The sequence below is a fragment of the Limnohabitans sp. INBF002 genome, from assembly GCF_027924905.1.
In the GTDB taxonomy this organism is placed as follows: Bacteria; Pseudomonadota; Gammaproteobacteria; order Burkholderiales; family Burkholderiaceae_C; genus Limnohabitans.
This window is the reverse complement of sequence record NZ_AP027055.1, coordinates 1715627-1770625: the sequence shown is the minus strand read 5'-3', so window position 1 is coordinate 1770625 and position 54999 is coordinate 1715627. Positions and strand designations below refer to the sequence as shown.

At 57.9% G+C, this 54999-nt stretch carries 61 protein-coding genes and 1 riboswitch (2 of these 62 only partly in view); of the genes, 22 read left to right on the top strand and 39 right to left on the bottom strand.

Going from position 1 to position 54999, the window contains the following annotated elements:
* The 8 genes from gudD to QMG15_RS08675 all read right to left on the bottom strand — a co-directional run.
* A protein-coding gene (gene gudD / locus QMG15_RS08710; protein ID WP_281788279.1) for a glucarate dehydratase crosses the window boundary here: on the bottom strand, window positions 1-648 show its 5' portion. The gene continues 684 nt to the left of window position 1, outside the view; only the first 648 of its 1332 coding nucleotides appear in the window; it begins with the start codon at window positions 646-648; its stop codon lies beyond the left edge, outside the window.
* A 25-nt stretch (window positions 649-673) separates the two neighbouring features.
* Window positions 674-1636, bottom strand: a complete 963-nt coding sequence (locus QMG15_RS08705; protein ID WP_281788278.1) for a tripartite tricarboxylate transporter substrate binding protein — start codon at window positions 1634-1636, stop codon at window positions 674-676.
* Window positions 1637-1674: 38 nt separating this feature from the next.
* Window positions 1675-2649: an SMP-30/gluconolactonase/LRE family protein gene (locus tag QMG15_RS08700; protein WP_281788277.1), complete on the bottom strand. Its 975-nt coding sequence runs from the start codon at window positions 2647-2649 to the stop codon at window positions 1675-1677.
* 4 nt (window positions 2650-2653) lie between these two features.
* A complete protein-coding gene (locus tag QMG15_RS08695) occupies window positions 2654-3937 on the bottom strand; it encodes a TRAP transporter large permease (RefSeq protein ID WP_281788276.1) in 1284 nt (427 codons plus the stop codon).
* Window positions 3928-4416 carry a TRAP transporter small permease gene (locus tag QMG15_RS08690; protein ID WP_281788275.1) on the bottom strand — a complete coding sequence of 163 codons (489 nt, stop codon included), beginning with the start codon at window positions 4414-4416 and terminating at the stop codon, window positions 3928-3930. The genes QMG15_RS08695 and QMG15_RS08690 overlap by 10 nt, the downstream gene beginning before the upstream one ends.
* A gap of 9 nt (window positions 4417-4425) precedes the next feature.
* A complete protein-coding gene (locus tag QMG15_RS08685) occupies window positions 4426-5406 on the bottom strand; it encodes a TRAP transporter substrate-binding protein (RefSeq protein ID WP_281788274.1) in 981 nt (326 codons plus the stop codon).
* Window positions 5407-5432: 26 nt separating this feature from the next.
* Window positions 5433-6242: an NAD(P)-dependent oxidoreductase gene (locus tag QMG15_RS08680; RefSeq protein WP_281788273.1), complete on the bottom strand. Its 810-nt coding sequence runs from the start codon at window positions 6240-6242 to the stop codon at window positions 5433-5435.
* Between the two features lie 111 nt (window positions 6243-6353).
* On the bottom strand, window positions 6354-7403 hold the full coding sequence (locus QMG15_RS08675; protein WP_281788272.1) for a LacI family DNA-binding transcriptional regulator: 1050 nt from the start codon (window positions 7401-7403) through the stop codon (window positions 6354-6356).
* Between the two features lie 98 nt (window positions 7404-7501).
* Here QMG15_RS08675 and garD point away from each other — a divergent pair, with 98 nt between their 5' ends.
* From garD to QMG15_RS08660, 3 genes are read left to right on the top strand one after another with little or no spacing between them, the layout of a single operon-like run.
* A complete protein-coding gene (garD, locus tag QMG15_RS08670) occupies window positions 7502-9046 on the top strand; it encodes a galactarate dehydratase (RefSeq protein WP_281788271.1) in 1545 nt (514 codons plus the stop codon).
* Window positions 9047-9070: 24 nt separating this feature from the next.
* Window positions 9071-10051, top strand: coding sequence for a tripartite tricarboxylate transporter substrate binding protein (locus tag QMG15_RS08665; protein WP_281788270.1), 981 nt, complete (start codon window positions 9071-9073; stop codon window positions 10049-10051).
* Between the two features lie 46 nt (window positions 10052-10097).
* The gene (locus QMG15_RS08660) at window positions 10098-10739 is read left to right on the top strand and encodes a glutathione S-transferase (protein WP_281788269.1); all 642 of its coding nucleotides are present in this window, start codon (window positions 10098-10100) and stop codon (window positions 10737-10739) included.
* Here the strand turns inward: QMG15_RS08660 and QMG15_RS08655 are convergent.
* The gene (locus tag QMG15_RS08655) at window positions 10736-11602 is read right to left on the bottom strand and encodes an alpha/beta hydrolase (protein ID WP_281788268.1); all 867 of its coding nucleotides are present in this window, start codon (window positions 11600-11602) and stop codon (window positions 10736-10738) included. The genes QMG15_RS08660 and QMG15_RS08655 overlap by 4 nt on opposite strands.
* 25 nt (window positions 11603-11627) lie before the next feature.
* On the opposite strand from QMG15_RS08655, the gene QMG15_RS08650 reads away from it, so the two are divergent.
* The 10 genes from QMG15_RS08650 to ntrC all read left to right on the top strand — a co-directional run bounded on the left by QMG15_RS08650 (window position 11628) and on the right by ntrC (window position 21875).
* The gene (locus tag QMG15_RS08650) at window positions 11628-12371 is read left to right on the top strand and encodes a 16S rRNA pseudouridine(516) synthase (protein WP_281788267.1); all 744 of its coding nucleotides are present in this window, start codon (window positions 11628-11630) and stop codon (window positions 12369-12371) included.
* Window positions 12372-12520: 149 nt separating this feature from the next.
* Complete coding sequence (locus QMG15_RS08645; protein ID WP_233246953.1) at window positions 12521-13480, top strand: YncE family protein; 960 nt, start codon at window positions 12521-12523, stop codon at window positions 13478-13480.
* Window positions 13481-13488: 8 nt separating this feature from the next.
* Window positions 13489-14262 carry a polysaccharide deacetylase family protein gene (locus QMG15_RS08640; protein ID WP_281788266.1) on the top strand — a complete coding sequence of 258 codons (774 nt, stop codon included), beginning with the start codon at window positions 13489-13491 and terminating at the stop codon, window positions 14260-14262.
* Window positions 14250-15263: a sterol desaturase family protein gene (locus QMG15_RS08635; RefSeq protein WP_281788265.1), complete on the top strand. Its 1014-nt coding sequence runs from the start codon at window positions 14250-14252 to the stop codon at window positions 15261-15263. Before QMG15_RS08640 ends, QMG15_RS08635 begins: the two co-directional genes overlap by 13 nt.
* 22 nt (window positions 15264-15285) lie before the next feature.
* Window positions 15286-16167 (top strand): EI24 domain-containing protein, encoded by an 882-nt coding sequence (locus tag QMG15_RS08630; RefSeq protein ID WP_281788264.1) that lies wholly within the window; start codon window positions 15286-15288, stop codon window positions 16165-16167.
* On the top strand, window positions 16133-16987 hold the full coding sequence (locus QMG15_RS08625; protein ID WP_281788263.1) for a molybdopterin-binding protein: 855 nt from the start codon (window positions 16133-16135) through the stop codon (window positions 16985-16987). Before QMG15_RS08630 ends, QMG15_RS08625 begins: the two co-directional genes overlap by 35 nt.
* A gap of 226 nt (window positions 16988-17213) precedes the next feature.
* Window positions 17214-18629 (top strand): type I glutamate--ammonia ligase, encoded by a 1416-nt coding sequence (gene glnA / locus QMG15_RS08620; protein WP_281788262.1) that lies wholly within the window; start codon window positions 17214-17216, stop codon window positions 18627-18629.
* A gap of 71 nt (window positions 18630-18700) precedes the next feature.
* Window positions 18701-19228 carry a hypothetical protein gene (locus QMG15_RS08615; RefSeq protein ID WP_281788261.1) on the top strand — a complete coding sequence of 176 codons (528 nt, stop codon included), beginning with the start codon at window positions 18701-18703 and terminating at the stop codon, window positions 19226-19228.
* Window positions 19225-20298, top strand: a complete 1074-nt coding sequence (glnL, locus tag QMG15_RS08610) for a nitrogen regulation protein NR(II) (RefSeq protein WP_108359995.1) — start codon at window positions 19225-19227, stop codon at window positions 20296-20298. The genes QMG15_RS08615 and glnL overlap by 4 nt, the downstream gene beginning before the upstream one ends.
* 41 nt (window positions 20299-20339) lie before the next feature.
* Window positions 20340-21875, top strand: coding sequence for a nitrogen regulation protein NR(I) (gene ntrC / locus QMG15_RS08605; protein WP_281788260.1), 1536 nt, complete (start codon window positions 20340-20342; stop codon window positions 21873-21875).
* Window positions 21876-21894: 19 nt separating this feature from the next.
* Here the strand turns inward: ntrC and xth are convergent, their stop codons facing one another.
* Genes xth through QMG15_RS08590 form a run of 3 tightly spaced genes read right to left on the bottom strand, consistent with a single transcriptional unit; the run spans window position 21895 to window position 24048 of the window.
* Window positions 21895-22659, bottom strand: coding sequence for an exodeoxyribonuclease III (gene xth, locus QMG15_RS08600; RefSeq protein WP_108401572.1), 765 nt, complete (start codon window positions 22657-22659; stop codon window positions 21895-21897).
* A 45-nt stretch (window positions 22660-22704) separates the two neighbouring features.
* The gene (locus tag QMG15_RS08595) at window positions 22705-23193 is read right to left on the bottom strand and encodes a dihydrofolate reductase (RefSeq protein WP_281788259.1); all 489 of its coding nucleotides are present in this window, start codon (window positions 23191-23193) and stop codon (window positions 22705-22707) included.
* Between the two features lie 15 nt (window positions 23194-23208).
* Window positions 23209-24048, bottom strand: a complete 840-nt coding sequence (locus tag QMG15_RS08590; protein WP_281790108.1) for a thymidylate synthase — start codon at window positions 24046-24048, stop codon at window positions 23209-23211.
* A gap of 147 nt (window positions 24049-24195) precedes the next feature.
* On the opposite strand from QMG15_RS08590, the gene QMG15_RS08585 reads away from it, so the two are divergent.
* The 3 genes from QMG15_RS08585 to QMG15_RS08575 are packed head-to-tail and all read left to right on the top strand — an operon-like array spanning window position 24196 to window position 26220.
* Window positions 24196-25170 (top strand): helix-turn-helix transcriptional regulator, encoded by a 975-nt coding sequence (locus tag QMG15_RS08585; protein ID WP_281788258.1) that lies wholly within the window; start codon window positions 24196-24198, stop codon window positions 25168-25170.
* A 17-nt stretch (window positions 25171-25187) separates the two neighbouring features.
* Window positions 25188-25559 (top strand): polymer-forming cytoskeletal protein, encoded by a 372-nt coding sequence (locus tag QMG15_RS08580; RefSeq protein ID WP_281788257.1) that lies wholly within the window; start codon window positions 25188-25190, stop codon window positions 25557-25559.
* A complete protein-coding gene (locus QMG15_RS08575; protein ID WP_281788256.1) occupies window positions 25543-26220 on the top strand; it encodes a response regulator in 678 nt (225 codons plus the stop codon). Before QMG15_RS08580 ends, QMG15_RS08575 begins: the two co-directional genes overlap by 17 nt.
* On the opposite strand, the gene QMG15_RS08570 is transcribed toward QMG15_RS08575, so the two are convergent.
* Together QMG15_RS08570 and QMG15_RS08565 are read right to left on the bottom strand one after the other, a co-directional pair.
* Window positions 26191-27615 carry an FAD-binding oxidoreductase gene (locus QMG15_RS08570; protein ID WP_281788255.1) on the bottom strand — a complete coding sequence of 475 codons (1425 nt, stop codon included), beginning with the start codon at window positions 27613-27615 and terminating at the stop codon, window positions 26191-26193. The genes QMG15_RS08575 and QMG15_RS08570 overlap by 30 nt on opposite strands.
* Window positions 27616-27623: 8 nt before the next feature.
* Entirely contained in the window at window positions 27624-28040 is a 417-nt protein-coding gene (locus QMG15_RS08565; RefSeq protein WP_281788254.1) for a DUF2069 domain-containing protein, read from the bottom strand.
* A 22-nt stretch (window positions 28041-28062) separates the two neighbouring features.
* On the opposite strand from QMG15_RS08565, the gene QMG15_RS08560 reads away from it, so the two are divergent.
* The gene (locus QMG15_RS08560; protein WP_281788253.1) at window positions 28063-29283 is read left to right on the top strand and encodes a YihY family inner membrane protein; all 1221 of its coding nucleotides are present in this window, start codon (window positions 28063-28065) and stop codon (window positions 29281-29283) included.
* A gap of 16 nt (window positions 29284-29299) precedes the next feature.
* On the opposite strand, the gene QMG15_RS08555 is transcribed toward QMG15_RS08560, so the two are convergent.
* Window positions 29300-30139: an alpha/beta hydrolase gene (locus QMG15_RS08555; RefSeq protein WP_281788252.1), complete on the bottom strand. Its 840-nt coding sequence runs from the start codon at window positions 30137-30139 to the stop codon at window positions 29300-29302.
* Window positions 30140-30151: 12 nt separating this feature from the next.
* The gene (locus QMG15_RS08550; RefSeq protein WP_281788251.1) at window positions 30152-31477 is read right to left on the bottom strand and encodes an O-acetylhomoserine aminocarboxypropyltransferase; all 1326 of its coding nucleotides are present in this window, start codon (window positions 31475-31477) and stop codon (window positions 30152-30154) included.
* 77 nt (window positions 31478-31554) lie between these two features.
* Between QMG15_RS08550 and QMG15_RS08545 the strand changes: the two genes are divergently transcribed.
* Genes QMG15_RS08545 through QMG15_RS08535 form a run of 3 tightly spaced genes read left to right on the top strand, consistent with a single transcriptional unit; the run spans window position 31555 to window position 34384 of the window.
* On the top strand, window positions 31555-32022 hold the full coding sequence (locus QMG15_RS08545) for a CBS domain-containing protein (protein WP_108359983.1): 468 nt from the start codon (window positions 31555-31557) through the stop codon (window positions 32020-32022).
* A gap of 37 nt (window positions 32023-32059) precedes the next feature.
* Window positions 32060-33160, top strand: coding sequence for a chorismate synthase (gene aroC, locus QMG15_RS08540; RefSeq protein ID WP_281788250.1), 1101 nt, complete (start codon window positions 32060-32062; stop codon window positions 33158-33160).
* Window positions 33161-33181: 21 nt separating this feature from the next.
* Window positions 33182-34384: an MFS transporter gene (locus QMG15_RS08535; RefSeq protein WP_281788249.1), complete on the top strand. Its 1203-nt coding sequence runs from the start codon at window positions 33182-33184 to the stop codon at window positions 34382-34384.
* 8 nt (window positions 34385-34392) lie between these two features.
* Here the strand turns inward: QMG15_RS08535 and QMG15_RS08530 are convergent, their stop codons facing one another.
* The 19 genes from QMG15_RS08530 to QMG15_RS08440 all read right to left on the bottom strand — a co-directional run bounded on the left by QMG15_RS08530 (window position 34393) and on the right by QMG15_RS08440 (window position 49155).
* Window positions 34393-35436: an acyltransferase gene (locus tag QMG15_RS08530; protein WP_281788248.1), complete on the bottom strand. Its 1044-nt coding sequence runs from the start codon at window positions 35434-35436 to the stop codon at window positions 34393-34395.
* 21 nt (window positions 35437-35457) lie between these two features.
* Window positions 35458-36426, bottom strand: a complete 969-nt coding sequence (gene tolA / locus QMG15_RS08525; protein WP_281788247.1) for a cell envelope integrity protein TolA — start codon at window positions 36424-36426, stop codon at window positions 35458-35460.
* A gap of 10 nt (window positions 36427-36436) precedes the next feature.
* The gene (locus tag QMG15_RS08520) at window positions 36437-36868 is read right to left on the bottom strand and encodes a biopolymer transporter ExbD (protein WP_281788246.1); all 432 of its coding nucleotides are present in this window, start codon (window positions 36866-36868) and stop codon (window positions 36437-36439) included.
* Window positions 36869-36883: 15 nt separating this feature from the next.
* The gene (gene tolQ / locus QMG15_RS08515; protein WP_108359977.1) at window positions 36884-37570 is read right to left on the bottom strand and encodes a protein TolQ; all 687 of its coding nucleotides are present in this window, start codon (window positions 37568-37570) and stop codon (window positions 36884-36886) included.
* Complete coding sequence (gene ybgC / locus QMG15_RS08510; RefSeq protein WP_281790107.1) at window positions 37567-37959, bottom strand: tol-pal system-associated acyl-CoA thioesterase; 393 nt, start codon at window positions 37957-37959, stop codon at window positions 37567-37569. Before ybgC ends, tolQ begins: the two co-directional genes overlap by 4 nt.
* Before the next feature lie 9 nt (window positions 37960-37968).
* A complete protein-coding gene (locus QMG15_RS08505) occupies window positions 37969-39153 on the bottom strand; it encodes a pyridoxal phosphate-dependent aminotransferase (protein WP_281790106.1) in 1185 nt (394 codons plus the stop codon).
* 2 nt (window positions 39154-39155) lie between these two features.
* Window positions 39156-39689: a transcription antitermination factor NusB gene (nusB, locus tag QMG15_RS08500; RefSeq protein ID WP_281788245.1), complete on the bottom strand. Its 534-nt coding sequence runs from the start codon at window positions 39687-39689 to the stop codon at window positions 39156-39158.
* Window positions 39686-40159: a 6,7-dimethyl-8-ribityllumazine synthase gene (ribH, locus tag QMG15_RS08495; RefSeq protein WP_281788244.1), complete on the bottom strand. Its 474-nt coding sequence runs from the start codon at window positions 40157-40159 to the stop codon at window positions 39686-39688. Before ribH ends, nusB begins: the two co-directional genes overlap by 4 nt.
* A gap of 37 nt (window positions 40160-40196) precedes the next feature.
* On the bottom strand, window positions 40197-41324 hold the full coding sequence (ribBA, locus tag QMG15_RS08490; RefSeq protein WP_281788243.1) for a bifunctional 3,4-dihydroxy-2-butanone-4-phosphate synthase/GTP cyclohydrolase II: 1128 nt from the start codon (window positions 41322-41324) through the stop codon (window positions 40197-40199).
* On the bottom strand, window positions 41321-42001 hold the full coding sequence (locus QMG15_RS08485) for a riboflavin synthase (protein WP_281788242.1): 681 nt from the start codon (window positions 41999-42001) through the stop codon (window positions 41321-41323). The genes ribBA and QMG15_RS08485 overlap by 4 nt, the downstream gene beginning before the upstream one ends.
* Before the next feature lie 30 nt (window positions 42002-42031).
* Window positions 42032-43135, bottom strand: coding sequence for a bifunctional diaminohydroxyphosphoribosylaminopyrimidine deaminase/5-amino-6-(5-phosphoribosylamino)uracil reductase RibD (gene ribD, locus QMG15_RS08480; RefSeq protein WP_281788241.1), 1104 nt, complete (start codon window positions 43133-43135; stop codon window positions 42032-42034).
* A gap of 51 nt (window positions 43136-43186) precedes the next feature.
* The gene (locus QMG15_RS08475; RefSeq protein ID WP_281788240.1) at window positions 43187-43597 is read right to left on the bottom strand and encodes a type IV pilin protein; all 411 of its coding nucleotides are present in this window, start codon (window positions 43595-43597) and stop codon (window positions 43187-43189) included.
* A gap of 7 nt (window positions 43598-43604) precedes the next feature.
* A complete protein-coding gene (locus tag QMG15_RS08470) occupies window positions 43605-44240 on the bottom strand; it encodes a hypothetical protein (RefSeq protein ID WP_281788239.1) in 636 nt (211 codons plus the stop codon).
* Window positions 44237-44986 (bottom strand): PilW family protein, encoded by a 750-nt coding sequence (locus QMG15_RS08465; protein ID WP_281788238.1) that lies wholly within the window; start codon window positions 44984-44986, stop codon window positions 44237-44239. Before QMG15_RS08465 ends, QMG15_RS08470 begins: the two co-directional genes overlap by 4 nt.
* Window positions 44983-45483 (bottom strand): hypothetical protein, encoded by a 501-nt coding sequence (locus QMG15_RS08460; protein WP_281788237.1) that lies wholly within the window; start codon window positions 45481-45483, stop codon window positions 44983-44985. Before QMG15_RS08460 ends, QMG15_RS08465 begins: the two co-directional genes overlap by 4 nt.
* On the bottom strand, window positions 45474-45995 hold the full coding sequence (locus QMG15_RS08455) for a GspH/FimT family pseudopilin (RefSeq protein WP_281788236.1): 522 nt from the start codon (window positions 45993-45995) through the stop codon (window positions 45474-45476). Before QMG15_RS08455 ends, QMG15_RS08460 begins: the two co-directional genes overlap by 10 nt.
* Before the next feature lie 53 nt (window positions 45996-46048).
* Window positions 46049-46498 carry a transcriptional regulator NrdR gene (gene nrdR, locus QMG15_RS08450; protein WP_108359966.1) on the bottom strand — a complete coding sequence of 150 codons (450 nt, stop codon included), beginning with the start codon at window positions 46496-46498 and terminating at the stop codon, window positions 46049-46051.
* A 385-nt stretch (window positions 46499-46883) separates the two neighbouring features.
* Complete coding sequence (gene glyA / locus QMG15_RS08445) at window positions 46884-48128, bottom strand: serine hydroxymethyltransferase (RefSeq protein WP_281788235.1); 1245 nt, start codon at window positions 48126-48128, stop codon at window positions 46884-46886.
* Between the two features lie 53 nt (window positions 48129-48181).
* Window positions 48182-48311, bottom strand: a riboswitch (ZMP/ZTP riboswitch).
* Between the two features lie 4 nt (window positions 48312-48315).
* Window positions 48316-49155: a lytic transglycosylase domain-containing protein gene (locus QMG15_RS08440; RefSeq protein WP_281788234.1), complete on the bottom strand. Its 840-nt coding sequence runs from the start codon at window positions 49153-49155 to the stop codon at window positions 48316-48318.
* 89 nt (window positions 49156-49244) lie between these two features.
* On the opposite strand from QMG15_RS08440, the gene QMG15_RS08435 reads away from it, so the two are divergent.
* On the top strand, window positions 49245-51983 hold the full coding sequence (locus QMG15_RS08435) for a DUF349 domain-containing protein (RefSeq protein ID WP_281788233.1): 2739 nt from the start codon (window positions 49245-49247) through the stop codon (window positions 51981-51983).
* 112 nt (window positions 51984-52095) lie between these two features.
* On the opposite strand, the gene QMG15_RS08430 is transcribed toward QMG15_RS08435, so the two are convergent.
* The 4 genes from QMG15_RS08430 to QMG15_RS08415 are packed head-to-tail and all read right to left on the bottom strand — an operon-like array spanning window position 52096 to window position 54713.
* Complete coding sequence (locus tag QMG15_RS08430; RefSeq protein WP_281788232.1) at window positions 52096-52914, bottom strand: UDP-2,3-diacylglucosamine diphosphatase; 819 nt, start codon at window positions 52912-52914, stop codon at window positions 52096-52098.
* 6 nt (window positions 52915-52920) lie between these two features.
* Complete coding sequence (locus tag QMG15_RS08425) at window positions 52921-53427, bottom strand: peptidylprolyl isomerase (RefSeq protein ID WP_281788231.1); 507 nt, start codon at window positions 53425-53427, stop codon at window positions 52921-52923.
* Between the two features lie 36 nt (window positions 53428-53463).
* Entirely contained in the window at window positions 53464-54066 is a 603-nt protein-coding gene (locus tag QMG15_RS08420) for a peptidylprolyl isomerase (RefSeq protein ID WP_281788230.1), read from the bottom strand.
* On the bottom strand, window positions 54063-54713 hold the full coding sequence (locus QMG15_RS08415) for a tetratricopeptide repeat protein (RefSeq protein ID WP_281788229.1): 651 nt from the start codon (window positions 54711-54713) through the stop codon (window positions 54063-54065). The genes QMG15_RS08420 and QMG15_RS08415 overlap by 4 nt, the downstream gene beginning before the upstream one ends.
* Before the next feature lie 102 nt (window positions 54714-54815).
* Between QMG15_RS08415 and cysS the strand changes: the two genes are divergently transcribed.
* On the top strand, window positions 54816-54999 hold the 5' end (the start) of the coding sequence (cysS, locus tag QMG15_RS08410; RefSeq protein WP_281788228.1) for a cysteine--tRNA ligase. Its footprint extends 1190 nt past the window's final position; the window shows 184 of its 1374 coding nt (coding positions 1-184); it begins with the start codon at window positions 54816-54818; the stop codon falls past the right edge of the window.

The following is a 54999-nucleotide window of genomic DNA, read 5'->3' as shown; positions in this document are numbered from 1 at the left end:
TTCAATCTCAGCCTCGCCCGCGAGCACGCCGCCTTTGAGTTTGAAGTCGTTGAAGCCATATTTCTCTCGTGCGGCTTCGGCCAAACGCACCACCGACTCGGGGGTCATGGCCTTTTCGTTGCGCAAGCGGAACCAGGCGTTGTCTGCCTCGTGTTCAGAGCGATAGGGCAGGTCGGTTTGGGTGCGGTCGCCGATGAAAAACAAATAGCCCAACATCTCCACCGAGCTGCGTTGCTGGCCTTCGCCCAAGAGCGCGGCCACAGGCACGTTCAGGTGTTGGCCAAGCAAATCGAGCAAGGCAGATTCAACAGCCGTCACGGCATGGATGGTGGTGCGCAAGTCGAAGGTTTGCAGGCCCCGCCCGCCCGCATCGCGGTCTGCGAAGCGGGTGCGTAGCGTGTTGAGCACCGCTTGCACATTGCCAATGCTTTGGCCCACCACCAACTCGGTGGCGTCTTCCAGCGTGGCGCGGATTTTTTCACCCCCTGGCACTTCGCCAATGCCGGTGCGCCCCGCGTTGTCGGTGAGGATGAGCAAGTTGCGCGTGAAGAAAGCGCCGTGTGCGCCAGAGAGGTTCATCAACATGCTGTCATGCCCCGCAACGGGGATGACGCGCAACTGTGTGATGACGGGAGAGGTGTGAGGCATGGCGTGATGTCTAAGAGTGACCGACTCAGTCGGCTTTGATGTTGCGGGTGTCGATCAGCTTTTTCCAACGTGCAAATTCAGACGCTTGGTAAGCGGTGAATTGCTCAGGTGTGTTGGCCACGATCTCGAAGCCCAAATCCAGCAACTTGGTTTTGACTTGCGGGTCATTCAAACCGGCCACGATGGCAGCATGCAACTTGGCTTTGATGTCCGCAGGCAAACCTTTGGGGGCCGCAATGGCTTGCCATGAATACACATTGGCTTCTTTGATGCCCAGCTCTTCGAGCGATGGCACATTGGGCAAGAGCGGTGAGCGCTTGGCGCTGGTGATCGACAGTGGGCGCAACTTGCCCGCCAAGATTTGCGGCATGGCGGTGTTGATGTTCATGAACGACGAGTCCACTTGGCTCCCTAGCAAATCGGTCATCACAGGGCCACCGCCTTTGTAGGGCACGTGGATGCCGGTGGTGTTGGTTTGCAACCAAAACAACTCGGCGGTGAGGTGGTCGCTGCTGCCGTTGCCCGAAGAGGCAAACGTCATTTTGTTGGGATTGGCTTTGAGGAAGGCAATCACATCGGCCATCGATTTGTGGGGTGAGCTCGCGGGTACCACCAACACATTGGGCGCTTGCACGGCGATGCTGATGTAGTCGAAATCTTTCAGCGCGTCATAGGGCACTTTGGCCAACAGATGCGGTGCAATCACATAAGGACCGAGGGACGACACCAACAGCGTGTGGCCATCAGCAGGGGCGCGTGCCACAAAGCCTGCGCCAATCGTGCCGGTGGCACCGGCTTTGTTGTCGGTGATGAAACTGCCGCCCAGTTTTTCTTGCAGCTTGGGTGCCAAGGTGCGCGCAATCAAATCGGTGGCGCCACCGGGTGGGAAGGGCACGACCAAGGTGACGGGTTTGTCAGGCCACGCGTGTGCCGCGCCCATGAACAAGGCACTGGTCAGCATGGCTAAGAGCAGATGGCGTTTTTTCATTGTGGTTCTCCGTGTCGATGGGGTATGGCTGTTGGCGCTCAAATTGCACCGCGTGTGTTGGTGTAGATGGCGTACAGCGAATGGCTGCTGGCCATGAACAGTCGGTTATTTTTTGCACCACCAAAGCACAAGTTGGCGCAGCGCTCAGGCAGATGGATGTGACCAATGGCGGTGCCGTCAGGTGCGAACACGCGCACGCCATCAAGTTCTTCGGGTTGGGCGTGTGCCGAGCCGTCGCTGCCCCAGCCACACCAAATGTTGCCGTCGATGTCGACCGCGATGCCGTCCAGCGCACCTGGGCCTTGGGCATCAATGGCCAAACGTTTGTTGGACAAGGTGCCTTGGGCACTCACGTCATACGCCCACACTTTGCGGTGTGGTTTGGCGCGGCTTTCCACCAAATACAACACCGACTCGTCGGGTGAGAAGGCCAAACCATTGGGGCCTTGCACATCGGTCAGCACTTGTTGCAGCTGACCATCGCTGGGGTGGATGCGGTACAGCGCATGGGGCAGTTCGGCCACGGCTGCATCGCCTTCCCAGTCGCCTGAAATACCAAAGGGCGGGTCTGTGAACCACACCGCACCATTGCGTTGGCACACGATGTCGTTGGGCGAGTTCAAGCGTTTGCCATCAAACGCATCGGCCAGCACGGTGATGGCCCCGTTGTATTCGGTGCGCGTGATGCGGCGTGTTTGGTGTTCACAGGTGAGCAAGCGGCCTTGCGCATCACGCGCCAAACCATTGGCGTTGTGCGAGGGCTTACGAAACTCACTCACGTGGCCCGATGCATCGTCCCAACGCAAGATGCGGTTGTTGGGAATGTCCGACACCAACAGACAGCGGCCATCGCCAAACCACACCGGACCTTCGGCCCAGCGCATGCCCGTGGCCAACTGTTCAACGCTGGCGCTGAACAAACGCAGTTTTAAAAAGCGCTCATCCAACACCTCAACGCGTGGGTCTGGATAGCGTGCGTTGACTTCAAAGGCAATGCCAGGTCTGTCAGTCATGGTGTTATTTCAAAATCAAATTGGGCAACCACATGGAGAACGCAGGCACATAGGTGACCAGCATCAAGGCGGCAATCAGGCCGCCGTAGAACGGCCAAATGGTTTTCATCACGGTACCCACCGACACTTCACCAATCGTGCAGCCCACAAACTGGGTGGTGCCGACGGGCGGGGTGTTCAAGCCCAACGCGCAGTTGATGAGCATGACGATGCCGAATTGCTCGGTGCTCATGCCCATTTGTTGACAGATGGGCAAGAAGATGGGCGTGCAAATCAAAATCGTGGCCGCCATGTCGAGAAAGGTGCCCAGCACAAACAAGATGACGTTCACGCACAAGAAGATGACCCAAGGCGTGGCACTGATGCTCGACAGCATTTGCCCGGTCAATTCAGCCACACCGTACAAGCCAATCAAGTAGCCAAACATGGAGCTGATGCCAATCAGCAGCAACACCGCGCCCGTGCTTTTGACGGCTTTGGCTGCTGCTTTCAATAACTGTTCGCGGGTGAGCTTTTTGTAAACCATCGTGGCCAAGAACAACGCCCAAATCACCGCCACAGAGGCTGACTCAGTCGCCGTGAACGCGCCCGACAAAATGCCCACGATGATGATGACCACCACCAACAGGCCTGGCAACGACTGCGCAAACGAATGTCCCACCACGGCCCAACCTGGGAAGGTGCCAGCAGGGTAGCCGCGCTTCACGGCCACGGCATAAGCCGCCACCAAGTTACAAATGGTCAACACAATGGCTGGCACGATGCCCGCCAAAATCAAGGCTGCAATGCTCACCTTGCCGCTGGCCGCCAGCGTGAAGATGATGAGGTTGTGGCTGGTGGGCATCAAGGCGCCCACCAAGGACGCATGCGTGGTCACGTTGACCGCGTAGTCGGCGTCATAGCCTTCTTTTTTCATTTGCGGAATCAACACCGCACCCATGGCTGACACGTCGGCCACGGGTGAGCCCGACACGCCACCAAACAAGGTGCATGCCAGCACGTTGCTCATGCCCAAACCACCGCGCACATGACCGGCGAGCGACTTGGCGAAATCCACAATCTTGTCGGCGATGCCGCCGTACATCATGATTTCACCGGCAAAGATGAAGAAGGGAATCGCGAGGAACGAGAACGGGTTCATGCCCGAAATCATTTGTTGAAAACCCACCGCCAAAGGCAAGCCTTCAAACAACAAGGTTGCCAAAGACGACAAACCAATCGAGAACGCCACGGGCACGCCCAGCAGCAACAGCAGCGTGAAGCTCACGCACAAAATGGTCAATGCCATGATGGCTCCACCTCTTCACCGCGAATCAAAGCAATGATGTGTTCAATAGAAAACAAGGCAATCAACACGCCGGCCATGGCAGGCGGGACGTATTTGAAAGCCTCGGACAACCCGAGGGTTGGGATTTTGTAATCCCACACGCTTTGTGCCAGCACGGCACAGTTGTAGGCCATCACCACGCCAAAGCCTAAAACGAGGACGTGGATGAGCAACTCCATCTTCAAGCGCACGGTATCGGGCACCAGCACCAACAAAGATTCCAAGCCAATGTGGCCGGCATCGCGTACGCCCACGGCCATGCCCAGCATGGTCACGTAGAGCACGAGCAACACGGCACCACTCTCCGCCCAAGTGGGCGTGTCGTTGAGCACGTAGCGGCCAATGACTTGGTAGAGCACAGCGGCAATCAGCAGCACGAGGCCGCTGACGCCCACCTTCAAACAAAGCCGCGCGAGGGCGGCACAAAAGCGTGTGTACATGGATGACTTTTATTTAACGGCGTTGATGCGTTTGACCATGTCTTGCAGCTTGGGGTCTTTCAAGAACTTGTCATACACAGGCTTCATCGCGGCTTGGAAGGGGGCTTTGTCCACATCGATGATTTCAGCGCCGCCAGCTTTGACGATGGCCAAAGATTTGGCTTCACGCTCGTCCCACAGCTTGCGCATGTAGGTCACAGACTCTTTGGCGGCTGCACGAATTTGTTTTTGCTCGTCAGCAGACAGCGTGTCCCACACCTTCTTAGAGAAGAGCAAGATTTCTGGAGCCATCGAGTGCTCGGTCTTGTTGTAGTACTTGGCGACTTCAAAGTGACGTGAGCTCTCGTAAGAGGGGTAGTTGTTTTCCGCGGCATCGACCAAACCGGTTTTCAGCGCGGTGTACACCTCGCCGTAGGGCATGGGTGTTGCGTTGGCGCCCATGGCTTCGAGCAGTGACACCCACAAATCGCTTTGTTGCACGCGCACCTTCAAACCTTTGGCATCGGCCAAGGTTTTGATGGGCTTCTTGACGGTGTAAATCGAGCGTGCGCCAGAGTCATAAAACGCCAAGCCGATAAAGCCTTGGGCTTCGCAGTCTTTCAAGATTTCTTCACCAATCGCACCGTCCAGCACTTTGCGCATGTGGTCGGTCGAGCGGAACAAGAAGGGCATGGTGGGCACCATGGTGGCGGCACAGATGTTGTTCATGGGGGCCACGTTCACGCGGGCCATGGCGATGGCACCGAGCTTGGTTTGCTCAATCGTGTCCTTCTCGTTGCCGAGAGCAGACTTCGAGAACACCTTGATGCTGTGCTTGCCATTGCTGGATTTGTTCAGTATCTCGCCCATATGACGCACGGCTTGCACGGTGGGGTAGTCGTCGGGGTGAATGTCAGACGAGCGGAATTCGGTGGCGTGTGACGCCAACGCAAACAGCGAGGTGGCCGCAGTGGCTACCAAGGTCTTGAGCAAATTCGAACGTGCGTTCATGGGTGTCTCCTGTTGTGGTTAGAAATTCAGAAAGGGCCGGCTTTGACAAAACCACCGCCTTGGTAAATCACGGCGGGGTCATTCAAATCGAGGGTGAGTTGCTTGGCTTCTACGGCGGCACGGAACGGCTCAGAGCTGTCGAGTGGGCGGTAGCCAATGTGTTTGGCGGGGGTGTTGTCCCACCACACGTGGTTGTTGTCGGACATGCCGTAAATCACGCTGTAGCCGACAACGGGGGAGTTGAGGCTGGCAATGACCAAGCGCTCCAAGTCGTCGAAGCTCATCCAAGTGGCGAGCATGCGGCGGTCTTTGGGTTCTGCGAATGAAGAGCCAATACGCAGGCACACGGTTTCAATGCCATAGCGGTCAAAGTAAAAGCGGGCGAGGTTTTCACCAAAGGCTTTGCTCAGGCCGTAATACCCATCGGGACGCACGGGCATGGTGGCATCGACCACTTCGTCTTGGCGATAAAAGCCGGTGACGTGGTTGGAGCTGGCAAACACGATGCGGCGTGTGCCGTGGGTGCGGGCGGCTTCGTACAGGTTGTAGGCGCCAATGATGTTGGCTTGCACGATGTCGTCAAACGGTTGCTCGGTCGAGATCCCGCCCAAGTGCACCACCGCATCCACGCCTTCGAGCAGCTTGAACACAGCAGGGCGGTCTTGCAAAGGGACGGGCATGATTTCTTCGCCAGCGTGGGCAGTGCCCAAATCGCCCAAGTCACTGACGCGCAGCACATCGCAGCGCGCTTTCAGACGCGGACGCAAAACACGTCCTAGGCCACCGGCGGCACCTGTTAGCAACAGGCGTGAGTACATGTGTGAGGAGGTAGCCATAAATGTGACGTCAAGTTTGGGTTGTGCGATGTTTGCGTTGAGGTTAATTTGGTAGCGCTACCAAATTGAATGAACGCATGTTAGCCACGCCAAAACGGGTCGTCAATGCTTTTACGTCAGGGTTTTCGCTAGGGCTGTGCTGTCGCGCTCGATGATGGAAAAGCCCACATCCACAATGCGCGGATCCACCGTGCGGCCCTCGGCACGGTCCATCAAAAAGCGGGCTGCGAGCGTGCCAATTTGCCCGCCATTGATGCGCACGGTGGTGAGCGCAGGCACCATGTCGGCCACAAAAGGCACATCGCCAAAGCCCATCACGGCGATGTCGTCTGGCACGGTCAAGCCACGTGCGCGGGCTTCGGTCATGACGCCCAAAGCGAGCAGGTCGGAGCTGCAAAAAACAGCTTGCGAATCTGGGGCTTCAGCCAAGATACGGGCCATGGCTTCGCGGCCACTTTTGAGTGAGCGCGAAGCGCCCACATTGGCGACAAACACAGGGGGCAAACCCAGTTGCGCCACGGTCTCTTGAAAGGCGACGGTGCGGCGGTCGGCGCGCTCATCTTCGGCGCGCACGATGGCAAATTTTGTGTAGCCTTTGCGCATCAGAAATTGGGCCACTTCACGGCCAATTTCCGAGTGAGAGAAGCCAATCAGCATGTCAATCGGTGTGGGGGTCAAGTCCCAGGTTTCGACCACCGGAATGCCCGAGGCCAGCAAGCGCGTGCGCGCCTTGCCTGGCGGCAAGATGCCGGTGATGAAAATGCCGTCGGGGCGGCGACCAATGATGGCTTCGAGCAGCAGCTCTTCGCGCTCGGCGGAGTAGCCCGATTGGCCCAGCATCAGTTGGTAGCCTGCATCAAACAAGGTGCCGTTCAAAGACTCGATGGTTTCCATGAACACCGACACTACCGTGCTGGGCACCACGGCTGCAATCAGGCGACTGCGCGAGGAGGCCAAACCACCGGCCATGCGGTTGGGCACGTAGCCGGTGCGTTGCACCGCCTCTTGCACTTTGCGCAACACATCGGGCGAGACTTGGTTGGGCGTGTTGATGGCCCGTGACGCGGTGATGGGGGCCACGCCTGCGAGCATGGCCACATCGCGCAGGGTGATGGCACCGCTGCTGCGGCGTGAGCGTTTGGGCTGTTCTTTGTCGGTCATGAAATTCTTTGGCGTGTCTACTTGCACGTTCGATTATGGTACCGCTATCATTGCGTTTGTAAAGGCTTTGAACCTGAGCCGAATGATAGGAGACCTTGATGACCCCACTCACCATCCGCATGCAGCCTCGAGACAACGTGGCGATTGTGGCCAACCACGGTGGTTTGCCCGCAGGCACCCTGTTGCCAGATGGCTTGTGCTTGCGTGACGCTGTGCCCCAAGGGCACAAGGTGGCGTTGGTCGATATTCCTGCGAATGGTGCGGTGCTGCGCTATGGCATTGCGATTGGCTACGCCTTGAAAGACATTCCTGCGGGCAGCTGGGTGCATGAGCGTTTGCTGCAAATGCCGTCCGCCCGCGAGTTGGACAACTTGCCTATAGCCACCGTGAAGCCTGAACCTTTGCCGCCGCTGGAGGGCTACACCTTCGAGGGCTACCGCAATGCCGATGGCTCTGTGGGCACGCGCAATATTCTGGCCATCACCACCACGGTGCAATGTGTGTCGGGCGTGGTTGAGTTTGCCGTGGCGCGCATCAAGGCTGAGTTGTTGCCCAAGTTTCCTCATGTGGATGACGTGGTGGGCCTTGAGCACACCTATGGTTGCGGTGTGGCCATTGATGCCGATGGTGCAGAGATTCCCATTCGCACCCTGCGCAACATCAGCCTCAACCCCAACTTTGGCGGTGAGGTGATGGTGGTCAGTTTGGGCTGCGAAAAATTGCAACCCGAACGCTTGATGCCACCTGGTGCCATCCCCATCAACGACCAACGCGGTGAAGCGCTTGATGTGGTGTGTCTGCAAGACGATGCACATGTGGGCTTCATGTCCATGATTGACGACATCATGCAAACCGCCACGCGCCACCTCGAACGCCTGAACTTGCGCCGCCGCGAAACCGTGCCTGCCAGCGAGCTGGTGGTGGGTGTGCAGTGCGGTGGCAGCGACGCGTTTTCGGGCGTGACGGCCAACCCTGCTGTGGGCTACTGCACCGATTTGTTGGTGCGCGCTGGCGCGAGCGTGATGTTCTCCGAGGTGACCGAGGTGCGCGATGGCATTGACCAACTCACCTCACGCGCGACCACGCCCGAAGTGGCCGAGGCCATGATTCGTGAAATGGCTTGGTACGACGCGTACCTGGCACGTGGCCGTGCAGACCGCAGTGCCAACACCACGCCGGGCAACAAAAAAGGTGGCTTGTCCAACATCGTGGAAAAAGCCATGGGCTCGATCGTCAAGTCGGGCTCTGCGCCGATTTCGGGCGTGTTGTCGCCGGGTGAAAAGCTCAAACAAAAAGGCCTGATTTACGCCGCCACACCAGCCAGCGATTTCATTTGCGGCACGCTGCAATTGGCCGCAGGCATGAACTTGCATGTGTTCACCACGGGGCGCGGCACGCCTTATGGTTTGGCGGAAGTGCCGGTCATCAAAGTGGCCACACGCACAGACCTGGCCCGCCGTTGGCATGACCTGATGGATGTGAACGCCGGCACCATTGCCGATGGCACCAAGACGATTGAAGAGGTGGGCACTGAGCTGTTTCAGCTCATGCTCGATGTGGCCAGTGGCCGCAAAAAAACCTGGGCTGAACATTGGAAGTTGCACAACGCCTTGGTGTTGTTCAACCCCGCGCCTGTGACCTGAAGACAAAAACGAAGGAGACAAAACATGACACACGCCACATCAAATCGTCGGCATTGGCTGGGCGCTCTGGGCTTGCTGCTTGGCAGTTGGTGCTTGGGCGTCAGTGCGCAAAGCTGGCCGAGCGGGCCCATCAAAATCATCGTGCCGTACCCGCCCGGTGGCTCGTCCGACATCATTGCGCGGGCCATCAGCCAGCCTCTGTCGGATGCGCTGAAGCAAACCGTGGTGGTTGAAAACCGTCCTGGCGCCAATGGCAACCTAGGCGCAGACGCTGTGGCCAAGTCCAAGCCCGATGGCTTGACGCTGTTGCTCTGCGACACGGGTGCTTTGGCCATCAGCCCCTCGGTGTACACCAAGCTCGCGTTTGATCCTTCCACCGACTTGCGCGGCGTCAGCATGTTGGCGTACTCACCGCACATGCTGGTGGTGCATCCGTCTGTGCCTGCGAATAATTTGCAAGAGTTGGTGGCCTTGTCCAAGAAAACGCCCATCAACTTTGCGGTGACGGCCATGGGCAGTGCGCCACATTTAGCCGGTGTGGCGGTGCAACGTGCCAGTGGTGCGTCATGGGTGTACATCCCGTACAAAGGTGGCGTGCAGGCCGTGACCGACACGATGGCGGGGCAAACCCAAGTGGTGATGAACGGCATGTTGGCCACCTTGCCGCATGTGCAAAGTGGCAAGCTCAAAGTGTTGGGTATTTCCAAAGGCACGCGCATGCCCTTGGTCGGCCATATCCCCACTTTGGCTGAGCAAGGGTTGACCGGCTTTGAGTCGGGAACTTGGCAAGGCGTGTTGGTGAATGCCGCCACCCCCAAACCGATCGTGGAGAAACTGCATGCCGAGTTGGTGAAGGTCATTCGCAGCCCCGAAATTCGCAGCCGCCTCACGGGCCAAGGCGCGGAAGTGGTGACCATGCGGCCCGACGAGCAAGATGCGTTCTTCAAACAAGAGCGTTCGCGTTGGCAAAAAGTGGTGATGGAAGAGGGCATTCGTCTCGACTAAAGCCACCCCGGTGTCCGTGCCGACGCCAAGCTGCAACAATCTTGGCGTGATTCCCGTTCTCTATTCCTTCCGCCGCTGTCCTTACGCTATGCGCGCTCGCTTGGCTTTGCGTGTGAGTGGTGTCGCTTATGAACACCGCGAAGTGGCGTTGAAAGCCAAGCCCGCCGACATGTTGGTGGCCTCGCCCAAAGGCACGGTGCCGGTGTTGTGTTTGACTACGGGCGACGTGTTAGAGCAAAGCTTAGACATCATGCGCTGGGCGTTGCAGCAAAACGATGCCGAGGCTTGGTTGCCCAACTTGCCTGACGAATGGACATTCACCAACGCGGGCATTGCTTTGAACGATGGCGAATTCAAAGCCCATTTAGACCGTTACAAATATCCGCAGCGTTTTGGCTTGATTGATGGCTTGCAGCACCGCACACAAGGTGCCGAGGTCTTGATGCGGTGGCAAGCGCACTTGCAAACCCACGCGTTTTTGTCGGGTCATCGCTGGGGTTTGTTGGATGCTTGCGTGGCGCCATTTGTGCGCCAGTTTGCACGCACAGACCGTGCGTGGTTTGATGCACAGCCTTGGCCGCAGTTGGCGCAGTGGCTGGTGACATTTGAAAACTCAGAGGCGTTTGCTGCTGTGATGCACAAGCACCCGCTGTGGGCTTCGTCGCAGCTTGAACGCTTGCCTGCTTAGCCAGCAGCTTTCAAGAAGTCCATCACCAACTGCCACTGTGCAGGCACGTTCAACGCAGGCGCATGGCCGCAGCCCGCAATCTCCTCCGAACGCAACAAGCCTTTGGCACCCGGGCCGCGCGTGTGCATGGTTTGGATGGTGTCTGGCGAAATTAAATCTGAGTTGGCCCCACGCATCACCATCACGGGGATGTTCAGCGCATCGTATTCGTTCCACATGGGGTACTCAGGCACTTCGCGGAAAAACTGTTGGGTGATGTTGGGGTCGTAGTGCGGCGTCACGCGGCCATCGGGCAGGCGGCGGGTGGAGGTTTCGGTCAAGTGCGTCCATTGCGCATCGGTTTGAAAGCCAAACGGTGCATAGGCTTGGCGGAAGAAAGCCTCTAGTTCAGGCACGGTGTCAAACGCCGGGGGCTGGCCTGCGTAGGCTTTGATACGGTCTACCGCCGTCGCCGAGATTTCAGGGGCGATGTCGTTCAGCACCAAGCTGCGAATGCGGCCTTTGAAGGCGGGCAGTTCTAACGCCGCAGCGCACACCAAACCCAAAGCGCCGCCCATCGAGGTGCCAATCCAGTGGGCTTGGGTGATGTGCAGCGCATCCATCAAGTCCAGCGTGATGCGGGCGTAGGTGGCAAAGCTGTAGTCGTTTTTGGGGGCGTGGCTCCACTGGCTCAGGCCTCGGCCAATGGTGTCGGGGCAAATCACGCGGTAGTCGTCGCTCAGCTGCTCGGCCAGCGCATCAAAATCACGGCCTGTGCGTGCCAAGCCGTGCCAGGCAATGACCACGGGCAGCGAGGTGTCGCCCCACGCGGTGTAGTGGATGTTGAAGCCGTGGCATTGCAAATAGTGTGAGCTGGGTTTCATGGTGAGTTCAGTTTACGATTGCCCCATGCAATTGCAAGATATTTTGTATTCCCAAGGTTTTGGCACGCGCCGTATTTGCGCAGGTCTCATTCAACAAGGTTATGTGCAGGTCGATTTGGGCGAGGGCTTGGTCACCTGTGACGATGCACTGGAAGACATCGACGTGCTCGAAGGCCTCCCGTATTCGGTGCAGGGCGTGCTGTGGCCGTATCACGCCAAGGCCTATGTGTTGCTGCACAAGCCTGCGGGCTACGAGTGTTCGCACAAGCCTTCGGCTTGGCCCAGTCTGTACACCTTGCTGCCCCCCGCGCTGCGCCAACGCCCGCAAAAAAGCGCGGTCCAAGGCGTGCAAGCGGTGGGGCGCTTGGACCAAGACACCACGGGCATGTTGGTGCTGACCGACGATGGCCCGCTGATTCACCGCATGAGTTCGCCTCGTCACCATGTGCCCAAGGTGTACGAGGTGACCACGGACGCCCCGCTGGATGACAAACAAGTGCAACGCCTGCTCGATGGTGTGGTGCTGGACGACTCACCCAAGCCCGTCAAAGCCGCGGCGTGTGTGGCAGTGGCCGAGCACCACATGCGCCTGACCCTGACCGAGGGCAAGTACCACCAAGTCAAACGCATGTTGGCGGCGGTGGGCAACAAGGTGGTGGGGCTGCACCGTTCGCAAATTGGCGCCATGCCATTGCCTGCCGATTTGGCGCCGGGCCAGTGGCGTTGGATCAGCGAAGATGAGCTGAAGCTGCTAGCTACAAACGCTTAATTTTTCCCCGCGTTCGTGGCTTGTTTGCGTTGGGTCAAACGGATTTCGTTTGAAATCAAGCCCTTTGCGCAGGTGTGCGTAGCTTGGCTCGTTACACTGGACGCAGATTTTTCAAGGTGTTTTTTGTGTTTTTGATTCAACGTTTGACGCTGGCTTTGGCCAGTGCGCTGCTGTTGGCAGCAGCCCCTGTCGCGCAGGCTGGCAACCCCATTTTTGTGCTGAACTCGCAAGACGCGAATGTGAGCGTGATTGACTCCGCCACATGGAAAGAGACCCGTCGCATTGCCACCGGCAAAGAGCCGCATCACATCTACCTGACCCCCGATGAAAAATCGGTCATCGTGGCCAACGCGGGTGGCGACTCACTCACTTTCATCGACCCACGCACCGCTGACGTGCAACGCGTGGTGCGTGGCACCTTGGACCCGTACCAACTCCGTTTCTCGCCGGACATGAAATGGTTTGTCACGGTGGCCAACCGTTTGAACCACATCGACATTTACCGTTGGGATGGCAAAGAACTGACGCTGGCCAAGCGCATCCCTTCGAGCAAAACGCCCAGCCACATTTGGATTGACACCAAAAGCACCACCGCTTACGCCACCATGCAAGACAGCAACGAGTTGGTGGCGGTCGATCTAGCCACGCAAACCTTGAAGTGGCGAGTCAAAACAGGCGAAATGCCTGCGGACGTGTTTGGAACGCCCGATGACAAACACCTGTTGGTCGGCCTGACGGGCGGTGACCATGTGGAGGTGTATGACGTCACCGGACCACAAGCCAAGCTGGTGAAAAACATTCCCACCGGTGAAGGCGCACATGCCTTCCGTGCCTTGGGCGATGGTCGTCACGTGTTTGTGGGTAACCGCGTGGCCAACACGGTCAACAAGATTGACTACACCAAGCTCGAATCCGTGGCGCAGTTCAAAGCCCCAGGTGGCCCCGACTGCATGGAAGTGACAGCCGATGGCAAATTGCTGTTGGTCTCTTCGCGTTGGATTAAAAAGGTCAGCGTGATTGACATCGCCACAGGCCAACTGGTGCGTCAAGTCAAAGTTGGCAAATCGCCCCACGGCATTTGGACCCTAGACCACGCCAAGCGGTATTGATGATGCACATGCGTTGCTTAAGTTTTGGTTTCCTTGCCTCACTGAGCATCGCTGTACACGTGGCCCACGCTGCTGCGCCTTGCAGCAAGCCGTTGTACCTCACGTTTGACACGGGCCACATGGGCGTGGCCCCGCTGATTGCGGAGGTGTTGAACCGTCAAAACGTCAAAGTTACCTTTTTCGCAGCCAACGAACCTACCAAAGAGGGCGACGGTTCGCTGGGAGAGCATTGGGCCCCTTGGTGGAAGGCCCGTGGCGCAGAAGGCCACGCTTTTGCTTCGCACACGTTTGACCATGTGTATTGGCGCTCTGACTTGCCGCGTGGCAGCTGGCAGATGCGCCCCACAGCTGGCGCTAGCAAGGGCCAAACCGAGGTCTGGACCAGCCAACGCTATTGCGACCAGTTGCAACTTGCCAACACGCGTCTTGAGCAAATCACGGGCGTCAAACCCCTGCCTTTGTTTCGCGCACCTGGCGGTAAAACATCCCCCTCGCTATTGACCGCGGCCAAGCAATGCGGCTTTGCCCACGTCGGATGGGCCGATGCCGGCTTTTTGGGCGATGAGTTGCCCAGTGACAAATACCCCAATGCGCTGCTGCAACACCGCGCGTTGAGCAGCATCCGTTCGGGTGACATCTTGATGGCGCACCTGGGCATTTGGTCGCGCCAAGACCCGTGGGCCCCTGCGGTGCTGGAGCCCTTGATTGAAGGCCTCAAAGCCAAAGGGTTTTGTTTCGCGACGCTCAAAGACCATCCACAATTCAAAACATGGACGCGTTAATCGACCTCTTTGCCAACACCCAAGCTGCTTTGTATGAAGACGTGATGCAGCCCATCGCGTTCGCGGTAGGCCTGGGTAACCGCTTGGAAGATGTGTTCGACGGCACAGGCTGGCTGCTGGTGGGCTTGCTTCAAATTGTCGTCATGTTGTTGGTGATTGGCCCCTTGCAACGCTGGCGTCCCGTCGAGGCGGTGACTGACAAGCGCGCCGTTTACACCGATGTGATTTACACCCTCATTCACCGTTTGGGTTTGTTCCGCATCGTTTTGTTTTTGTTGATTGAACCTGTGCTGGACACGCTCATGGGCGCGTTGCGCGTGCAAGGCGTGGGCACTTTTCACTTGGAAGATCTGTGGCCGGGCGTGACCGATGGCCCGTTCACCAGCTTTGTGATTTATTTGGTGGTGTTTGACTTTGTCAATTACTGGTTGCACCGCGCCCAACACCAATGGCACTGGTGGTGGGCCTTGCACGCGGTGCACCACTCGCAGCGCCAGATGACGCAGTGGACCGACAACCGCAACCACTTGTTAGATGACTTGATCGGCGCCGTCATCTGGGTGTGCATCGCGCAGCTCATTGGCATTGCGCCCACGCAGTTTGTGGCGGTGGTGGCCATCACGCAGCTGTTTGAAAACTTTCAACATGCCAATTTGCGTGTCACTTTTGGTAAGTGGGGTGAGCGCTTGTGGGTCAGCCCACGGTTTCATCGTCTACACCACGCGATTGGTTTAGGGCATGAATCCAAGCTGAAGTCAGTGATGAGCGCTGCAGGTGAAGCGACCCGCGTCGGGGCCGCATTAGGCGGGCACAACTTTGGCGTCCTTCTGCCTTGGTGGGATGTCATGTTTGGCACCGCCAACTTCGATATGCGCTTCGAGCCCACGGGCATCCGCGACCAAGTGGAGCAGGGTGTGGATTACGGCGAAGGTTTCTGGTCTCAGCAGCGATTGGGTATCAAACGCCTCATGCAAGCCTTAGGTTTTTCATCCGCACGTTAAATAGCTGCGGTATGCTTTTGGCATGCGTTTGTTTTTGGATTCTTTTTGGCGCGCACTGGCTTACTGCCTGATGCCGCGCGTGATCACCCTCTCTTTGCTGCCCCTTGCCATGTTGCTGGTGTTGTCAGTGAGTTGGGGGTATTTCTATTGGGCGCCCACGCAAGAGTGGGTACGCGAGATGCTGGCCTCTTGGCAAGTGCTGCAAAGCATGCTGGATTGGCTGCAGGACAACGGTGCGGGTGAATTGCAAGCGGTGATGGTGCCGTTGGTGGTGATTTTTGCCATCACGCCTGCTTTGGTGGTGGTGTCTTTGTTGGCGGTGTCTTTGATGATGACGCCCGCGTTGGTGAATTTGGTGGTCCACCGTCGCTTTGAACACCTGGCGCTCAAGCATGGCGGCACAAACCTCACCAGCTTGGCTTGGACCTTGGGTTCCACCGTCATTGCGTTGTTGGCCATGCTGATTTCCTTGCCTTTGTGGGTGGTGCCGCCTTTGATGTTCATCGTGCCGCCGCTCATTTGGGGCTGGCTCAGCTATCGCATCATGGTGTACGACGCACTGATGTCGCATGCCAGTCGTGACGAGCGTTTGGCGCTTGGTCGCAAACACAGGGTTTGGCTGCTGCTGATCGGTGTGTTGACCGGTTACATGGGCGCGCTGCCCAGCTTGGTATGGGCTTCTGGTGCTTTGTTTGCTGCTGCATTTTTGGTTCTGATTCCCTTGGCCATTTGGATTTATGCCTTGGTGTTTGCCTTTACCTCGCTGTGGTTTGCTCATTACAGCTTGGGTGCGTTAGAAGCCCTGCGGGCGGAGTCGGACACTGTGGTGATGGGGGCCTCGGTGCCGCTACCCACGGTAGCATCGGCGGATGACTCACACACACCACAACTCCCCAGTGCCTAAAGCCCGACCTGAGTTCGGGCTCATCATCGTTGGCGACGAAATTCTTTCGGGCAAGCGTGCCGACAAGCACATGCCCAAAGCCATTGAGTTGCTAAATGCCCGTGGCCTGTCGCTCGACTGGGCGGATTACGTGGGCGATTCGCCTGAGCGCATCACCCGGACCTTGGCCCGCGCGTTTGAAAGTAACAGCATTGTGTTTTCCTGCGGCGGTATTGGTGCAACGCCTGATGACCACACCCGCCAATGCGCAGGCAAAGCCCTGGGCCTTGACATCGTGCTGCACCCCGAAGCTGAAGCCCTGATTCGTGAACGCATGCAAGACACCGCCAAAGAGCAGGGCGTGCCGTATGAGCCTGATCGCCATGACAACGTGCATCGTCTCAACATGGGCGTGTTCCCCGTGGGCGCACGCATCATTCCCAATCCGTACAACAAGATCCCAGGCTTTACCTGCCAAGGTGCGGGCGGTGGCGTGGTGCACTTTGTGCCGGGCTTTCCGGTCATGGCTTGGCCCATGATGGAATGGGTGCTCGACACTTATTACCCGCATTTGTTTCAGAAGGCGGCTTGGATTGAAAAATCCATCGTCATCTACGGCTCCATGGAGGCCACGCTGACCCCACTGATGGAGACCTTGGAGCGGGACCATCCGGGCGTCAAAGTGTTCAGCTTGCCGAGCGTGGACCACCCCGAGCATGGCCGACACATCGAGTTGGGCGTGAAAGGCTCGCCAGACCATGTGGCACTGGCGTACCCAGCCATGTTGTCAGGTCTCCAAACCTTTGGTTTGAAATTCGGCCCCGAATTGGTGCGTGAGTAACGTGGAACCATTTTGGTGCAAAATTGCACCAAAATAGAGCATCCTGTTTTTCGGGGTTTAGCGCTTGGAATGCGCTTTTGCGGCCAATTTGATTCAATCTCGGTGCAAAATAGGCGCCTTGACGGTGAAGCCGGTGGCGGTCGCTGTGACGCATATGTTGGCACAGAAACTGCATCCTCAACCTCGAAACACTTTTTAACCCAACCTACCCTAGCAGGAGAACTTGATGGCCAAGACCGTCGCAGACGTAATGAAAATGGTGAAAGAGAACGAAGTTAAATTCGTTGACTTCCGTTTCACCGATACCCGTGGCAAGTGGCAGCACATCACTGCGCCCGTGTCGCAGTTCGACGAAAGCAAGTTCGAAGAAGGTCAAGCGTTTGACGGTTCTTCTATTGCTGGTTGGAAAGGCATTGAAGCCTCTGACATGTTGTTGATGCCTGATCCAAGCAGCGCCATCATCGACCCCTTCTTTGAAGAAATCACTTTGGTTTTGATCTGCGACGTGATCGAACCTACAGACGGCAAAGCCTACGAGCGTGACCCACGTTCGATCGCCAAGCGCGCTGAGTCTTTCCTCAAGCAATCTGGCGTGGGCGATACCGCTTACTTCGGTCCAGAGCCAGAATTCTTCTTGTTCGACGAAGTGCGTTGGAGCACTGAGCCCAACAACACGTTCTACGCCATCAACGAATACGAAGCCCCTTGGAACAGCGGCGAGAAAATCGAAGGCGGCAACCGTGGTCACCGCAACCGCGTCAAAGGCGGCTACTTCCCAGTGCCTCCCGTCGACAGCACACACGACATGCGTAGCGAAATGTCTTTGTTGCTCGAGTCCGTGGGCATCCCCGTCGAAGTGCACCACCACGAAGTGGCTGGCGCAGGTCAATGCGAAATCGGCACCAAGTTCTCTACTTTGGTCGAGCGCGCTGACTGGACATTGCTGCAAAAGTACGTGATCCACAACGTGGCCAACGCTTACGGCAAAACTGCCACCTTCATGCCTAAGCCATACGCTGGCGACAACGGTTCTGGCATGCACGTTCACCAGTCCATCTGGAAAGACGGCAAGAACTTGTTCGCAGGCAACGGCTACGCTGGTTTGTCTGACTTGGCTCTGTACTACATCGGCGGCATCATCAAGCACGCACGTGCTTTGAACGCCATCACCAACCCAGGTACCAACAGCTACAAGCGCTTGGTGCCTCACTTCGAAGCGCCCGTGAAATTGGCTTACTCTGCCAAGAACCGCTCTGCTTCGATCCGTATTCCTAACGTGGCATCTGACAAAGCACGCCGTGTGGAAGCGCGCTTCCCAGATCCATTGTGCAACCCTTACCTCGGCTTCGCAGCCTTGTTGATGGCTGGTTTGGACGGTATCGAGAACAAGATTCACCCAGGCGAAGCAGCGACCAAAGACTTGTACCACCTCCCTCCAGAGGAAGACAAGTTGGTGCCAACCGTGTGCTCTAGCTTGGACCAAGCTTTGGAAGCCCTCGACGCAGACCGCGCCTTCTTGACCAAAGGCGGCGTGTTCACCGACTCGTGGATCGACTCTTACATCGAATTGAAGATGCAAGAAGTGACCCGCAGCCGCGTGGAAGTGTCTCCTGTCGAATACGACATGTACTACTCGCTGTAATTCGTTGCAACGGCAAGTGCAATAAGAGGACGGCGCAAGCCGTCCTTTTTTGTTTTAACCAACACTTTTTCATGCGCCCACTTTTGTCCCTCCTCATTCGTGATCTTGCTTTGTTCAGCATCTGCTTGGTGGCGTGGCCAGCCGAGGCGACGTCTGAGCCGCAACGCATTTACCGTTGTGGCAATGCGTACACCAACCAGCCAGATCCAGCACTCAATTGCAAACCTTTGGCTGGCGGCAGCGTGACCGTGATCGAGGGCACGCGTGTGCAAGGTTCGCAGGCGGCGTCGCATAGCGCGAGCACTGCTTCAACAGCCGTCAAAGTTGATGCCGCTGACCAGCGCCAACGGGACACACAGGCCCAAGCGGTGCTGCAAGCTGAATTACAAAAAGCGCAGAAGCAACATGCTGAGTTGCTGCGCGAGTGGAACAACGGCGAGCCCGAGCGGCGCGCCGATGAGTTTCGCCAACCCCAAAAATACCAAGATCGCTTGACACAACTGCGTGTTGCCTTGCAACGTGTGGAAGCCGATGTGGCGGGCTTGCAGCGCGAACTCTCACGCCAGCCCATGGCGTCACAAACGGGGGGCAAGCCATGACGTCTGTTTCTAAATTTCAACCCAATTACGCACAAGCCTTTGATTTGTTGGCGACTTTGGTCGCTGTTGTGCGCACCGATGGCGTGGTGGTGTTTGCCAATGCCGCGCTCGAAGATGTGATGGGCGTATCGCGGCGAACCATTGAAGGGTCTGCGTTGGCAGGTTATTTCAGTGAGACGCAGTCGTTTCAAAACGCCTTGCAAGGTGCGCAGACCAACGCCTTTGCCACCATGCGTTATGACGCTCATTTGCGCCGCCCGCTGCAAGACCCCATGCCAGTCCACGTGATCGTGGCCCCCACGGATGTGGCGGGAGAAGTGCTGGTGGAGTTGCTGCCCCTAGAGCAGCAAACCCGCCAAGACCGCGAGGAACGCTTGATTGACCAAGCCCAAGCCAACAAAGAGCTGATTCGCAATTTGGCTCACGAGATCAAAAACCCGTTGGGTGGCATCCGTGGCGCAGCGCAGTTGCTGCAAATGGAGGTCGAAAGCAAAGACCTCATCGAATACACCCAAGTCATCATCCACGAAGCAGACCGCTTGCAAGTGTTGGTGGACCGTCTGCTGGCACCGCATCGCCGCCCGCATGTGGTGGGCGACGTCAACATCCACGAGGTGTGCGAGCGCGTGCGCAGCCTGATCTTGGCTGAGTTCCCCAAAGGTCTGCGCATGGTGCGTGACTACGACACGTCTATCCCCGAGTTCCGTGGTGACCGTGAGCAGCTCATTCAAGCGGTGCTCAACATCGTGCACAACGCGGCCCAAGCGCTGGCTGAACGGGTGGCCGAGGGCGATGCTGAGATTGTTTTGCGCACCCGCATCAACCGACAAGTCACTTTTGGCAAACAACGCTATCGGTTGGCACTGGAATTGCATGTGATAGACAACGGGCCCGGCATTCCGGAAGAAATCAAGGACAGGTTATTTTTCCCCTTGGTTTCTGGTCGAGATGGCGGTTCTGGCCTTGGACTGAATTTGGCACAAACATTTGTGCAACAGCACCATGGCTTGATTGAGTGTGACAGTGTGCCGGGACGAACAGATTTCAAAATTCTGATCCCGCTACCCTGACACCTCGCGTGGCCTCTAACTTAGAAACAGAAAGTGCCGAGATGAAATCGATTTGGATTGTGGACGACGACCAGTCAATTCGCTTCGTGCTGGAAAAAGCGCTGTTGCGCGAGAACCTGCCCACCCGCAGCTTCACCAGCCCCCGCGAGGTGCTGCAAGCGCTCGACTCGGTGAGCGAGGAGGATGGCCCACAAATTTTGGTCAGCGACATTCGCATGCCTGGTGGTTCGGGCTTGGACTTGCTGACCAAGGTTAAGGAGCGTTTGCCTGCGTTGCCCGTCATCATCATGACCGCCTTTTCAGATTTGGACAGCGCGGTGTTGGCCTTTCAAGGCGGTGCGTTTGAGTACTTGCCCAAGCCCTTTGACTTGCCCAAAGCGGTGGAGCTGATTCGCCGCGCCTTGGACGAAAGCCAACGCGAACAAGCGCAAACCGAGCAACAAGACGCCACGCCTGAGATGCTGGGCCAAGCGCCCGCCATGCAAGATGTGTTTCGTGCCATTGGCCGCTTGAGCCAAAGCAATGTGACAGTGATGATCACCGGCGAGAGCGGCTCTGGCAAAGAGCTGGTCGCACGCGCCTTGCACAAACATTCGCCCCGCGGTGATGCGGGCAACAAAGGCCCATTCGTCGCGATCAACACGGCGGCGATTCCGAAAGATTTGCTGGAGAGCGAACTCTTCGGGCACGAACGTGGTGCATTCACCGGTGCGCAAACCACACGCCGAGGCCGCTTTGAGCAGGCCGAGGGCGGCACCTTGTTTCTTGATGAAATCGGCGACATGCCGTTTGATTTGCAAACCCGCTTGCTGCGTGTGTTGAGTGACGGCACGTACTACCGCGTGGGCGGCCACAACGCCATCAAAGCAAATGTGCGTGTGATTGCAGCGACGCATCAAGACTTGGAAAAACGCGTCAAAGACGGTGTGTTCCGCGAAGACTTGTTTCACCGCTTGAACGTGATTCGTTTGCGTTTGCCTGCTTTGCGTGAACGCCGCGAAGATATCCCCACGTTGACGCGCCACTTTTTGCAGCAGAGTGCACAACAATTGGGCGTGGAGCCCAAGCGCATCTCTGAATCTGCACAAACAGTGCTCAACCAGTTCTCGTTTCCCGGCAACGTGCGTCAGCTTGAAAACATTTGCCATTGGCTGACCGTGATGGCGCCTGCGCAAGTGATTGAGCCCAAAGACTTGCCACCGGAAGTGACCTTGTCTGCCGATGCCTTGGCCGCTTTGAGCCACACAGGGCAAGACACATCGGGTTTCAGCGCGCCTGTGGCTCAAGAGCTCAGCCATGCCGCACCTGCGGTCACGACAACAGGGGAGGGCACGGCACCCGTGGTGCTCAACATGCCTGGTGCCGATTGGGAGCAGGGCTTAGAAGCCGAAGCCATGAGCTTGCTCGTGGCTGGCCGCACGGATGTGTGGGATGTGTTGGTCAACCGTTTTGAAGCGCGGTTGATTCAAACCGCCTTGGTCAACACGCGGGGCCGTCGCATTGAGGCGGCGCAAAAGCTGGGCATTGGCCGCAACACCATCACGCGAAAAATTCAAGAGCTGGGCTTGGACGACTAAGAAACGCCCACGCGCGTGATCAGCCCAGCGTCACGATGACAGGCACGTGGTCGCTGGGCCGCTCGTTTTTGCGCGGTGCTTTGTCAATCACGCAGGCTTGAGTCGACGCTTTCAAGGCATCGCTGACCAAGATGTGGTCAATCCGCAGACCGCGGTTGCGACGGAATGCAAATTCGCGGTAGTCCCACCAGCTGTAGCTTTTCTCGGCTTGTTCAAACAAGCGGAAAGCATCGTGTGTGCCCAAGTCAATCAAGGCTTGGAAGTGGTCACGCTCTTCTACGGTGCAGTGGATGGTGTCTTTCAAGGCCACCGGGTCCCACACATCGCGGTCATCGACGGTGATGTTGAAGTCGCCCATCAACACCAGCTTGGGGTGTTGTTTGAGCTCTTCGCGCAGCCAGTTTTGCAAGGCCTCAAGCCAACGCATTTTGTAAACAAACTTGTCGCTGTCGGGCGCTTGGCCGTTGGGGAAGTACGCGCCAACCACGCGCACGCCGTCGACTGTGCCAGCAATCACGCGGGCCATGTCGTCTTCAAAGCCGGGGATGTTTTTCACCACATCGGTGGCTTCGCTGCGCGAAAGCAGGGCGACGCCGTTGTAGGTTTTCTGGCCGAAAAATGCGACCTTGTAACCTGCGGCCTCAATGGCCTCATGCGGGAATTTGTCGTCTGTGGTTTTGGTTTCTTGCAGCACCAAAACATCGACGGGGTTGGCCGCCAACCAGTCCAGCACTTGCGGTAAGCGCACGGTGAGTGAGTTGACGTTCCAGGTAGCGAGTTGCATGTGTGTGTTCTTTTGAGGTCAAGCGCAGCCCAAGCGGCGCTTGGCTTAACGGGTGCGAGCGAGGGTCACCAAGCTGTAGGTCAAGCCGTTGGCAGCCACGTGCGTGGTGCGTGCGGTTTCTTGCCAGTTGGCATCGAAGGTGGGGGCAAAGGCGTCGCCTTCAAAGTCGGCATCGATTTCGGTGATGACCGCGCGAGAGGCCAAAGGCATGGCCTGTGCGTAGACCTCAGCGCCGCCAATCACCCACACCTGTGCGTCCGCAGGGCAGTGCTGCACGGCTTCTTCGATGGAGTGAGCCACGACGGCGCCGTCGGCCTGCCAATCGGTTTGCCGCGTCACCACAATGTTGGTGCGGCCGGGCAGGGGGCGAAATTTAGGCGGCAAGGATTCCCACGTTTTGCGCCCCATCACCACGGGTTGCCCGAGTGTGGTTTGTTTGAAGTGGGCCAAGTCCTCAGGCAAGTGCCAAGGCAGGGTGTTGTCTTTGCCAATCACGCCATTGCGCGCGCGCGCAAAAATCAAATTCAAAGCCATCTTTAACCGCCGCGTTCACACCGCCACAGGGGCTTTGATGGCCCCGTGGCATTGGTAGTCCAACACCTCAAAGTCTTCAAACTGGTAGTCGAAGATGGAGTCGGGTTTGCGCTTGATGTGCAGTGTGGGATAGGCAAACGGTTCGCGGCTGAGTTGCAGCGCCACTTGTTCGTGGTGGTTGCTGTAGATGTGGCAGTCGCCGCCGGTCCAAATGAAATCGCCCACATCCAAGTTGCACTGTTGGGCCACCATGTGGGTGAGCAAGGCATAGCTCGCGATGTTGAATGGCACGCCCAAAAAGATGTCGGCACTGCGTTGGTACAGCTGGCAGCTGAGCTTGGCTTTTTCGCCTGGGTTTTGCGCAGGTGCGACGTAGAACTGAAAGAACGCATGGCAAGGCATGAGGGCCATCTTGTCGAGCTCAGCCACGTTCCACGCACTCACGATGATGCGGCGGCTGTCGGGGTTGCTTTTCAGCGTGTCCATGACTTGCTGAATTTGGTCGATGTGGCCACCGTCTGGGGTAGGCCAGCTGCGCCATTGCACGCCGTACACGGGGCCGAGGTCGCCGTCTTCACGTGCCCATTCGTCCCAGATGGACACGTTGCGTTCTTTGAGCCAGTTGTTGTTGCTTGAACCTGTCAGAAACCACAGCAGCTCTTGGATGATGGAGCGCAGGTGAACCTTTTTGGTCGTCACCAGCGGAAAACCCTCATTCAGGTCAAACCGCATTTGGTGGCCAAACACGCTTTTGGTCCCTGTGCCCGTGCGGTCGGTCTTGGCGACACCGTGGCTGTCCACGTGTTGCATGAAATCTTCGTATTGACGGCGAATGGGGCGCATAGGGTAATTCAGTAAAAAACTCCACAGAGTTTAAATGGGTGACGTCTTAATTGAGGTTAGTATTAAAGTTTTATACGCCAGCTGGCGTATTGACGGCCGCTGCATGCACAGCGACAGTACCTTATTAATTTTTGACAAATTGTGACAAAACTGTCAATCATGACAACCAATCAAGCTATAGAAACTAAGCGCAGTGTGTACGACACATGCGATCCCCAATACCTCCGTGCTTTGCGCGAGGCTGCGGGAATGGACTTGTTCGTGTTGGCACGCATCTCTTGTTTGTCCATTGCTCAGGTGCGTCAGCTTGAGACCGATGCCAGCGATGGCTTCTTCTACTCTGATGCCATCAAACGTCAAGCCTACAAAAGATTGTTGATGATTTTGGGGGCTGAGCCGCCTACCGTGGAGCTGCCCGAAGCCTTGCGCGATGCAGCCCAAGTGGCTGATGCCCATCTGGCCACCTTGGATCAAATTGTGGCCATGAGCGAGCAGCCCTCACTGCAACGCTCATCGTCAGACCTTGTGCGTGCCGGATTTGCCAAGTTGAATGGGCACAAACAAGCGTTGGGTGCGCTGTTGCTGCTGGTCATCGCCGTTGTTTTGTTTCTTTTGAACAGTCCTCAAAACTCGGGTGAGGCAGCTGCTACACCAACCACGCCTTCACCTGTTCAACCCGTGCCAATTTCTTCTGCTGCAGAGCTGCCGCCTGCCGTGGTGGTGCCTGCGGCTTCAACGCCAGTCATACCAGCCTCTGCACCTGCGGTCGCTGCGACGGCTGTTGTGGCACCAGTGGTGGCGGCCTCTGCAAACATGGTTACTCAGGCGGGAGCGTGCGCGTATTCCAGTGAGGCCATGCCACAGTTGACCCCATTTACGGCTCACAAAGAAGGCCGTTATGTCTACTTGGTGAGCAATGCAAATGCCGAGATTTGCGTGGTGGATGGCAACAAGCAAGCCACAGTTTTGCAGCTCAAAGCTGGTGAAAATCGTAGCGTTTACGGTGTCTCACCTTGGCAAGTGTCGAGCGCGAATTTGCAAAAGCTTCAGATTTATTTCCAAGGCGGGCGCGTGTCCTTGCCGGATGCGGCAGTCAACCAAGTCAAGCTGGTTGAGATGCCTGTCGCGCGATAAGCCCCATGTTTAAAAGTATGAAGTTTAGGCAGCCTGTGTCAGGGGCAGCCACTGAAAGAACCATCATTGGCCAATCGGCTGTGGTGGTGGGCAATATCGTGTCGCAAGAGCTGGTTCAGCTCAAAGGCCACGTGGTGGGCAACATTGATGTGAATGGCAGCCCCAATGCCCAACTGTCCGTGCTTTCGCAAGCCCACGTTGAGGGGGACATCAGTGCGCAACAGGCTGTGGTGAATGGGGTGGTTACAGGCAACATCGAATCGACAGGGCGTGTCGAGCTGCATGCTGGAGCCGATGTCAAAGGCAATATTTCCTATGCCACCATGGCGATTGAGCATGGGGCAAAGTTGTACGGAATGATGAGTAACACCGATGTCAAACAGCACTGACACTTTGCCGTTCTTGGGGCATGTCATCGTGATTGACGATGATGCGTCTGTGCGGCGCAGCTTGTCCACGATGCTGGAGCGCGTCGGTTACGAAGTGCGCTTATACGACTGCGCCGATACCTTTTTACTGAACCCAGTGGTGCCTTCGCCGGCTGTGATTTTGTTGGACATGCGCATGCCTGGCACAACGGGTGTGGGTTTGCAAACGCAACTTAAAACATTGGCACAACATGTGCCAGTGATTTTTGTCAGCGGCGATAGCCGGCCAGAAGAAATCATTGCCGCGATGAAGCAGGGGGCGGTAGACTTTTTGCTCAAACCGTTCACGGCACAAGCGATGATGGATGTGATTCAGCGCGCCATGCACATGTCTGAGCAAGCGGTGGTCAATGCTGACAAAAACATGCAAGTGTCTGAGCGTTTAAAACGCCTGACACCGCGTGAAATGGAGGTTTGCCATTGGATGGTGCGCGGGTATTCCAACCAGCAAATTTCCATCATTGATGGCGGTGCGTCTGCCACGATCAAACTGCACCGCGCTCGTGTGATGGACAAAATGGCCGCACGCACCTTGCCCGAATTGATTGACATGCTGATTGGCATGGACATCCCAGCGCCTCAGCGCCAAGCCTCAACGAACCACACGACCCGGGTTGAGTAAGCCCTGTGGGTCAAGTGCGCGCTTGATGTGTTGCATCAAGCCCAAGGCCACGGGGTCTTTGTAGTCGGGCAAGCTATCAACCTTCATACTGCCCACGCCGTGTTCGGCTGAGATGGAGCCGCCAAAGCGCTTCACCGATTGGTAGACCCATGTGTTCACGCGGTCTTCGTTGTCGCGCAGAAATGCCTTGGTGTCGCAGTGCTCAGGTGCTTGCACGTTGTAGTGCAAATTGCCGTCGCCCAAGTGGCCAAAGTTGACCAAGCGAATGCCTGGAATTTCGCGCATGAGCAAGGCATCAGTTGCTTCGACAAAATTTGGAATCGACGAGATGGGCACCGAAATGTCGTGTTTGATGTTTAAGCCTTCTTCGGCTTGTGCCAGCGTGATGCTTTCTCGGATGTGCCACAGGTTGCGTGCTTGGCTCAAGCTTTCAGCCACGACCGCATCGCTCACACAGCCGTCTTCAAAAGCGAGTTCGAGCAAGTGCTCAAACCGTTCGCGAGCGTGGGCCTCAGATTCAGAATCTGAGTTTTCCAGCAAGACGCAGTAGGGCGTGTCTTGCCACAAAGGCACGCGCAGGTGTGGGTAGTGCTTGTCAACCAAGCGCAGGGCGAACTGGCCCATCATTTCAAACCCAGTGAGGCCCGCGCCCAAATGTTGGTGCGCCAAACTCAGCAGCTTGATCGCGTGCTCTACCGAGGGCACCGCAGCCCACGCGGTGAGGCTGACCGCAGGCATGGGGTAGAGCTTCATGGTGGCCGCCGTGATGATGCCTAGCGTGCCTTCGCTGCCAATCATCAGGTTGCGTAAGTCATAGCCTGTGTTGTCCTTGCGCAGGCCGATCAAACTGTGCATGACCTCGCCTTGTGCCGTGACCACCTCCAGTCCCAAGCACAGCTCGCGTGCATTGCCGTAGCGCAGGACTTGTGTGCCGCCCGCGTTGGTGGCCAAGTTGCCGCCAATCGTGCAACTGCCTTCGGCACCCAAACTCAAGGGGAACAAAAAGCCAGCTTGCTCAGCCGCTTGTTGCAGATTTTGCAAAATGCATCCTGCTTCGACGGTGAGGGTGAGGTTGTCGGTGTCTACCGCGCGCACCGCGTTCATGCGCTGCAAACTCAGCAGCACTTGTGTGCCGGTGTCGTCTGGGATACCGCCGACCACCAAGCCCGTGTTGCCGCCTTGCGGCACGATGGATACGCCTGCTTTGGCACAGGCTTTGACCACCTCTGCCACTTCTTGCGTCTTGCCGGGGCGAACCACGGCCAGTGCTTTGCCGCGTGTGCGCTTGCGCCAGTCTTGTTCGTAGGCCGACAAGTCACCGTCGGTCAACACATGGGCATCGCCGAGAAGCTGGCGCAGGTGGGTCAACAAGTCAAGCGACGCGGCATTGGGCATGGTGGGCCTTATGTGTTGGGCTGTTCGATCAGTGGATTTTCTTTGGCGTGCTTCAACCGCAGGCGTACATGCAGGGCACACGCCACAAACAGCACGACGCATAAAAACACTTCAACCAGGGCGAAGTAGTTGCTGGGTGCGGCATCCCCCCATGCACGCACCACACCTTCTGTGAAGTACAGCCAAATCAGCAGGCTCAACCAGCGGTAGGTGTACATGCGATTTTTCAGCAAACCCGTGAGTGGAAAGCACAGCGGCAGCACCTTGAGGGCCAGCAGCGTGCCACCGGGTCGCAAGGGGGCGAGCCACAGCTCCCAGGCCAAGCCGAGCACGATGAGGCCCATCAAACTGCTCACGGCCATGAAGCGAGTGAGCGTCACATGACGGTGCGAATTTTCTTGGGGGGCGAGGGTGGGGTTGTGCATAGAAAGTGGGATGATTCAGCCCATGATTGTCCTGCAAGTCCATAACTTTTTTGAACGCCTCGCCCGATTCCCTTGGCGCAACACCGCGCGCACTTTGCGCCAACGTTTTCGTGAAGACCGATTGGGCCAAACGGCTGGCAGTTTGACCTTCACCACCACCATTGCTTTGGTGCCGATGGTGACAGTGGCGCTGGCGGTGTTGACGGCCTTTCCTTTGTTTGGAGATTTCCAAACCGTGCTGCAAAAACGTCTGGTTGAGAGTTTGGTGCCCGACAATATTTCACGCCAAGTGCTGGGCTACCTGACCATGTTTGCTAGCAAAGCCAGTCGTTTGGGGGCGGCAGGTGTCACCGCGTTGTTGCTGTCAGCCTTGGCCTTGGTCTTCACGATTGATCGCACGCTTAACGCGATTTGGCGGGTGCGTAAGCGTCGTCCGTTGGTGCACAGCATGTTGCTGTATTGGACGGCGATCACCTTAGGGCCCCTGCTCATGGGTGCGAGCTTGGTGATGATGTCTCAGTTTGTCACTGCATCACGGGGGGTGGTGCCTGATGGCCTGGGTAACTTGCGTTGGTTGTTCAGTACCTTGGAGTTTTTGCTTTTGGCTTGGGCGGTGAGTGCGCTTTACCGCTTTGTGCCCTACACCCAGGTGCGCTGGAGCCATGCGCTGGTCGGTGGCGTGTGGGTGGCTGCTGCGACTGAAATTGCCCGCAAAGTGTTGGCCTATTACTTTGGTCAGATGCCCACCTATTCGATGGTGTACGGCGCCTTTGCGACGGTGCCAATTTTGTTGGTGTGGATTTATTTGGCTTGGTCCATCGTGTTGATTGGTGCGGTGTTCGTGGCCAACTTGCCCAGTTTGCTCGGCGGCATTTCGCGCGACGGCCGCAGCGTGGGCTGGCGTTTTCAGTTGGCCTTGGAAGTGTTGCAGCGCTTGCAGCTTGCGCGTCAAACCGACGACCATGGCGCGAGCATGACCACCTTGTGTGAAGACCTCGCCCTTGACCCTTTGCAAATCGAAGACGTGTTGGCCACTTTGGTGGATTTGGATTGGATTGCGCGTTTGAGTGAATCCGTCGATGCCAGACAAACCCATGTCAAAGAAGCCCGCTACGTGATGTTGGCGGATCCGCATCGCACACCGCTGGCACCGTTGATGGAGCGTTTGCTCTTGGTGCGCAGCCCAGAATCACAAGGGCTGTGGATGAAATGGCAAGATTTGCGTCTGTGCGATGTGCTTTGAGGCGGCGCAATTCGCGTTAAGTGGTCAAGCCTAAAAACGTTTTCAGGGCAGCCAAGGTTTCTTCAGGGGACTCGCTCATTTGGTGATGCCCCATGGGGACTTTCACCACGCTGAATGTTTTGCCCTTAGCCTTGCCTTGGTCGATCAAACTCTTGGCGGCGCGTGGTGGGGTCATCTGGTCGCTTTCACCCAACACAAACAACACGGGGCAGGTCACGTCGGCCATGGCTTCTAAACCATTGGCGTAGCTGTCACAAGCGACAAAGCCACGGTGAAAGATGTTGACCTGTGTGTTGCTGGCCAACACGCGTCGGCCCAGCGCCATGGACGCACCGTACACCCATGTGCCGGGGCCAAGCGCAGATGGCGGTGCCGCCAGCGTGGCGCGTGAAAACACATTCACCATCTGCAGCGCTTTCATGGGCTCGTTCAACGAAGCCTCAATCAAAGCGGGCGACACTTTCATGGGGAAGGCGGTGCCGACCAGCGCCAAGTGCGTGATGCGTTCTTTCAAACGCGCTGCGGCTTCAAGCGCGATCAACGAGCCCCAGCTGTGGCCTACCAAGCCTGCTTGTTGTACACCCGCAGCATCCAACAACGCTTCGATGAATTGCGCCGCTTCTTCCACGCTGGCGGGGGCATCGCCACCGCTGCGTCCGTGACCAGGCAAGTCGACGGCCAGGACATTGAAGCCGTGGTGCGCGAGGTAGCGTGTTTGCAAAATCCACACGCTGTGGTCGTTGAGCACGCCGTGGATGAACACCAGAGTGGGTTTGTTTGCATCAAACGCTTTGCCGCCTGTGTAGGCGTAGGCGTCGTAGGTTTGGCCGGCTGAGTTTTGGAGGGCGAATTTCATGTGGCTTGGTCCTCACGCCTGGCTGGGCTTGTTGCCCGCTTTTTCAGCAGCCTTCAAGGCGCGCTTCAAATCGTCAATCAAATCGTTGGCATCTTCGAGTCCGATGGACAAGCGAATGGTGCCCGGGCCAATCCCTGCGCCTGCCAAGGCCTCGTCGCTCATGCGAAAGTGGGTGGTGCTGGCGGGGTGAATCACCAAGCTGCGGCAGTCGCCCACGTTGGCGAGGTGGCTGAAAATTTGCAGGGCTTCGATGAACGCCTTGCCTTGCGCGCGCGAGCCTTGAATGTCAAAGCTGAACACCGAGCCCGCACCGCGTGCGCCAAAACGCAACAGCTTTTCAGCCAGTGCGTGGCTGGGGTGGCTCTCGATGAGTGGATGGCCCACGCGGCTGACCAGCGGATGGCTGGCCAAGAACTGCACCACTTTTTCGGTGTTGGCCATGTGGCGGTCCATGCGCAGAGAGAGGGTTTCAATGCCTTGCAAAATCAGCCATGCACTGTGTGGGCTCAGGCAGGCGCCGAAGTCGCGCAGGCCTTCGCGGCGGGCACGCAGCAAGAATGCACCTACCGTGCTTTCTTCGCTGAACACCATGTTGTGAAAGCCTTCGTAGCTTTGCGTCAACTCTGGGAATTTGCCGCTTTTCTCCCAATCAAAACTGCCGCCATCCACCACCACACCGCCAATCACGGTGCCGTGGCCGCTGAGAAACTTGGTGGCCGAGTGGTACACCAAATCAGCCCCCAGCTCAAAGGGTTTGACCAAGTAGGGCGTGGTGAGCGTGCTGTCCACCAACAGTGGCACACCCGCTTCATGGGCGATGGCGGAGAGGGTGGGAATGTCCAGCACATCCAAGCCAGGGTTGCCTACCGTCTCGCCAAAAAACAATTTGGTGTTGGGGCGCACGGCAGCGCGCCAGGCGTCGATGTCGTTGGGTTTGACAAAGGTGGTCTCAATGCCAAAGCGGCTGAGTGTGTAGTGCAGCAGATTGTGTGAACCACCATACAACGCCGTGCTGGCCACGATGTGCGAGCCCGCACCCATGAGCGTGGCAATCGTCAAATGCAAGGCCGCTTGGCCGCTGGCGGTGCTGATGGCGCCGATGCCACCTTCGAGCGCTGCCACGCGTTGCTCTAGGACCGCGTTGGTGGGGTTGCTGATGCGGCTGTACACATGGCCTGCGCGTTCTAGGTTGAACAACGATGCGGCATGGTCGCTGGACTCAAACACAAACGAGGTGGTGAGGTGAATGGGCACGGCGCGTGCGCCTGTGGCGGGGTCGGGTGCTGCGCCTGCGTGCAAGGCAAGCGTGTCAAAACTGGGATCGTTGTAGCCGGGCATGGTTTCCTCGGGTGTTTTGTCAGATTTCTTTGGGTCATTGTGGGCTATATTTCATGCCTTAGCGGAGGAGACAAACCATGAAAGTCAGCGATATCTTGCGAGTCAAAGACCAAGGCGGCGGCACCTTGTTCACCATCGACCCCATGGAGCCACTGGCTTTGGCCGTGAGCATCATGGCTGAAAAGGACATGGGCTCACTCTTGGTCATGGAACACGGCGACTTGGTGGGTTTGTTGACCTTCCGTGAAGTAATTCAAGCCCTCCACCGCAATGGCGGCGCATTGGGTGACTTCACCGTGCGCAGCGCCATGGATGACCACCCGCTCACATGCTCGCCCGAAACTGCGATTGACGACGTGCGCCGCATGATGCTCGAAAGCCATGCCCGCTACATGCCCGTCATTGGCAACCGCCAACTCCAAGGCGTGATCAGCTTTTACGACGTGGCCAAGTCGGTGGTGGACAGCCAAAACTTTGAGAACAAGATGCTCAAGGCCTACATCAAAGACTGGCCAAGCGGCACGCCAGACCCAGACGACAAGTAAGCAGGGGCATCTCGTGGTGGTGGGATAATCTCACCCCATGAGCGGCAATACCTTCGGAACCCTTTTCAGCGTCACCAACTTTGGTGAATCCCACGGCCCAGCCATTGGCTGCGTGATTGATGGCTGCCCTCCGGGCATGTCACTGTGCGAGGCAGACATCCAACACGATTTGGACCGTCGTCGCCCCGGCACCAGCCGTCATGTGACGCAACGCAACGAACCCGATCAAGTGCAAATCTTGTCTGGCGTGTACGAGGGCAAAACCACCGGCACCCCCATTGCCCTGTTGATTCAGAACACGGATCAACGCAGCAAAGACTACGGCAACATTTTGCAAACCTTCCGCCCGGGGCACGCGGACTACACCTATTTCCAAAAGTTCGGCATTCGCGACCCACGCGGTGGTGGCCGTTCTTCGGCGCGTTTGACAGCACCCACAGTGGCTGCGGGTGCGGTGGCCAAGAAGTGGCTCAAAGAAAAATACGGCACCACGTTTCACGGCTGCATGACGCAAATCGGCGAGTTGCCCATTCCCTTTGAGAGTTGGGACCACGTAGGCCACAACCCGTTTTACGCCCCTTGCGCTGATGTGCAAGCCTTTGAAGACTACATGGATAGCTTGCGCAAAGCGGGCGACTCGTGCGGCGCACGTATTCGTGTGGTGGCCACGGGCATGCCTGTGGGCTTGGGCCAACCCATTTACGACCGCTTAGATGCCAACATTGCTTACGCCATGATGGGCCTCAACGCCGTCAAAGGCGTGGAGATTGGCGCAGGTTTTGCCAGCGTGGCGCAGCGTGGCACCACGCACGGCGACTCGCTCACACCTGAAGGCTTCCGCACCAACAACTCAGGTGGTGTGTTGGGCGGCATCAGCACCGGTCAAGACCTGGAGGTGAGCATTGCCATCAAGCCCACCAGCTCCATCTTGAGCCCGCGTGAATCGATTGACCAAAACAGCCAACCCACCGAAGTGGTGACCAAGGGCCGTCACGATCCGTGCGTGGGCATTCGCGCCACACCGATTGCCGAAGCCTTGTTGGCCTTGGTGGTGATGGACCATGCCTTGCTGCACCGCGCCCAATGCGGTGATGTGCAGGTGGCAATGCCGGCCATCCCCGGCCATATTGGTGCTTGATACATTGCACGTAGGTTTGCTTTGACATCCCCCACTTCAGAAGCGCGTTCGAGTAACGCGCTTTCTCGTTTTCAGCTCTTTCCTTTTGCGGCGCTGTCTGCCAGCTACTTTGCGCACATTGGGTTTTTCAACCCGTACTTGCCGCTGTGGCTCAAAGACTTAGGCTTCTCCATCACCATCATTGGTTTGCTCACCGCGGTGCAAGCGGCCACGCGTGTGCTGGCGCCGTATGGCTGGGGTTGGCTGAGCGACCACACCGGTGAACGTGTGAGGCTGCTGCGTTTTTGCGCGGGGGCTGCGCTCATTTGCTCTGCGGGTTTGCTGGTCGAAGGCAGTGTGGTGTGGATTGCCGTGGTGCTGTTGCTGATGTTCATTCACACCAGCGCCATGATGCCGATGAGTGAGGCCGCCTTGGCGCATTTGGTCAGCACCGACCAAGGCTTTGATTCGCGTCGCTATGGCCGCGTGCGTTTGTGGGGCTCGTTGGGATTCTTAGTCACGGTGTTTGTGGCGGGCGCATGGTTTGAAGTGCAGGGCATGCAGAGTTTTCCGGCATGGTCGGTGGGCTCTTTGGTGTTGCTCAACCTGAGCGTGTGGTGGCTGCCCAACCGCAAAGAAGCGGTGCACCACGGCGAGGTGCGTCTCTCCGTCATGCCCGTGTTGCGCCAACGCGAGGTGCAGTGGTTTTTTGCCACGGTGTTTTTCCATGTGCTGTCGCACATCGGCATCTATGTGTTCTTCTCGCTCTACCTCGATGAGCTGGGATACAGCAAAACCATGATTGGTGTGTTGTGGGCCGTATCGGTGGCCGCTGAGATCGTGTGGTTCTTCACGCAAAGCCGTTGGCTGCCTAAGTTCAGCTTGTCGATGTGGATGTTGATTTGCGCAGCGGCGATGGTGCTGCGCATGGCGCTCACCACATGGGCCGCAGAGTGGTTGTGGGCCTTGCTCTTTGCACAGGTTTTGCATGCCCTCACATTTGCCACGCAACACACGGCGTGCATTGCTTTGTTGTCGCACCACTTTCCCGGACGCTTGCGGGGCAGGGGGCAGGCTTTGTATGCCTCAATCGGCTATGGCGTGCCAGGGGTGTTGGGTGCCTTAGGCGGTGGTGCTTTGAGCGACGCCTTGGGGCTATCGTCCGTTTATGCCGTGTCGATTGCCACGGCTGCGTTGGCCTGTGTATGTGCATGGCAATGCATGCGGCAACACGCCAAGCACTGAGTCTGTGATCAGCGGGTCAAGCGCGCAAAGAGTGGTTTGGTTTTGTGAGCGACCCAGTGATGTATGGGAACTTCGACTTTCTCATGTAGAAATAAGCCCATGCCCACGCAACACAGCCAAGCAAAACTCGTCAGCGCAAAAGCCATGTGGGGGTCATAAAAATGGCTGTTGTTCCACATCGCGCTGAACAGCACGATGGCGCCAAAGTGGATCAAAAACAGCACGTAAGCACTGTTTGACAAACGGTGCACCACGCGTTTCATGGGCGTCCAGTGCACCATGCCTTTGGGCTTGATGACCAGCCACACGGCGCTGAGCAACGCCAGGGACAAACGCGTGCGGTATTCAAACCACAAGGCACCCACGGCCAGCAGTGCCGTGACCCAAAACACCTGGGCTTCAAAGGTCGAGCGTTTGGCCCACGCCGCCAAGACGCCCAAACCATAGGCTGCAAAGAAGTAAATGGCCCAGATGTCCAATTCATCCACACGGTTGAATTGCCACATGGAGGTCACGCACAGCAAAGCCACGGCGATGGATAAGCGCTTGTTGGTTTCGGTGTGTAAAGCGTGGCACAACACAATCAGCAGCGCGTAGAGCTGGAAATCGATGGCCACATACCAAGCACCGCTGGAGAGCGCCTCAAAACCCAAGAGGTCATGCATCAACAAGCCGTGTGCCAAGAACTGCCACACAGTCGGCTCACTGGGTAGCCAACTTGCATGAATGGCGTCACGCGACATCGCCACAACCAAGCTGATGAGCACCAAGGCAAACACATAAAAGGGCACCAAGCGCAGATAGCGCTTGGCGATGCTGATGATCGGATGCTGAATAGATTTGTGCATCACCGATTGAGCAGCCAAATAGCCGCCGACCACCAAGAACACTTGCACAGCTAAGCGCGCATAGCGGTAGAGCCATTCCATCAGCGCGGGCCAAACCAAGGTCATGGTGTCGGCCATCGGGCCGTAGGCTGAGAAGTGGTGCCACACAATGAGCTGTGCGGCCACAACTTTCAACACATCGACAGTGAGGGAACGCTCTAGCAACCGAATTTTTCCTGTGCCGCTTTAGTCGTTGGGCTTGAACACCAGCAGCAGCGGTGAGTGCACGCGGCCATCGGTGTCGCGCGGCAAGATTTCGGTTTTGTCGATGGCTTTGAGCACCGCGCTGTCCCAAGCTGCATTGCCGCTGGACTTGGTGAGTTTGCGGCTCACGATGGTGCCGTCGGGGGCGCAGCGCACTTCCACTTCGGCGGCAGGATTGCCTGACACCGAGCTGGGGTCAAACGTGATGTTGGGTTTGACGCGTGCGCGGATGCGACCGCCGTAGCTGTCAGACGGGCCTGAGGACTTCATGGCTGTGCCCGTGGCGTTTTCGCTACCGCTGGCGCCCGCCAGACCTGCGATGCGCTTCATGTTTTCTTTGCGGATGGCTTCTAGCTTTTTGGCTTCTTCAGCCGACGCCTTGCTGTCTTTTTGTTCAGCTTGCTTCTTCGCTTCTTTTTCTTTGCGTTCTTTCTCGGCGCGCTCTTTTTCTTTTTCCTTCTCTTTACGCTCTTTGTCCTTGCGCTCGTCTTCTTTCTTCGCTTCTAGCTTGCGTTTGTCTTCTTCCAGTTTGGCCTTGGCCTTTTTCTCAGCCTCTTTCTTCAGCTCTTCCTTGCGACGCTCTTCGGCACGCACGGCATCTTGAAGTTTTTTCTCTTCTTCGACTTTGCGTTTCTTCGCCAACGCAATTTCAGCATCACGGTTGGGAGCCGGTGGCTCAGGGGCTTTCACCACAGGTTTTGGCGCGGGTTCAGGTTTGGGCGCAGGCGGCGGGGGCGGTGCGTCAACCTCCACCAGCTTAGGCGCAGCGGCCATGGGCACGGCGGACCACAACTCGGCTTCCACCGACAAACTGTTGTCTTGTTTCCACTGAATGCCTGCCGTGAGTGCGACGATCAGCAAGGCATGAACGACCAAGGCTGCGCCCACTGAGCGGCCCGTGCCCTCCGGGGGAGGCGGTGCGAATTCAAGATGCTTGGGCAGTGCGCTCATGGCTCAAAAATCAATCCACCAACTGAACCGACAGGCCCACGCGCTGCACGCCTGCGCGTTGCAGCGTGTCCATGGCTTTGACCACGGTTTCGTATTTGATGGTGCGGTCGGCGGTGATGACCACGGGGCCTTGCGAGCTTTCGCCTTGCAGCTCTTGCACATCGCGGGCCAAGCCTTTGAGGGTAGAGCTGACCGACTTGTTCACTGTGCCCGTGCTTTTGACGGTGATGCGTTCTTCTTTGCTGATTTCCACGTGAATCACTTGGTCAGGCACGGTGGCGGCTTTGCCCACGCTGGGCAAATCAATCACGCTGGGCGAGATGAGCGGTGCGGTCACCATAAAGATGATGAGCAAGACCAACATCACGTCAATGAACGGCACCATGTTGATGTCGTTCATGGCGCGGCGGCCGCGTCCTGAGCGAGGGGCGATAGAAGCCATGCTGCGTCTTTCGGTTTAGTGGGTCATCGTGCTGGCGCTGTTGCGCTGCAAGATGTTGCTGAACTCTTCGATGAAGGTTTCCAACTTGATGGACACGCGGTCAATGTCGCGTGAGAAGCGGTTGTAGGCCAACACCGCAGGAATCGCGGCAAACAAACCAATGGCGGTGGCCACCAGCGCTTCGGCAATACCGGGGGCCACTTTGGCCAAGGTCACTTGCTGCATACCGGCCAAGCCTGTGAAGGCGTGCATGATGCCCCACACCGTGCCGAACAGGCCGACATAAGGAGACACCGAGCCCACGGAGGCCAGCATCGACAAGTTGGATTCAATGGCATCCATCTCACGTTGGTAGCTGGCGCGCATGGCGCGGCGTGCGCCGTCCATTAAAGCGCTGCTGTCGTTGATGCGACGCTCGCGCAGTTTTTGGTACTCGCGCATGCCGCTGGCGAAGATGCGTTCCATGGGGCCAGATGTTTTGGCGTTTTGAGCAGCCGCAGCAAACAGTTCGTTCAAGCTGGTGCCCGACCAAAAGTCGCGCTCGAACTCGTCGTTGAGTTCTTTGATGCGTTTGATCGAGCCGATCTTGCGAAAGATGGCGGCCCAACTCACGATGGAGACGCCCATCAGCATCAGCACCACAACTTGTACAACCCAACTGGCGTTGAGCAATAAATGAACGATGGAAAAGTCTTGTGTCATGTCAGGCGTTCCAATACAGAAGAGGGGATTCTCGCAGGCTTCATGGCGGCAGCATCGACCCAACCGATACGGATGGTGCCTTCGCAAAGTAAAGTTTCGCCCAGCCATGCTTGTTGGGCAATGACGAGGCTCGCGCGGCCACCTTCAGCCAATGTGGCGGTGACGCGCAGCTGGTCATCCAGCTTGGCGGGGCGGTGGTATTTGACGGTGGTTTCACTCACCACAAACATGCCACCGGTTTCTTCGCGCAGCGCGTGTTGACCAATGCCAAGCGCGCGCAGCCACTCGGTGCGTGCGCGCTCGAAGAATTTGAGGTAGTTGGCATAAAACACGATGCCACCGGCATCTGTGTCTTCCCAATACACCCGAATGGGATGTTCAAAAACGATGCTCATGGTTTAGCCCAGAATTTTTTGTAAACGCCCAATCGCAGCTTGCAACTCAGGCAACGAGCGGGCGGTGGAGAAGCGTACAAAGCGAGACGTGTCGGCATGGCCAAAGTCGCGACCAGGGGTGATGGCGAGGTTGGCTTTATTCATCACTTCAAACGCAAAGTCCCAGCTGCCTTGGACGCCCAGTTTGTTGGCGGCTTGTGTGCAATCGGCCCATGCGTAAAACGCGCCATCGGGCATGACGGGCACGTTCAGGCCCAGTGCATTGAGCGCGGGCACAAAGTAGTCACGACGTGCTTTGAATTCGGCGCGACGTCGTTCGTACTCGGCCATGCTCTCAGCCTCAAAGCAAGCAAGTGCGGCGTGTTGCGCCACCGTGCTGGCGCAGATGAACAGGTTTTGCGCCAAGCGCTCCACCACGGGCACGAGCGCATCAGGCACCACCAACCAGCCCAAACGCCAGCCCGTCATGTTGAAGTACTTGCTGAAGCTGTTGATGCTGATGATTTGGTCATCAATACCCAACGCCGATTGTCCAAATTGGTCGTCGTAACTCAGACCCAAATAAATTTCGTCAATCAAGGTGGTGCCGCCACGTTGCGACACCTCGTTGTGAATGGCGCGCAATTCATCAGGATGAATGGAGGTGCCTGTGGGGTTGGACGGTGAAGCCAGCAACACACCACGTGTCTGTGCAGTCCAGTTTGCCCGCACTTGTTCTGCACTGAGTTGAAAGCGTTCAGCCGCTGTGGTGGGGACCAACACCGCACGGCCTTCTGCGGCGCTCACAAAGTGGCGGTTGCAGGGGTAGCTCGGGTCGGGCATCAACACTTCGTCACCGGCTTCAATCAACGCCAAGCAAGCCAGCTGCAAGGCTGCCGATGCACCAGCGGTGATGACGATGCGACGCGCAGGCACATTCACACCAAAACGGGTGCTGTACCAAGCGCTGATGCGCTCGCGCAATTCAGGAATACCGAGCGCGGGTGTGTACTGCGTCACGCCGTCGTGTACTGCACGTGCTGCGGCTTCTTGCACCAAAGGAGGCGCGGTGAAATCGGGTTCACCGATGTTCAGAAAAATCATGGGCGCATCGGTGTGCGCCACCAACGCGGCACGCTCGGCGGCGGCCTTGGCCACCTCCATCACATAGAAAGGCTCAATGCGTTGTGCGCGCTGGGCAATCTTCATCATCAGTCGCGCAGCTTGCCTTTGGCGCGGTCAGACTCGACTTCGAGTGCGCGCAGTTTGGGCGCCAAGCCGTTGAGCACGCCGTTGACGTACTTGTGGCCATCGGTGCCGCCGAAAGACTTGGCGAGTTCGATGTATTCGTTCAGCACCACGCGCCATGGCACGTCGATGCAGTGTTGAAACTCATACGCGCCCATCCACATCACCGCGTGTTCGATGGGGGAGATTTCGTCGAGTTTGCGGTCGAGCAAGGGCTCAATGAGTGAGTCCAAAATTTCGCGTTGTTCGATGCAGCCGTACAGCAGGGCGTCGTAATGTACCGAGTCAGATTTGTGAAAACCGCTCAGGTCGCGGGTGAACATGTCAATGTCAGCGGCTTCGTTGTTGCCGACTAAGAATTGGTAGAGGCCTTGCAATGCAAACTCACGCGAGCGGCTGCGGCCAGATTTGGCGGCGCTTTTGGTGGTGCCATTGCTGTCCGTTTTTTTTGCGGTTTTGCGTGGGGCTTTGTCTTCTGTATTCAGGTGTTCGCTCATGCCAAGCTCTCCAACAACAAAGCCATCTCGACGGCCACGCGAGCGGCGTCACGGCCTTTGTCGGTTTGACGGGCCACAGCTTGAGCTATGTCTTCGGTGGTGAGGATGGCGTTGGCAATCGGCACGTGGTAGTCCATGCCCACGCGGGTCACACCTGCGCCAGATTCGTTGGCCACCAGCTCGAAGTGGTACGTCTCACCACGGATGATGCAGCCCAGCGCGATGAGGGCGCTGAAGGGTTCTGGGTCTTCAATTTGCGCGAGCGCAGCCAAGGCCAAGGGCACTTCGAGCGCGCCTGGCACATGCACGTGGGTGATGCGGTCATCGCTCACGCCCATGGCTTTGAGTTCAGCGATGCAAGCAGCAGCCAGTGCGTTGGTGATGTCGTCGTTGAAGCGCGCTTGGACGATGCCAATTTTCAAAGCGCTGCCGTCGAGCGTGGTGGTGGAGGCGAGGTTAGAGACAAACATGGTTTTTATTCTTCGTTGGTTTTATTCTTTGATGGTTTTACTCTTTGGAGAGGTAGCCCGTGATTTCAAGTCCGTAGCCGGTCATGCTGGGCATGCGGCGTGGGTTGCCCATGAGACGCATTTTGTGCACGCCGCAGTCACGCAAGATTTGCGCGCCCACGCCGTAGCTGCGCAGGTCCATGCGGCCGCGTTCGGGGCCGTGGGCGGAGCGGGCGGTGCCGTCAAATTGATTGAGCAACTGTTGGCCACTTTCGCCGCAGTTGAGCAACACGACCACCCCTGTGCCTTGGGAAGCGATACGCGCCAAGGCCGCATCTAACCCCCATGAGTGCATGACGCGGTTGGGTTCGAGTGCGTCGAGCACCGAGAGTGGCTCATGCACGCGGGCCAACACTTCGGCGTCTGCGCCCCACGTGCCTTTGACCAGGGCCATGTGCACATCGCCGCTGGTCATGTCTTTGTAGGCGTTGGCGGTGAACTCGCCGTGTGCGGTGTGCATGGTGCGCGAGCTGACTTTATGCACCAGCGATTCGTTGCGGCTGCGGTAGGCAATGAGGTCAGCGATGGTGCCAATCTTCAAGCCGTGTTCAGCAGCGAAGATTTGCAAATCAGGCAAACGGGCCATGGTGCCGTCGTCTTTCATGATTTCGCAAATCACGGAAGAGGGCGAGCAGCCAGCCATCGCGGCCAAGTCGCAACCGGCTTCGGTGTGGCCCGCGCGCATCAGCACGCCGCCGTCCACCGCTTGCAGGGGGAACACGTGGCCGGGTTGTACCAAGTCGGTGGGTTTTGTGGCTTTGGCCACAGCCACTTCGATGGTGCGTGAGCGGTCAGCGGCAGAGATGCCGGTGGTCACGCCCTCAGCGGCTTCGATGGACACGGTGAACGCGGTGCTGTACACCGTGCCATTGCGTGCAGCCATGGGCGGCAGCTTCAAATATTCGCAACGCTCACGCGTGAGCGTGAGGCAAATCAAACCACGGCCGAAGCGGGCCATGAAGTTGATGGCTTCGGGGGTGACGTGGTCAGACGCCAGCACCAAATCGCCTTCGTTCTCGCGGTCTTCTTCGTCGACCAAGATCACGATGCGACCGGCCTTCATGTCGGCCACGATGTCTTCAACAGGGGAAATAGCGACGGGCGTTAAGCCTTGGGTTGCGCTCATGGTTGGGCTTTCAATGCGGCAGCGTCACCCAGCGAGGCGTCAACACGCAACATGCGTTCAACGTAGCGGGCAACGGTGTCAATTTCGAGGTTCACTGTGCTACCTGTTTTGAGCGAACCCAAAGCGGTGTTTTCAACAGTGTGAGGAATGAGGTTGATGCTGACTTCCGAGCCGCGTAAGCCCAGTGGGCCGTCCGCGTTGAAGAAGTCTTGCACACGGTTCACGGTCAGGCTCACCCCGTTGATGGTGATGGAGCCCTTGAAAGCCAAATATTTGGCGAGGTCGGTGGGGGCCATGATGCGCAGCTCCCAGCTTTCGCCGATTTGCGCAAAGTGGCTCACGTGCCCTGTGCCATCCACATGGCCCGACACAATGTGGCCACCTAAGCGGTCATGGGCACGCAACGCTTTTTCAAGGTTGACGCGGCCAAGCTCGCTCAGACCACTGGTGCGAGCCAGTGATTCCACAGAGATGTCGATGGTGAAGGTGTGTGTGTCGAGGTCGAAGCTGGTGACCGTCATGCAAGCGCCGTTGAGCGCGATGCTGTCCCCCAGTGTGACGTCGTCGAGATACCCAGCAGGCGCTTCAATGGTGAGACGCTTGCCGTGGTTTAAAGAGCTACCCAGGTCGTGGACAGCGGTGATGCGCCCCACGCCGGTGATGATTCCGGTGAACATGGGCGATATTTTCGCAGGTTTACACCCCGCTTACCGGCTCAGGCGCGCCAATATCCTTAAATCAGGGCCGATTTGTGTCACTTCGTGAAACGCGAGGGCTTTTGCATCGTCCAAAGTCGTGAAAGGCCCCAAATTTGTCATGCCTCGGCCTTGGCCCATCAGTTTGGGCGCGAGGTAGGTGAGCAGCTCGTCCACCAAGCCTTCGCGCAACAAAGAGCCGTTGAGTTTGTGGCCGGCTTCCACATGCACTTCGTTGATTTGCTTTTGGCCAAGGTCTTGGAGCATGGCCGCAAGGTCCACCTTGCCAGACGCATTGGGCAGGCACACCACTTGGGCGCCTTTGGCTTCAAGGGCTTGGCGGCGCTCGGCGTTGTCGACCGCACAGTAAATCCACACAGGACGTTGCGGGGTAAAGAGCTTGGCCGTGAGCGGGGTTTCGAGTTGGCTGTCCATCACCACCAAGGTGGGCTGACGCGGGGTGGGCACGGCGCGCACATCCAGTTGCGGGTCGTCTTCAAGCACGGTGCCGATGCCGGTGAGCACCGCGCAAGCACGGGCACGCCAGGCGTGCCCGTCGTCACGCGCGGGGGCAGAGGTGATCCACTGGCTCACGCCGTTCTCCAGCGCGGTTTGGCCGTCGAGCGAGGCGGCCACTTTCATGCGCACCCAGGGCGTGCCGTGCGTCATACGTTTGAAAAAACCGATGTTGAGTTCGTGTGCTTCGTTGGCTAGTAAACCCACGTCCACTTGCACGCCTGCGGCACGCAAACGTGCCACGCCTTGGCCTGCCACTTGTGGGTTGGGGTCACCTTCGGCTACCACCACACGGCCCAAGCCAGCGTGGATGAGTGCGTCGCAGCAGGGGCCGGTGCGGCCTTGGTGGCTGCAGGGTTCTAGCGTCACATACGCTGTGGCGCCTTTGACATCGTTGTTTTTGGCTTGTGCATCGCGCAAGGCCATCACTTCGGCGTGGGCTTCGCCTGCACGTTGCGTGTGGCCGCTGCCCAGCACTGAACCGTCCGCGCCTACGATCACGCAGCCCACGCGGGGGTTGGGCGAGGTCAAGAACAAAGCCTCGCGCGCCAGGGCCAAGGCGCTCGTCATGTGGGGGGTGTCGTGCTCAGAAAAACTCATGGCGCAATTATGAATGGCGAGACCTGCAGTTCATGTGGCCATGGCGAAGGCCTATCGACTCCAGCACTGCGCCGCAGTTTGGCTGACACCTTGCACGCTGCGCACGCCGAGGTGGTTGACTGTCAAAGTGCCGCAGGGGTCTGTTGTTTGCGCACCCAAAGGCGTGGCACTGAGCGTGTAGCTTTGTGCTGTGCTGCTGAGGCGCATTGTGTAGCGTTGGCCTTCAATGTGCAGCACGCTGGAGGGAACTTCGGCGGCTGGGGGGTAGTTTCCATTCGCGCTGGCCGCGCGTTCAAGCCAATGCGCAGCTTGCAACAACGATGCGCGCGCTTGGGCGCGTTGGCTGCGCAAAATCAAACTTTGGTAACTGGGCCATGCGAGGCTGGTGAGTGCGGCGATGCAGGCGAGCGTGATGAGCAGCTCAATGAGGGTGAAGCCCTTTGACAGGTGCGCGTGTGTCATGGTGTGTTCAGTCGTGCAGCAGGTGCCAGCTGCGCCACTGGCCTGTGGTGGAGGTGTCGCGCGTCCAAATGGCTTGCAACACGGCACTGCTGGACGTCACGCCGTTGGCGAGTACGGTGATGCGATAGACGAAGGTGCTGGCGTTGGCTTGCGGAAAAATTTCGACCCAATACCAAGCCGTGTTCTCGCCGTCGGGTGTGTCATTGGCGCTGACGGTCACGGCTGTGGCCGTTTGTGTTTTCCAATAGCTTGCTTTGGTGGCGTTGACCTCTAACGTATTGGGGGCGCAAATCCCCGCGCTGCATGGGCTGAGGCCTAGGCGCTGGCGCAGCGTGTCGTACTCAGACATCGAGGCAGGAAAGAAGGCATGTGTTTGCGTGGTGTTGCCCATGGTGTGGCGCAAGTTGAGCGCCACTTCACCACTGCCATTTGTTGCATTTGTGGTGCCAACGATGTCAGCCAAGGCCGTGGCCAACACGGCTTGGGCTTTGTGTTGGGTGCGCAGTTGGTCTGACTCGGCGTTGAGCAACTGCTCGTTCACCCACAGGTTACGCAAGGCCAGCAGCGTGGCGATGCTGGCGAGTGCGAGCATCGCCATCAAGGTGGGCAAGGCAAAGCCGTTGCCATGTGTTTGGCGCTTCACGGCATGACACCTTCGCGGTTGCGCAGAGCCATGACTCGGCGGAATACGCGTCGTGCGCGACCATCGGCTGCCAGTGCTTCGCCTTGGCAGCCTGTGTGGCGGGGGTTGGGCTTTGTTTGGTTGACAGGGTGGATGCTGGCGACGCGCAGACACACCTCTATTGCCAGCACCTGCGACATGGCGGTCATTTGGTTGGCGGTTTTCCACTGAAGGGTCTGCGTGATTGGGTTTGCTTCGGCGTAGCGCAGTTGAAAATCTTCGATGCCTTCAGCGAGTGCTTGGTAGGTGCTGTTGTTGAGGTTCAGGTCTTTGCAGCTCAGCTCTTTGTTGGTGTTGAGCTTGTAGTCGTTGCGCACGGTGCTGTGTGTGCTGCCTGTGTTGCCCTGGCAGTCGATGGCATCAACCGCATGCCAATGCCCCAAGGAGATGCTCTCCACCGATGTGCTGCCGTTGATGCCGCCTAGCGCGGGCTCTCCGGGTTGTTCGCTTGTCGACACGTCGATGGTGATTGGCCCATCGTTGCTGCTCAGCTTCAGATATGCCGCACCCGCCATGTGGGCTTGCTCGCGCATGTTGCGCAAGGCCACGCGTGCATTGGCGTGAACGGCATCGGCCGCGGCCATGGATGCCCAGGTTTGTTTGCTGGCCCCGTATGCCGCAATGGCTGCGGCGATGACCCCGAGTCCCAATGCGACGCCAATCAACAGTTCAGGCAAGGTGTGGCCCTGCTGCGCGGGGGCGTTCATCGTGTGGGCCTTATGAAAAGACGCAAACAGCTCATTTGTGCGGGGCAGGGTGGGGTGCCTGCCGCGGCATCGGTGCGATAGGTCTCTGTTGCGTCACGCCAAGCAATGGCGATGCCCCACCAGTTGCTCAGACCCGTTAAGGCAAAGACCGTTGCATCGCCTTCTGGCAGTTGGCTGTCTAAGCTGGCTTGGAGTTGCTGCATGTCCCACTGCGCGAGCTCGGGACGGCTGCACGCGGTGGATGCGCAGTCAGGGCCGGTAGGGTTGCTGAGCGCGCCCCATGTTTTGGCGTACATCGCATGCTGTGGTGCGTTGAGCTGCATGCGCTCGGCCAAATCGTCGGCGATGCCCATGGCGACCGAGCGCATGAGTTGCTGTCGTTGCAAGACCAAGGCTTGTTGGTGCATCCACAACAAGCCCAAGATGCCAAGCACCAAGACCAGCAGTGCGGCCATTGCTTCCATCAAGGCAAACCCTTGCATGCGCTTCAGCTGCATGACTCACCCGATTGCCAGCGCAAACGGCTGGCGCTGCTCAAACACAAAGTGTTGGCTATGTTGAAGGCGATTTGTCGTGACTTGATGACCCAACGATCTCCCACAGTGCCAAGGTCGCCACGCGGGCTGATGTCGAGCGGCTCTGACTTGCTAAATGTCACTTGCAGTGGGGTTGGGCTTTGCGACGTTTGCAGCACAGCTTGGCTTGATTTCACGCGCAGTTCCCAGCCGCAACTCCAATCGTTGTTGGTGGAGGCTCCCCATGTGCAATCGCGCAAACGTGCGAGTTGCAAGGTTTCTCCGCGCTGCATGGCGCGAAGGCGTGCGCTTTGTAAATCGTTCACCAGCTGGTCGCGCATGGCCTCGACACGGTTGCGTTCTTGAAAGCGCTGCCAGTTGGGCACGGCCAATGCGGCGGTGATGGCCATGATGGCTAGGCACGCCAGCAACTCAACGAGGCTGAAACCTCGCAGGTTGGGGCGTTGAGACAGTAAAAAACCCAGCGTTTGCATGGCGCAAATGCTAGGTTTGTAACGTGTGTCAGCGCATGGCTGAGACTCGAAAACTACTTGCGAACTTCGTCCACCAAGCTCTTGAAGTCGTCGATGTCTTCAAAGCTGCGGTACACGCTGGCAAAGCGGATGTAGGCGACTTTGTCGAGTTTTTTGAGTTCGCGCATCACCAACTCACCAATGCGGGTGGAGGGCACTTCGCGTTGGCCGAGGCTGAGTAGTTTTTCTTCAATGCGTTCGATGGCGTTGTCGACCTGTTCGGTGCTGACAGGGCGTTTGCGCAGGGCGAGGCCCATGGATTCGAGGAGTTTGTTGCGCTTGTAGTCGATGCGGCGACCGTCTTTTTTGACGATGTTGGGGAAGCTGACGTCGGGGCGTTCATAGGTGGTGTAACGCTTTTCACAGGCGCCGCATTGGCGACGGCGGCGAATGGAGTCGCCGTCTTCGGACATGCGGGTCTCGACGACTTGGGTTTCTAGGTGGCCGCAGAAGGGACATTTCATGTTTTGTTCTCTCTTTTGCTTTTGTACTTTTTACTGGGCTCGCTGAGGGCATTTGGTATTGGCCGCTTCCTCATGCTGGAGTACCAGAAATCGTCAGCGGCCAATACCAAACACCCTCAGTCTGCGTCGTGCTTTGCTTCGCTCGCGCATTTCACTCGTGCCCATCCTCAGGCAAAGTTGCGTAGCAACGAGCGAACCATTTCTAAACTCAAACAGCGCGGGTTGTAGGTGCGGCGGGCGATGATTTCTGGTACCCCAGCATGAAGAGCCCGCCGTACCTGCAACCCGTGCCCTCTCCGGAGAGAACCCGTCACGAGCGAAACAACACAAAACAGAAGCAGACAAACAAAAACCCCCGACACAAAGGACGGGGGCTGATGGCAAGTTACTTGTAAACAGGGAACTTAGAAGTCAGCGCATGCACCTTGGCACGCACCGCCGCGATGTTGGCTTCGTCGTGTGGGTTGTCCAACACGTCGGCAATCAAGTTGGCGGTGATGCGGGCTTCTTCGTCTTTGAAGCCGCGTGTGGTCATCGCCGGGGTACCGATGCGCACACCGCTGGTAACGAATGGTTTCTCTGGGTCGTTCGGGATGGCGTTCTTGTTGATCGTCATGTGCGCTGCACCCAAAGCCGCTTCGGCTTCTTTGCCGGTGATCTTCTTGGAGCGCAAGTCCACCAACATCACGTGGCTTTGTGTGCCGCCGCTGACGATGCGCAGGCCGCGTGCGGTCAAGGTCTCAGCCACGATCTTGGCGTTCTTCACCACTTGGGCTTGGTACTCTTTGAACTCAGGCTGCATGGCTTCTTTGAACGCCACAGCCTTGGCGGCGATGACGTGCATCAACGGGCCGCCTTGCAGGCCTGGGAAGATGGCGCTGTTGATGGCTTTTTCGTGCTCTGCCTTCATCAAGATGATGCCGCCGCGTGGGCCGCGCAAGCTCTTGTGGGTGGTGGAGGTCACCACGTCGGCGTGAGGCACAGGGTTGGGGTATTGGCCTGCGGCGATCAAGCCAGCGTAGTGGGCCATGTCGACCATGAAGATCGCACCAACTTCTTTAGCGATCTTGGCAAAGCGTGCCCAGTCGATGTGCAAGCTGTAAGCCGATGCACCCGCCACGATCAGCTTGGGCTTGTGTTCGCGGGCTTTGGCTTCCATCGCTTCATAGTCGATGGCTTCTTGTGCGTCCAAGCCGTAAGACACGACGTTGAACCATTTGCCAGACATGTTCAGGGCCATGCCGTGGGTCAAGTGACCGCCTTCGGCCAAGCTCATGCCCATGATGGTGTCGCCGGGCTTCAAGAACGCGAGGAACACGGCTTCGTTGGCCGAGGCGCCGCAATGGGGTTGCACGTTGGCGCAGTCGGCACCGAAGATGGTTTTGATGCGGTCGATGGCCAGTTGCTCGGCCACGTCCACGAATTCGCAGCCACCGTAGTAGCGCTTGCCAGGGTAGCCTTCGGCGTATTTGTTGGTCAGTTGCGAGCCTTGGGCTTGCATGACGGCAGGAGACGCGTAGTTCTCGCTGGCGATCAGCTCGATGTGGTGTTCTTGACGGGCGTTTTCGGCCTGAATAGAAGCCCAGAGTTCTGGATCGGTTTGTTCGATGGTGATGTTGCGGTCGTACATACTGGCAGTCCTAGAAAAAGGTGGTGTCCCGGCTATAACTCGGAAAAGAGCGGCAGGGCTGCCCAGGCGAACGGCAAAACACCTCTTCATGAAAGAGGCTGCGCGCTTCCCAGTGGTCATACATCCACGTCAGCGGTACGGGGCTGGTGCCCCGCACGCCTATCGCCAGTTGCGCGCGAAACAGAGTTTACCGTGGTTCCTCGTCGTCTTTGGGGTCTTTGCCAAAGGGCGTCAAGCGCTGGGCTTTCTCCCACAGGCTTTCCAAACGGGCCGTGGCGGCCTCGGCAGCCGTCGACGGTGGCGGGGTAATTGGCACTTTCACGCCTTTGGCCACTTGTTGCAGGCGGGCGTTTTCGGCCATGACCTTGCCAGCGTAGCCTTGGTCGTCTTTCATATTGCCAGCGCCCACATAGAGCTTGAGGCCGCCTTCCAAGCTACCTGCCCGGTTGATGCACTCTTTGAGCACGTTGACGCCCACGCGCACGTTGGCCACGGGGTCAAACGCGGCCAAAGCGCCACCAAAGCCTTGGTATTTCTGCTCGTGGACCTTGGTCATCACTTGCATCAGGCCTTGGGCGCCCACATGGCTTTGGGCAAAGGGGTTAAAGCCAGACTCCACAGCCATGACGGCCAAGATGAGGGTGGGCTCAATTTGGTTGCTGGGGCCCACGTCGTAGGCTTCTGAGACCAAAGCGCTCAAAGGTTCTGGCGCCACGCGGTATTTTTTGCTCAACCAATAGGCGAGGTTGGCTTGTTGTTTGGGCAGGTCGCGGGGGTCGGTGGCGGTGGCACGGTCAACCGCCTCGGCATCAGTGGCGATGCCTGTTTCGTCGTACTGGCGCTCTTGTAGCCAGCTGATGACCTTGGCTTCTGTCACCACACGCAGGTCGGGGCGCACCGTCAGCGCCACGGCGAAAAAGAAGATGGACAAGCCCACCACGGCCAAGCCGTTGTGAGAAATGGCAAAAAAACCTTGCGCCACGTCCGTTGCAAAGGTACGTAGACCTAGCTGTAATCTGGCGAACATAGGAATAGGCATAAATTTATAAATAGCGAATAGGCCAAAATTTTAAAGCCTCGGCGACAATCGCCTCTAATTTACTGTGAGCCCTACTTGTGACTGATTCTTCGAACAAACCCCTCGACCTCGCCGCCTTAGACAAATTGACTGGCGGGGCCTTTACCGTTTCCACCTCGGCAGACCGCACCGCGCGCCTGCGCGACTGGCTGGCTGGCCAGCCCACGTTGGAGCAACTGCAAGCCGTCTTCGACGAAATGAGCCACCGCGACAAGGGCGCCGCCAAAGTGCTGCGCGAGAAGCTCGACGAGCTGCGCCGCAGCAAAGACCAAGATGCGTTGGTGCAAGAGTGGGCCGCCAAAGGCGAAGCCCTGCGCGATGCGGCCCACATCAATTTGGGCGATGCCATGGGTTGGCAGCGTGATGCTGCCAAAGCCGGTGCCCCGTTGTCTCGCGAGCCATTGGCCGGTTTGAAAACCGCCTTGGCCGAGCGCGTCAAAGCCATTGAAGACCTGCAACACCAAACCCAAGTGCAGCGCGAAGCCGCTGTGTTGTTGGCCCAGCGCATTGAAGTGTTGTCCACCAAACCTTGGCAAGATGCCTTGGCCCAACGCGATGCGCTGCAAGCCGACCTCGACCGTTGGGTGGCACAAGCCCAAGCCTTGGCGGCAGACGCCCAATGGCCCAGCGTGGACGCCAAATTTGCGCCTGCTTTGCAAACCAGCACCCAACAGGTGCAAGCCGTGTGGACCGCTTTCTGCGAGGCGTTGACACTGACCGAAGCCGCTGCTGCCGATGCTGCCGCGCCATTGCCCGCCGTGCCCGCCTGGTCTGACCAAATTCGTGTGGCCCGTGGCGAAGTGTTGCCCCAAGCCGCTGCACCTGCCAAAGCCCCCAAGCCCGCTGCCGCTGGCGTGGATGCCACCCGCAAAGTCAAACCCACTGCCGACAAGGCTGTGGTGGACCAAAAGCGTTTAGAGCTGGCCATGCAAGCCGAGGCTTTGTTCAAGCCCGCGCCTGCGGCTAAGCCTGCGAAGGCTAAAGCGGCCAAGGCGGAGGACGCTGCGCAAGAGGCTGTGGTGATTGAGCCGGTTGTTACAGAGGCTCCTGCCGCAGAAGTCGCCCCAAGCGTCGCAGAAGCAGCGCCATCGGCTGAGACCGCCGCACCTGAAGCCACAACGCAAGCCGTGGAAGCTGAAAAACCTGCGGCCAAAGCCGACGACGTGGCGCGCATCCCCGCCATGGGTGGTCGCAAAATGCAAGAAACCTTGCGCAATTTGCGCGAGCAATGGAAAAAAATCGACAAAGAAGCCGCGCCCAACCCCGCGTTGTGGAAGCGTTTCGACTCGGCTTGTAACCGCGCCCACGAAGTGGTGGACGCCTGGCTCAAAGAAGCCCGCGCGCAAACCACTGCGCACAAAGCCCAGCGCTTGGCCTTGATTGAAGAAGTCAAAGCCTGGTCGGTTGAACACGCCAATGGCCCAGACTGGAAAGGCGTGGCGCGTCAGTTGCACCAGTTCGCCCAACGCTGGCGCGAGAGCGGCCACCTGAGCGAAAAAATGTTTGCTGAATTGCAGCCCGTTTGGAAAACCGCCATTCACGCCGCACACGAGCCGTTGGAAAACGCACAAAAAGCCAGCTTGGCTCGCCGTCACGCCTTGATTGCCGAAGCCCAAGCCTTGGGTGCGGCTACCAGCTTGCGTGTGGACGCTGTCAAAGCGCTGCAACAGCGTTGGCAAGAAGAAGCCCACACCGTGGTGTTGGACCGCAAGCAAGAACAAAAATTGTGGGACGCCTTCCGCCAACCGATTGACGAAGCCTTTGCCCGCAAATCGTCGGTGCGCGAGCAATCGCAAGCCGCGCTGACGCCGTACGACAAAGCCGTGCTTGACGCCGCCAAAGCGTTGGACTCTGCCACAGCCAAAGGCGACGGCGCGGCCATTCGTGCGGCCATGCAAGCACTGGAACAAATCGCTCGCGGTGAAGTGGTGGCAAGCCCTGCGGCTGCGGCCACCCCAGCTGCTTCGATTGAACAAGCTGCAGAAGCTGTGACACCCAGCGATGCCTCTGAAGCCCCCGCTACAGAAACCGCACCCAGCGACACAAGCGCTGGCGACGTCACGGACGCCTCAGTTTCAGAGGACGCCGTTGCTGAACCCGTGGCTGAAGCTGCGCCCGTCAAGCCAAAAGCAGCCCCCCGTCCAGTGGTGGCTGTGCGTGGCGATGACCGCCCAGGCCAAAAGCGCACCGAGGCTGCCCCTGCAGCGCGCGGTGGTCGTGATGGCAAGCCCGGTGGCAAGTTTGGCGACAAGCCTAGCTTTGGCCGTGATGGCAAGCCTTCACGCGACGGTGGTCGCGAGGGCTTTGCACCACGTGGTCCTCGTTTGGGTGACGCGGCTTTCCGCGCCCAACGTCACGCCTTGGAATCTGCACAAGACGCCTTGCGCCGCTTGGCTGCACAAGCCCATGGCGAAGTGCTGACCCAGCTCATGCACGCGTGGGAAAAGCGCGACGCCGCGCAACTGCCAGCTGCGCAAGCGATTGGCAGCAAACTGTCGCCAGCCCAACGCACGCAATGGTCACAAGCCTTGGCCGCTCAGCCTAAAGGTGACGCGGTTACGCCGTTGTTGCGTTTGGAAGTGGCGGCTGATTTGCCCACGCCCGCTGCGCAGATGGATGCCCGTCGTGCTTTGCAGTTGCAAATGCTCACACGTCGCAACGACCCATCTCCACAAATGACTTGGGCGGCTGACGCCGCGCAAGTGTTGGGTGGTGCGTATGACGAAGCCGCAGCTCGTCGCTTGCAAGCGGCGCTGAAAGTGTTGCTCAAGCGCTAAGTTATCAGCACGCACAAAGGGGGCTTGTTCCCAAGTCAAACAAAACGGCGCCTATCAGCGCCGTTTTTTATGTGTGTTGCGATAGCGCGTCAATCAAGCTTCGGTGAAGGCCCTAGTTTGTAGTCAAGGTCAATCGACGCAGCCCGTGCGTGGGGTTGTGCGCTTCTTCTCGTAACCAGCTCAGCACCTCCAAGCGAGGTGGTTGGCTATCCGCATGCCAATCGCTCAGTACCCAACGGCTCAGGCCGTCACCTAAGTCATGCACAGCAGGCTTGTGGGTGTGGCCGTGCAGCAGCACTTGCGCATCCGTGGCCTTGAGCCATGCGATGGCGGCTTGGGTGTCTACATCTGCGTAATCAGCGTGGCTGCGTTTGAGTGCTTCGCTTTGGGCGCGCACGCTGCGCGCATAGGCTTGGCGCTCAGCCAAAGGTTTGGCTAAGAAGGCGGCTTGCCATTCAGATTGGCGCACTTGGGCGCGAAACGCCAAGTAATCGTGGTCGTCCAAACACAGCGCGTCGCCGTGGCTGAGCAAGATGCGCGTGGGCGTTGAATCTCCCGCAGTCCCAAGGTCTAGCACCGTGGGGTCGCTCAGGCCTTGCATGCCCGTGGTGCTGAGCAACTCAGCGCCCACCAAAAAGTCGCGGTTGCCGCACATGAAATACACAGGCATGCGCAACGCCGTGGCTTTGAGAACGGCCATGCATTGCAGGGCGAAGGGGTCTGGGTTGTCATCGCCCACCCACACTTCAAACAAATCGCCCAAGATGAAGAGGGCGTCTGCTGGGGTGTGTGCCATGTGCTGGGCCCACGCCTCGAAGGTGGCAGGCTCGCCTGCATCTAGGTGCAGGTCGGAAATGAAGTCGATGCGCTGCCACGCGGGCTGGGCCCGCACACACGGTGTCTCGCTAGGCGCGGGTGGCAGATGCGTCATCCGTGATTAGAGCGCGACGGCTTTCTCAATCACCACGTCTTCTTTGGGCACGTCGTCATGGAAGCCTTTGCGGCCGGTTTTGACGGCGGCGATTTTGTCGACCACGTCATTGCCGCTCACGACTTTGCCAAACACGGCATAGCCCCAGCCTTGCATGCTGGGTGCTTTGTGGTTCAAAAACTCGTTGTCAGCCACGTTGATGAAGAACTGGGCGGTGGCCGAGTGTGGGTCAGACGTGCGGGCCATGGCCAGCGTGTAGTGGTTGTTTTTGAGGCCGTTGTTGGCTTCGTTTTCAATCGGCGCGTCGCATTCTTTTTGCGTCATGCCGGGCTCGAAACCGCCGCCTTGGACCATGAAGCCGGGAATCACGCGGTGAAAAATGGTTTTGTCGTAGTGACCTTTGTTCACGTAGTGCAAGAAGTTCTCTGTGCATTTCGGTGCTTTTTCAGCGTCGAGTTCGATGGTGATGACGCCGTGGTCCAAGATGTGCAGTTCGACTTGTGGGTTGCTCATGGTGTTTCCTTATGAAAGAGTGAAGCCAGCGCGTGCTCAGAGCACCGTGGCGGATTGAATGACGATGGGGGTGCGTGGCACATCCGAGGGGAAGGGACCGCCGAAGCCAGTCTGTACGCTTTTGATCTTGGTGATGGTCTCCATGCCCGAGATCACTTTGCCAAACACGGTGTAGCCGGGTTGTTGGGGGGAGGGGTCTAGAAAACCGTTGTCCACCACGTTGATGAAGAACTGAGCTGTGGCTGAATTCGGCACATTGGTGCGCGCCATGGCAAGGGTGCCCACGGTGTTGCGCGGACCGCCTTTGGCCAAGGCTTCGCGGCCTTCGTGTTCAACAGGGGGGCGTGTGCGGCGTTCAATGTAGCGTTGGTCGTAGCCACCGCCTTGCACCATGAAGTTGCCAATCACGCGGTGAAAAATGGTGCCTTCGTAGTGTTTGTCGCGCACGTATTGCAAAAAGTTGTCGACCGTCTTGGGGGCTTTGTCTGGGTAGACCTCAACCACAAACTCGCCCGCGTTGGTGACGAACTTGACGCGGGGTGCGTCTTGGGCGATGGCGGCTGGCGCCAAACCCAACCAGGCGAGGGCGCAAAAACTGAGGCCACACAAGGTGCGGCGGTTCAACAATGAAAGTGTCATGGTTTGCCTTGGGTCATTGCGAGAACGGGTTTGAGCCGTTCCATTTTTTGAGTGAGATCACGCTGCTTAGGCTCAATGGCCAAAGATTGCGCATACGAATGGCGTGCCATGTTGACCAGCAGGTCTCCCATATTCTCGTGGGCTGCGGCGTAATTTGGGTTTGCACGCAAGGCCTTGTCTAAGGAGGCCTTGGCATTGGGGTAGTCGCCCTTGGCTGCGTAGATCACTCCCAAATTGTTGTGGGGCTCAGCCAGCTCGGGGTACTCTTGTGTGAGATCGATGTAGACCTTCAATGCCATCTCTGGCTGCCCCAGCTGCTCAAAAATATAACCCTGCCAAAACTGCATTTGCGGGTCTCGTGGGTTGGCCGCCAAGCCTTTGTTGACCAGCAGCAAGGCTTGCGGGTACTTGGCTTGACGCAACAGCTTGCGCACGTCGTTGTGGGGTGTGCTGATCACAGTGGGGAGGGTGGATTGGCCGGGCTGCCACTCCAAGGCCTCAACACTTTGCGCGGTCACGTTCAATGAACTGAAACCCAAAGCCAAACCCAAGGTCCATGCAGTCACCCATCGGGTTTGCGCGAAGGTTTGGCGAGCAGCAGGCATTGCCAAATACTTGGCTGAGGAGGGGGCGTGAGGGTTTGTCATGTGCTTTGTATACTGGAGGCATTGTAAAACAGAGGGTCTGGACGACTCTTTGGCTTTCACCTCATTACCGACCCTTCATTGCGGTCTTCTCTCGATTCACTCATGACGCTTCGCATTCACAACACGCTCACGCGTGCGCTGGAGAACTTTTCGCCGTTAGAACCTGGCCATGTGCGCATGTACGTGTGCGGCATGACCGTGTACGACCTGTGCCATTTGGGCCATGCCCGTTCGATGGTGGCGTTTGATGTGGTGCAGCGCTGGCTCAAGGCCAGCGGCTACCGCG

Bases quoted from the DNA above. Each gene is read 5' to 3' on its own strand.
- QMG15_RS08505 (WP_281790106.1), bottom strand. From the start codon at position 39,153: ATGAAGATTGCCCAGCGCGCACAACGCATTGAGCCTTTCTATGTGATG.
- QMG15_RS08460 (WP_281788237.1), bottom strand. From the start codon at position 45,483: ATGCAGCTGAAGCGCATGCAAGGGTTTGCCTTGATGGAAGCAATGGCC.
- QMG15_RS08705 (WP_281788278.1), bottom strand. From the start codon at position 1,636: ATGAAAAAACGCCATCTGCTCTTAGCCATGCTGACCAGTGCCTTGTTC.
- ribH (WP_281788244.1), bottom strand. From the start codon at position 40,159: ATGTTTGTCTCTAACCTCGCCTCCACCACCACGCTCGACGGCAGCGCT.
- QMG15_RS08595 (WP_281788259.1), bottom strand. From the start codon at position 23,193: ATGGCTTTGAATTTGATTTTTGCGCGCGCGCGCAATGGCGTGATTGGC.
- QMG15_RS08485 (WP_281788242.1), bottom strand. From the start codon at position 42,001: ATGTTCACCGGAATCATCACCGGCGTGGGGCGCATCACCGCTGTCCAC.
- QMG15_RS08685 (WP_281788274.1), bottom strand. From the start codon at position 5,406: ATGAACGCACGTTCGAATTTGCTCAAGACCTTGGTAGCCACTGCGGCC.
- QMG15_RS08680 (WP_281788273.1), bottom strand. From the start codon at position 6,242: ATGGCTACCTCCTCACACATGTACTCACGCCTGTTGCTAACAGGTGCC.
- garD (WP_281788271.1), top strand. From the start codon at position 7,502: ATGACCCCACTCACCATCCGCATGCAGCCTCGAGACAACGTGGCGATT.
- tolQ (WP_108359977.1), bottom strand. From the start codon at position 37,570: ATGACACAAGACTTTTCCATCGTTCATTTATTGCTCAACGCCAGTTGG.
- QMG15_RS08565 (WP_281788254.1), bottom strand. From the start codon at position 28,040: ATGCACAACCCCACCCTCGCCCCCCAAGAAAATTCGCACCGTCATGTG.
- QMG15_RS08545 (WP_108359983.1), top strand. From the start codon at position 31,555: ATGAAAGTCAGCGATATCTTGCGAGTCAAAGACCAAGGCGGCGGCACC.
- QMG15_RS08520 (WP_281788246.1), bottom strand. From the start codon at position 36,868: ATGGCTTCTATCGCCCCTCGCTCAGGACGCGGCCGCCGCGCCATGAAC.
- QMG15_RS08440 (WP_281788234.1), bottom strand. From the start codon at position 49,155: ATGTTCGCCAGATTACAGCTAGGTCTACGTACCTTTGCAACGGACGTG.
- glnA (WP_281788262.1), top strand. From the start codon at position 17,214: ATGGCCAAGACCGTCGCAGACGTAATGAAAATGGTGAAAGAGAACGAA.
- QMG15_RS08420 (WP_281788230.1), bottom strand. From the start codon at position 54,066: ATGACACTTTCATTGTTGAACCGCCGCACCTTGTGTGGCCTCAGTTTT.
- aroC (WP_281788250.1), top strand. From the start codon at position 32,060: ATGAGCGGCAATACCTTCGGAACCCTTTTCAGCGTCACCAACTTTGGT.
- QMG15_RS08560 (WP_281788253.1), top strand. From the start codon at position 28,063: ATGATTGTCCTGCAAGTCCATAACTTTTTTGAACGCCTCGCCCGATTC.
- QMG15_RS08425 (WP_281788231.1), bottom strand. From the start codon at position 53,427: ATGAGCAACCCACAAGTCGAACTGCACATCTTGGACCACGGCGTCATC.
- QMG15_RS08430 (WP_281788232.1), bottom strand. From the start codon at position 52,914: ATGACGCATCTGCCACCCGCGCCTAGCGAGACACCGTGTGTGCGGGCC.
- QMG15_RS08655 (WP_281788268.1), bottom strand. From the start codon at position 11,602: ATGAAACCCAGCTCACACTATTTGCAATGCCACGGCTTCAACATCCAC.
- QMG15_RS08455 (WP_281788236.1), bottom strand. From the start codon at position 45,995: ATGCAAACGCTGGGTTTTTTACTGTCTCAACGCCCCAACCTGCGAGGT.
- QMG15_RS08580 (WP_281788257.1), top strand. From the start codon at position 25,188: ATGAAGTTTAGGCAGCCTGTGTCAGGGGCAGCCACTGAAAGAACCATC.
- glnL (WP_108359995.1), top strand. From the start codon at position 19,225: ATGACGTCTGTTTCTAAATTTCAACCCAATTACGCACAAGCCTTTGAT.
- QMG15_RS08570 (WP_281788255.1), bottom strand. From the start codon at position 27,615: ATGCCCAATGCCGCGTCGCTTGACTTGTTGACCCACCTGCGCCAGCTT.
- nusB (WP_281788245.1), bottom strand. From the start codon at position 39,689: ATGAGCGAACACCTGAATACAGAAGACAAAGCCCCACGCAAAACCGCA.
- QMG15_RS08465 (WP_281788238.1), bottom strand. From the start codon at position 44,986: ATGAACGCCCCCGCGCAGCAGGGCCACACCTTGCCTGAACTGTTGATT.
- tolA (WP_281788247.1), bottom strand. From the start codon at position 36,426: ATGAGCGCACTGCCCAAGCATCTTGAATTCGCACCGCCTCCCCCGGAG.
- QMG15_RS08695 (WP_281788276.1), bottom strand. From the start codon at position 3,937: ATGGCATTGACCATTTTGTGCGTGAGCTTCACGCTGCTGTTGCTGCTG.
- QMG15_RS08635 (WP_281788265.1), top strand. From the start codon at position 14,250: ATGGACGCGTTAATCGACCTCTTTGCCAACACCCAAGCTGCTTTGTAT.
- QMG15_RS08625 (WP_281788263.1), top strand. From the start codon at position 16,133: ATGACTCACACACACCACAACTCCCCAGTGCCTAAAGCCCGACCTGAG.
- ntrC (WP_281788260.1), top strand. From the start codon at position 20,340: ATGAAATCGATTTGGATTGTGGACGACGACCAGTCAATTCGCTTCGTG.
- QMG15_RS08665 (WP_281788270.1), top strand. From the start codon at position 9,071: ATGACACACGCCACATCAAATCGTCGGCATTGGCTGGGCGCTCTGGGC.
- xth (WP_108401572.1), bottom strand. From the start codon at position 22,659: ATGCAACTCGCTACCTGGAACGTCAACTCACTCACCGTGCGCTTACCG.
- QMG15_RS08475 (WP_281788240.1), bottom strand. From the start codon at position 43,597: ATGACACACGCGCACCTGTCAAAGGGCTTCACCCTCATTGAGCTGCTC.
- QMG15_RS08550 (WP_281788251.1), bottom strand. From the start codon at position 31,477: ATGCCCGGCTACAACGATCCCAGTTTTGACACGCTTGCCTTGCACGCA.
- QMG15_RS08650 (WP_281788267.1), top strand. From the start codon at position 11,628: ATGCAATTGCAAGATATTTTGTATTCCCAAGGTTTTGGCACGCGCCGT.
- glyA (WP_281788235.1), bottom strand. From the start codon at position 48,128: ATGTACGACCGCAACATCACCATCGAACAAACCGATCCAGAACTCTGG.
- QMG15_RS08690 (WP_281788275.1), bottom strand. From the start codon at position 4,416: ATGTACACACGCTTTTGTGCCGCCCTCGCGCGGCTTTGTTTGAAGGTG.
- QMG15_RS08615 (WP_281788261.1), top strand. From the start codon at position 18,701: ATGCGCCCACTTTTGTCCCTCCTCATTCGTGATCTTGCTTTGTTCAGC.
- QMG15_RS08555 (WP_281788252.1), bottom strand. From the start codon at position 30,139: ATGAAATTCGCCCTCCAAAACTCAGCCGGCCAAACCTACGACGCCTAC.
- nrdR (WP_108359966.1), bottom strand. From the start codon at position 46,498: ATGAAATGTCCCTTCTGCGGCCACCTAGAAACCCAAGTCGTCGAGACC.
- QMG15_RS08575 (WP_281788256.1), top strand. From the start codon at position 25,543: ATGTCAAACAGCACTGACACTTTGCCGTTCTTGGGGCATGTCATCGTG.
- QMG15_RS08585 (WP_281788258.1), top strand. From the start codon at position 24,196: ATGACAACCAATCAAGCTATAGAAACTAAGCGCAGTGTGTACGACACA.
- ribD (WP_281788241.1), bottom strand. From the start codon at position 43,135: ATGAGTTTTTCTGAGCACGACACCCCCCACATGACGAGCGCCTTGGCC.
- QMG15_RS08700 (WP_281788277.1), bottom strand. From the start codon at position 2,649: ATGACTGACAGACCTGGCATTGCCTTTGAAGTCAACGCACGCTATCCA.
- QMG15_RS08675 (WP_281788272.1), bottom strand. From the start codon at position 7,403: ATGACCGACAAAGAACAGCCCAAACGCTCACGCCGCAGCAGCGGTGCC.
- QMG15_RS08640 (WP_281788266.1), top strand. From the start codon at position 13,489: ATGCGTTGCTTAAGTTTTGGTTTCCTTGCCTCACTGAGCATCGCTGTA.
- QMG15_RS08415 (WP_281788229.1), bottom strand. From the start codon at position 54,713: ATGACAAACCCTCACGCCCCCTCCTCAGCCAAGTATTTGGCAATGCCT.
- QMG15_RS08630 (WP_281788264.1), top strand. From the start codon at position 15,286: ATGCGTTTGTTTTTGGATTCTTTTTGGCGCGCACTGGCTTACTGCCTG.
- ribBA (WP_281788243.1), bottom strand. From the start codon at position 41,324: ATGAGCGCAACCCAAGGCTTAACGCCCGTCGCTATTTCCCCTGTTGAA.